47 protein-coding genes (2 of these 47 cut by a window edge) are annotated in these 57671 nt (G+C 63.2%); 24 read left to right on the plus strand and 23 right to left on the minus strand.

What is annotated here, in order from left to right; translation table 11 throughout:
* The 5 genes from ACR9Y2_RS12240 to ACR9Y2_RS12260 all read right to left on the minus strand — a co-directional run.
* Positions 1 to 961, minus strand: the 5' portion of a protein-coding gene (locus tag ACR9Y2_RS12240; protein ID WP_435041576.1) for an MFS transporter. It extends 272 nt beyond the left edge of the window; only the first 961 of its 1233 coding nucleotides appear in the window; it begins with the start codon at positions 959 to 961; its stop codon lies beyond the left edge, outside the window.
* A 120-nt stretch (positions 962 to 1081) separates the two neighbouring features.
* On the minus strand, positions 1082 to 1822 hold the full coding sequence (locus tag ACR9Y2_RS12245; protein WP_435041577.1) for a 3-ketoacyl-ACP reductase: 741 nt from the start codon (positions 1820 to 1822) through the stop codon (positions 1082 to 1084).
* Positions 1819 to 2382 (minus strand): DsbA family protein, encoded by a 564-nt coding sequence (locus ACR9Y2_RS12250; protein ID WP_435041578.1) that lies wholly within the window; start codon positions 2380 to 2382, stop codon positions 1819 to 1821. Before ACR9Y2_RS12250 ends, ACR9Y2_RS12245 begins: the two co-directional genes overlap by 4 nt.
* An 11-nt stretch (positions 2383 to 2393) precedes the next feature.
* The gene (locus ACR9Y2_RS12255; protein ID WP_435041579.1) at positions 2394 to 3275 is read right to left on the minus strand and encodes a hypothetical protein; all 882 of its coding nucleotides are present in this window, start codon (positions 3273 to 3275) and stop codon (positions 2394 to 2396) included.
* Between the two features lie 3 nt (positions 3276 to 3278).
* A complete protein-coding gene (locus ACR9Y2_RS12260) occupies positions 3279 to 4790 on the minus strand; it encodes a hypothetical protein (RefSeq protein ID WP_435041580.1) in 1512 nt (503 codons plus the stop codon).
* 90 nt (positions 4791 to 4880) lie between these two features.
* Between ACR9Y2_RS12260 and ACR9Y2_RS12265 the strand changes: the two genes are divergently transcribed.
* The 5 genes from ACR9Y2_RS12265 (at position 4881) to ACR9Y2_RS12285 (ending at position 13762) form a co-directional block, all read left to right on the plus strand.
* Positions 4881 to 5546, plus strand: a complete 666-nt coding sequence (locus ACR9Y2_RS12265; RefSeq protein ID WP_435041581.1) for a YggS family pyridoxal phosphate-dependent enzyme — start codon at positions 4881 to 4883, stop codon at positions 5544 to 5546.
* Positions 5547 to 5552: 6 nt separating this feature from the next.
* A complete protein-coding gene (locus tag ACR9Y2_RS12270; RefSeq protein ID WP_435041582.1) occupies positions 5553 to 7226 on the plus strand; it encodes a CocE/NonD family hydrolase in 1674 nt (557 codons plus the stop codon).
* A gap of 35 nt (positions 7227 to 7261) precedes the next feature.
* Complete coding sequence (guaB, locus tag ACR9Y2_RS12275) at positions 7262 to 8722, plus strand: IMP dehydrogenase (protein WP_435041583.1); 1461 nt, start codon at positions 7262 to 7264, stop codon at positions 8720 to 8722.
* A 163-nt stretch (positions 8723 to 8885) separates the two neighbouring features.
* Positions 8886 to 12407, plus strand: a complete 3522-nt coding sequence (locus ACR9Y2_RS12280; RefSeq protein WP_435041584.1) for a DUF1592 domain-containing protein — start codon at positions 8886 to 8888, stop codon at positions 12405 to 12407.
* On the plus strand, positions 12404 to 13762 hold the full coding sequence (locus ACR9Y2_RS12285) for a DUF1552 domain-containing protein (RefSeq protein WP_435041586.1): 1359 nt from the start codon (positions 12404 to 12406) through the stop codon (positions 13760 to 13762). The genes ACR9Y2_RS12280 and ACR9Y2_RS12285 overlap by 4 nt, the downstream gene beginning before the upstream one ends.
* Before the next feature lies 1 nt (position 13763).
* On the opposite strand, the gene ACR9Y2_RS12290 is transcribed toward ACR9Y2_RS12285, so the two are convergent.
* The 4 genes from ACR9Y2_RS12290 to ACR9Y2_RS12305 all read right to left on the minus strand — a co-directional run bounded on the left by ACR9Y2_RS12290 (position 13764) and on the right by ACR9Y2_RS12305 (position 19832).
* A complete protein-coding gene (locus ACR9Y2_RS12290; RefSeq protein ID WP_435041587.1) occupies positions 13764 to 14447 on the minus strand; it encodes a hypothetical protein in 684 nt (227 codons plus the stop codon).
* 53 nt (positions 14448 to 14500) lie between these two features.
* Positions 14501 to 15088 carry an SAM-dependent methyltransferase gene (locus ACR9Y2_RS12295; RefSeq protein ID WP_435041588.1) on the minus strand — a complete coding sequence of 196 codons (588 nt, stop codon included), beginning with the start codon at positions 15086 to 15088 and terminating at the stop codon, positions 14501 to 14503.
* Positions 15089 to 15251: 163 nt separating this feature from the next.
* Positions 15252 to 16403, minus strand: coding sequence for a glycoside hydrolase family 172 protein (locus ACR9Y2_RS12300; protein WP_435041589.1), 1152 nt, complete (start codon positions 16401 to 16403; stop codon positions 15252 to 15254).
* Positions 16404 to 16508: 105 nt separating this feature from the next.
* On the minus strand, positions 16509 to 19832 hold the full coding sequence (locus ACR9Y2_RS12305) for a glycosyltransferase (protein WP_435041590.1): 3324 nt from the start codon (positions 19830 to 19832) through the stop codon (positions 16509 to 16511).
* A gap of 250 nt (positions 19833 to 20082) precedes the next feature.
* On the opposite strand from ACR9Y2_RS12305, the gene ACR9Y2_RS12310 reads away from it, so the two are divergent.
* Positions 20083 to 20928, plus strand: coding sequence for a FecR domain-containing protein (locus tag ACR9Y2_RS12310; RefSeq protein ID WP_435041591.1), 846 nt, complete (start codon positions 20083 to 20085; stop codon positions 20926 to 20928).
* Between the two features lie 54 nt (positions 20929 to 20982).
* Here ACR9Y2_RS12310 and ACR9Y2_RS12315 read toward each other — a convergent pair whose 3' ends face one another.
* Positions 20983 to 22290 (minus strand): ATP-dependent 6-phosphofructokinase, encoded by a 1308-nt coding sequence (locus tag ACR9Y2_RS12315; RefSeq protein ID WP_435041592.1) that lies wholly within the window; start codon positions 22288 to 22290, stop codon positions 20983 to 20985.
* Positions 22291 to 22348: 58 nt separating this feature from the next.
* Between ACR9Y2_RS12315 and ACR9Y2_RS12320 the strand changes: the two genes are divergently transcribed.
* Together ACR9Y2_RS12320 and ACR9Y2_RS12325 are read left to right on the plus strand one after the other, a co-directional pair.
* Positions 22349 to 23371, plus strand: coding sequence for a Gfo/Idh/MocA family protein (locus ACR9Y2_RS12320; protein WP_435041593.1), 1023 nt, complete (start codon positions 22349 to 22351; stop codon positions 23369 to 23371).
* Positions 23372 to 23388: 17 nt separating this feature from the next.
* On the plus strand, positions 23389 to 24222 hold the full coding sequence (locus ACR9Y2_RS12325; RefSeq protein WP_435041595.1) for a fumarylacetoacetate hydrolase family protein: 834 nt from the start codon (positions 23389 to 23391) through the stop codon (positions 24220 to 24222).
* On the opposite strand, the gene ACR9Y2_RS12330 is transcribed toward ACR9Y2_RS12325, so the two are convergent.
* Together ACR9Y2_RS12330 and ACR9Y2_RS12335 are read right to left on the minus strand one after the other, a co-directional pair.
* Positions 24219 to 24611 carry a nuclear transport factor 2 family protein gene (locus ACR9Y2_RS12330; RefSeq protein ID WP_435041597.1) on the minus strand — a complete coding sequence of 131 codons (393 nt, stop codon included), beginning with the start codon at positions 24609 to 24611 and terminating at the stop codon, positions 24219 to 24221. The two genes, ACR9Y2_RS12325 and ACR9Y2_RS12330, sit on opposite strands and share 4 nt — an antisense overlap.
* A 2-nt stretch (positions 24612 to 24613) precedes the next feature.
* On the minus strand, positions 24614 to 25150 hold the full coding sequence (locus tag ACR9Y2_RS12335) for a carboxymuconolactone decarboxylase family protein (RefSeq protein WP_435041599.1): 537 nt from the start codon (positions 25148 to 25150) through the stop codon (positions 24614 to 24616).
* Between the two features lie 91 nt (positions 25151 to 25241).
* Between ACR9Y2_RS12335 and ACR9Y2_RS12340 the strand changes: the two genes are divergently transcribed.
* The 5 genes from ACR9Y2_RS12340 to ACR9Y2_RS12360 all read left to right on the plus strand — a co-directional run bounded on the left by ACR9Y2_RS12340 (position 25242) and on the right by ACR9Y2_RS12360 (position 30427).
* On the plus strand, positions 25242 to 26861 hold the full coding sequence (locus tag ACR9Y2_RS12340) for a sigma 54-interacting transcriptional regulator (protein WP_435041601.1): 1620 nt from the start codon (positions 25242 to 25244) through the stop codon (positions 26859 to 26861).
* A gap of 39 nt (positions 26862 to 26900) precedes the next feature.
* Complete coding sequence (locus tag ACR9Y2_RS12345) at positions 26901 to 27794, plus strand: dienelactone hydrolase family protein (RefSeq protein WP_435041602.1); 894 nt, start codon at positions 26901 to 26903, stop codon at positions 27792 to 27794.
* Between the two features lie 31 nt (positions 27795 to 27825).
* Positions 27826 to 28680 carry a tetratricopeptide repeat protein gene (locus tag ACR9Y2_RS12350; protein WP_435041604.1) on the plus strand — a complete coding sequence of 285 codons (855 nt, stop codon included), beginning with the start codon at positions 27826 to 27828 and terminating at the stop codon, positions 28678 to 28680.
* 122 nt (positions 28681 to 28802) lie between these two features.
* Entirely contained in the window at positions 28803 to 29138 is a 336-nt protein-coding gene (locus ACR9Y2_RS12355; RefSeq protein WP_435041606.1) for a YciI family protein, read from the plus strand.
* A complete protein-coding gene (locus ACR9Y2_RS12360) occupies positions 29135 to 30427 on the plus strand; it encodes an RNA polymerase sigma factor (RefSeq protein WP_435041607.1) in 1293 nt (430 codons plus the stop codon). The genes ACR9Y2_RS12355 and ACR9Y2_RS12360 overlap by 4 nt, the downstream gene beginning before the upstream one ends.
* Here the strand turns inward: ACR9Y2_RS12360 and ACR9Y2_RS12365 are convergent.
* The 5 genes from ACR9Y2_RS12365 to ACR9Y2_RS12385 form a co-directional block, all read right to left on the minus strand.
* Entirely contained in the window at positions 30424 to 31203 is a 780-nt protein-coding gene (locus tag ACR9Y2_RS12365) for an NIPSNAP family protein (RefSeq protein ID WP_435041608.1), read from the minus strand. The two genes, ACR9Y2_RS12360 and ACR9Y2_RS12365, sit on opposite strands and share 4 nt — an antisense overlap.
* 12 nt (positions 31204 to 31215) lie before the next feature.
* Positions 31216 to 31896 (minus strand): polyprenyl diphosphate synthase, encoded by a 681-nt coding sequence (uppS, locus tag ACR9Y2_RS12370; protein WP_435044859.1) that lies wholly within the window; start codon positions 31894 to 31896, stop codon positions 31216 to 31218.
* A 16-nt stretch (positions 31897 to 31912) separates the two neighbouring features.
* The gene (locus ACR9Y2_RS12375; RefSeq protein WP_435041610.1) at positions 31913 to 32281 is read right to left on the minus strand and encodes a winged helix-turn-helix domain-containing protein; all 369 of its coding nucleotides are present in this window, start codon (positions 32279 to 32281) and stop codon (positions 31913 to 31915) included.
* Entirely contained in the window at positions 32274 to 32864 is a 591-nt protein-coding gene (locus ACR9Y2_RS12380; RefSeq protein WP_435041611.1) for a hypothetical protein, read from the minus strand. Before ACR9Y2_RS12380 ends, ACR9Y2_RS12375 begins: the two co-directional genes overlap by 8 nt.
* A gap of 68 nt (positions 32865 to 32932) precedes the next feature.
* Positions 32933 to 33691 (minus strand): hypothetical protein, encoded by a 759-nt coding sequence (locus ACR9Y2_RS12385; protein WP_435041612.1) that lies wholly within the window; start codon positions 33689 to 33691, stop codon positions 32933 to 32935.
* A 62-nt stretch (positions 33692 to 33753) separates the two neighbouring features.
* Here ACR9Y2_RS12385 and lpxB point away from each other — a divergent pair, with 62 nt between their 5' ends.
* Together lpxB and ACR9Y2_RS12395 are read left to right on the plus strand one after the other, a co-directional pair.
* Positions 33754 to 34905, plus strand: coding sequence for a lipid-A-disaccharide synthase (gene lpxB / locus ACR9Y2_RS12390; protein ID WP_435041613.1), 1152 nt, complete (start codon positions 33754 to 33756; stop codon positions 34903 to 34905).
* The gene (locus ACR9Y2_RS12395; protein WP_435041614.1) at positions 34902 to 36860 is read left to right on the plus strand and encodes a M1 family aminopeptidase; all 1959 of its coding nucleotides are present in this window, start codon (positions 34902 to 34904) and stop codon (positions 36858 to 36860) included. The genes lpxB and ACR9Y2_RS12395 overlap by 4 nt, the downstream gene beginning before the upstream one ends.
* On the opposite strand, the gene ACR9Y2_RS12400 is transcribed toward ACR9Y2_RS12395, so the two are convergent.
* Positions 36857 to 37624: a YoaK family protein gene (locus ACR9Y2_RS12400; protein ID WP_435041615.1), complete on the minus strand. Its 768-nt coding sequence runs from the start codon at positions 37622 to 37624 to the stop codon at positions 36857 to 36859. The genes ACR9Y2_RS12395 and ACR9Y2_RS12400 overlap by 4 nt on opposite strands.
* 532 nt (positions 37625 to 38156) lie before the next feature.
* On the opposite strand from ACR9Y2_RS12400, the gene ACR9Y2_RS12405 reads away from it, so the two are divergent.
* Positions 38157 to 39722: an IS110 family transposase gene (locus tag ACR9Y2_RS12405; protein ID WP_435041616.1), complete on the plus strand. Its 1566-nt coding sequence runs from the start codon at positions 38157 to 38159 to the stop codon at positions 39720 to 39722.
* Positions 39723 to 39946: 224 nt separating this feature from the next.
* Here the strand turns inward: ACR9Y2_RS12405 and ACR9Y2_RS12410 are convergent, their stop codons facing one another.
* Positions 39947 to 40534, minus strand: coding sequence for a MarR family winged helix-turn-helix transcriptional regulator (locus ACR9Y2_RS12410; RefSeq protein WP_435041617.1), 588 nt, complete (start codon positions 40532 to 40534; stop codon positions 39947 to 39949).
* A 100-nt stretch (positions 40535 to 40634) separates the two neighbouring features.
* On the opposite strand from ACR9Y2_RS12410, the gene ACR9Y2_RS12415 reads away from it, so the two are divergent.
* From ACR9Y2_RS12415 to ACR9Y2_RS12430, 4 genes are read left to right on the plus strand one after another with little or no spacing between them, the layout of a single operon-like run.
* On the plus strand, positions 40635 to 40892 hold the full coding sequence (locus ACR9Y2_RS12415) for a hypothetical protein (protein WP_435041618.1): 258 nt from the start codon (positions 40635 to 40637) through the stop codon (positions 40890 to 40892).
* A gap of 8 nt (positions 40893 to 40900) precedes the next feature.
* Positions 40901 to 42148 (plus strand): efflux RND transporter periplasmic adaptor subunit, encoded by a 1248-nt coding sequence (locus tag ACR9Y2_RS12420; RefSeq protein WP_435041619.1) that lies wholly within the window; start codon positions 40901 to 40903, stop codon positions 42146 to 42148.
* Positions 42141 to 45305 carry an efflux RND transporter permease subunit gene (locus tag ACR9Y2_RS12425; RefSeq protein WP_435041620.1) on the plus strand — a complete coding sequence of 1055 codons (3165 nt, stop codon included), beginning with the start codon at positions 42141 to 42143 and terminating at the stop codon, positions 45303 to 45305. Before ACR9Y2_RS12420 ends, ACR9Y2_RS12425 begins: the two co-directional genes overlap by 8 nt.
* Position 45306: 1 nt before the next feature.
* Positions 45307 to 46710, plus strand: coding sequence for an efflux transporter outer membrane subunit (locus tag ACR9Y2_RS12430; RefSeq protein ID WP_435041621.1), 1404 nt, complete (start codon positions 45307 to 45309; stop codon positions 46708 to 46710).
* Positions 46711 to 46843: 133 nt separating this feature from the next.
* On the opposite strand, the gene ftcD is transcribed toward ACR9Y2_RS12430, so the two are convergent.
* The 3 genes from ftcD to hutU are packed head-to-tail and all read right to left on the minus strand — an operon-like array spanning position 46844 to position 51192.
* Positions 46844 to 48256, minus strand: a complete 1413-nt coding sequence (ftcD, locus tag ACR9Y2_RS12435) for a glutamate formimidoyltransferase (protein ID WP_435041622.1) — start codon at positions 48254 to 48256, stop codon at positions 46844 to 46846.
* Positions 48253 to 49524, minus strand: a complete 1272-nt coding sequence (gene hutI / locus ACR9Y2_RS12440; RefSeq protein ID WP_435041624.1) for an imidazolonepropionase — start codon at positions 49522 to 49524, stop codon at positions 48253 to 48255. Before hutI ends, ftcD begins: the two co-directional genes overlap by 4 nt.
* A 27-nt stretch (positions 49525 to 49551) precedes the next feature.
* The gene (gene hutU, locus ACR9Y2_RS12445) at positions 49552 to 51192 is read right to left on the minus strand and encodes a urocanate hydratase (protein WP_435041625.1); all 1641 of its coding nucleotides are present in this window, start codon (positions 51190 to 51192) and stop codon (positions 49552 to 49554) included.
* An 84-nt stretch (positions 51193 to 51276) separates the two neighbouring features.
* Between hutU and ACR9Y2_RS12450 the strand changes: the two genes are divergently transcribed.
* Both ACR9Y2_RS12450 and ACR9Y2_RS12455 read left to right on the plus strand, forming a co-directional pair.
* Entirely contained in the window at positions 51277 to 52023 is a 747-nt protein-coding gene (locus ACR9Y2_RS12450) for a DNA-3-methyladenine glycosylase family protein (RefSeq protein ID WP_435041626.1), read from the plus strand.
* A gap of 26 nt (positions 52024 to 52049) precedes the next feature.
* A complete protein-coding gene (locus ACR9Y2_RS12455) occupies positions 52050 to 52922 on the plus strand; it encodes a bifunctional transcriptional activator/DNA repair enzyme AdaA (protein WP_435041627.1) in 873 nt (290 codons plus the stop codon).
* Here ACR9Y2_RS12455 and ACR9Y2_RS12460 read toward each other — a convergent pair.
* A complete protein-coding gene (locus tag ACR9Y2_RS12460; protein WP_435041628.1) occupies positions 52919 to 54484 on the minus strand; it encodes a M20/M25/M40 family metallo-hydrolase in 1566 nt (521 codons plus the stop codon). The genes ACR9Y2_RS12455 and ACR9Y2_RS12460 overlap by 4 nt on opposite strands.
* Before the next feature lie 333 nt (positions 54485 to 54817).
* On the opposite strand from ACR9Y2_RS12460, the gene clpX reads away from it, so the two are divergent.
* Positions 54818 to 56083, plus strand: coding sequence for an ATP-dependent Clp protease ATP-binding subunit ClpX (gene clpX / locus ACR9Y2_RS12465; RefSeq protein WP_435041629.1), 1266 nt, complete (start codon positions 54818 to 54820; stop codon positions 56081 to 56083).
* Between the two features lie 108 nt (positions 56084 to 56191).
* Positions 56192 to 57671: the 5' portion of an endopeptidase La gene (lon, locus tag ACR9Y2_RS12470; RefSeq protein ID WP_435041630.1), read on the plus strand. The gene runs 1004 nt beyond the window's last position; the window shows 1480 of its 2484 coding nt (coding positions 1–1480); it begins with the start codon at positions 56192 to 56194; its stop codon lies off the right edge, out of view.

Here is a 57671-nt window from a genome sequence, read left to right on the forward strand (position 1 = left end):
TCGCGAAGGCGTACAGGAAGAAGTCAGCGCCCGGCTTCACCTGCAGCAGCAGTGGGATGGTTGCGGCCACGATGAAGTAGGTGGCGAACATGACCCACTTCTTCGAGAAACGGTCAGAGAAGTAACCAATCGACAGCCGCCCGGCAATGGAGGACCACAGGATCAGCATCGAGGCAATACGCCACGCGCCGTCCACCTCGCCGCCCTGGGTAAAGCCCTCGTCCAGGAACACAAACTTCATGTGGAAGTTCACTGCGCCGATGGAGCCGATGGAGCACAGGCTGCCGATCAGCAGCAGCCAGAATGCCTTGCTGGCCGCCAGTTCTTTGAAGGTCTTGGAAACCACCGCGGCTTCCGCACCCGGTTGATCGTCGCCGTCTGGATTCTGGCCAATGTCGGACGGGCGGTCCTTCAGCACGAAAAGGACCAGCGGCCACGAGAGGAACAACATTCCGCCCAGGACCATCAAGGCTGTGTGGTAGCCGAATTTCTCCGTCAACGGCTTCACCAGGTAGCTGCCCAGCGAACCCATCAGGCCGACGCCGACATAGACGATCGCCATGGCCTTGCCGCGATTGCGCCGGAACCACTGCGAAACCATGATCTGGTGCGGGGGCGGGCCGGACAGGAAGTAGCCGATGGTATACAGCACCCAGAAGCCGTAGTACATCCACAGCACGCCGGGCATATTGCCGAAGCCCACCAGCGCGACACACGTCAGCGCCGTACCAATCAGGATCAGTTTGCGCGGGCTGAAGCGGTGGATGACTAGCGGGCCAATCCAGATGGTCAGCGCCGCGGCCAGGGGAAAACCGAGGGTGATCTGTTCACGGGTCCAGCCGAAGTCGCGGGCAATGTAGTCGTAGAAAAACCCGATGTTGTAGTACGGTATGCCCGTGGACAGGCCAAAAGTGAAGCAGGCGGCGGCGACGATCCACCAGCCGTAAAAGGATTTCTTCATTCGAGTGCGAGGCTCCTGGCGCACGGCCCGCCAGAGAGCGGGACGGCAATGTGAAATGCCAGTTATATCACACGATAGGGTCCGGGGCCCGAAAGGATCCAGGCCCGTGGACGCAATGCGCTAGAGAATGCGCAGGTGGAAGCCGCCGTCGGCGTTGATCACCGTGCCGGTGCCGTAGTCGATCAGGCCGTCAGCGATCGCCCGGATCGGCTTCGCGACATCGGCCGGATCGCCCAACCGGTTCTGCGGCAGCAGGCCGTTCTTGGCCTTCTCCTCGTAGATGTCCTTCACCTTTTCGATCATGTCGGTGCGGATGATGCCCGGCCGCACCTCAAACACCTGCACGTTGTGCGGAGCCAGTCGCGCAGCCCACAACTGCACCGCCATGCTTAGGCCTGCCTTGGAGACGCAATACTCTCCGCGCATGACCGAGGCGGTATAAGCCGAAATCGACGTGACGAACACCACGCGGCCCGAACCCTGTGTGAGCATCTGGCGGGCGGCCAGTTGTGTCAGGAAATAGGGCCCCTTCAGATTCGTGTCCAGAACCTCGTCGAAGATCTCTTCACTGGCCTCGAGAATGTCCTTCCGCTCCCGAGGAGCGATGCCGGCATTGTTCACCAGCAGATCGATGCGGCCATACTTCTCGACGGCATAGGCAATCAGCGCGGCGCGGTCAGCCGGACTGCCGATGTCGCACTGCAGGATGTCTGCTCCGCACTCGGCCTGGAGCGACTCAGCCGCATCGCGGCGGCCGCGATAGGTCCCAATCACGGTGTGGGTGCGCGCCAGTTCAAGCGCGATGCCGCGGCCGATGCCCCGTGAGGCGCCGGTCACAATAGCGACAGGTTTGGTACTCATTGAATTCCGTTTTCTTTCAAAGCGGCGTCGATCCCTTTCGAGATCTCTTCAGCGGTGAAGGTCTCGATGAAAGGGGCGCCATTCACCAGGGCGGTGGGCGTGTGGGCGATGCCGCGCGCCACTCCGTCCTCGAAATCTTTCTGGACCAGAGCTTCCAGCTTTGGATCCTGGAGCGCGGCGAGGGCTTTGCTTGAGTCCAGCCCATTTGCCTCGCAGAAGCTGGCCAGCCAGGCGTTGAAACTCTCCGGCTTGATCCCCGACTGCGACTTCATCGTCTGCTGGCGAAACTTTACCGCCTTGGCCAGATCAACGGTCTGCAGGTAGCGGGCAGCGATGGCCGCGGGACGGGCCCAGGCGTGCTTGGCGAGAGGAAAATCGCGGTGCTCGAAGGCCACTTTGACGCCATACTTCGGCAGCAGCTTCTCATCCAGCATGGCCCGGAAGACGGCGCAGTCTGAGCACTGCAGGTCCTCGAAAATCAGTACGCGGACGGGGCTATCGGCTTTGCCCTCCACCAGGCGCTGTTGGCTGGACACAGAAATGGCGAAAACTGCTGCCATCACGACCGGGTTCATTTGCGGCGTACCTTGTCCAGCAAGCCAGCGGCGACATCCTTGCCCTTGGCGAGAGCGGCGTCATACGCCTCTGACCGCTCATCGCGGGTCAGGCCGTAGCCGATGCGATAAACCCGCTCCAGCGAAAGTCCAACTACGTAGGTGCCGGCGTAAGCGATGGCGGCTTTCGGGATAATCCCGCCGCCAAACGGAATCTTCCCTACCAACTCCCGGGCGGCGGCACGCCAGCCCCAGGCTCCGGCCACAATGGAGCCGATCTCGGAGCGTTGCTCGCGGAAACCCACCGCGCGGTCGCTGGCCGCAGCCAGCAGGAATGCCATGCGGATCTGGTTCGTGGTGAGAACGGCCGTATCCGACGCGAATTCACCCACCATCCATGGCAATTCCGCCAGGCTCGGGATCACATTGGGCAGGGCGGTGAGGATGGAGAACAGCGCATTCTCTTTTGCGACAGTGTGGATCGTCTTGTGAATCGCCGCCTGCCGGAACGGAGGGAACAGCCGGGCCAGCGGCAGCGTGGCCTCGTCGAAGTTCTCTATCACGTTGTGGACCAGTCGCTTAGGATGCGCCGGGTCGAAGATGAAGGCGTCTTTGTTCAGATCCCAGCCCGCCGGGATGGCGGAACCGGCTTCAGCCACAACCAGATGGTAGCGGCCGTCGGGGTCGGCATCACCGGCACGGCTGAGAGTGCGGGCGATCTCCATTCGCTTTTCCCGCGAAACATCAGCCGGAGCCAGGAAGTCTTCCAGTTGCGCATAATACGCGCTGGACGACCCCAACATCAGAACCCGCACAGGCCGCTCAGCGGACTGCCGGATCTCGTTCGGATTGATGCGCGATATCGCGGTGCGCACCTGATCGAGGAAGCGGAGCGACATGTTTTAGAGGTCCGTCTGATCCCACTCCGGGCTTCGCGCGCCCGAGGCGCGCAAAACGACGCGGGGTATCCTTTGCCATTCTACGCCAAGGCCGATTCTCTCCACTTGTATGTTAGAGGCGAAGAACCCCAGCAAAGTTTCGGTGGTGGGATGGAACTGCAGCGCTGGGGCCACCAGCAGTAGCCTCGGCGGCTTGCAACTGATTGGTAATCCAGAGAAATATCCGTTGGCGCGAAAGTCGGCCCGGGCCGCATGGTGGGCTACTCGGATCCAGTAATCGAGTGCTTGCAGGGGGAGATTCGGGTCTTCCGATGCTTTGAGTTCGATCACGGCCAGCCGTCCGCTGTGCTCAACGGCCAATAGATCCAGGCACGCCCGCTCGCAGCCGGTCAGCGCCGGCACCTGACCATACACCGGCCGGGGTAGCAGGCTGGCGTCCAGCATGGTGACCTGGTCGCGCACCAGCGACTCCAGCCACGATTCCGGCTGTCGCAGCAACCAGGGGTGTTCGGGTGCCGGTCCCCCGGAGTGACGAAACAACGCGACCTCCCGCGCCAACTCCTCCACAGCGGCCAGATTTGGCGCAGGCTCTTTCCGGAAAACGCCCGTCCACAACAGGCCCGCCTCGTACCGGGCAAACTCCAGGCCGTTGACGCGCAGGCTGCGGGCGCCCCCGGTGAGTTGGACGCCCTGGACCGAGGGTTGGAGCTCCACCTGGCGTGTCCAGGATTGAGCTTCGTTCACCGGCTCCGGCGGCCCCTCCTGCCAAGGCTCGAGCCTGGTGATCAGGTTCCCGTGGTCTTCCGGATCGATGGGCGCCTCGAAACCGCTGTCGTCGTACTGGAACGGGCGGCAGGCCACATTGAGGTGCTGCAGCCGCAGCAGCGTCGTGGTCTGGGTGCCGCAAGGCAGAAAAATGGCAATCTCCTGGACCGGATGACGGCGGCGCAGATACGCCAGCCACAGCAACGCATGGGTCAGCGCATCGGCGGCGTGCGGCAGCGGAACCGCCACTGCGGCGATCCGGCGATCCCCTTTCGTCAGGCACGCCCTCGGGCAAGCCGGCGACAAGGTGTGTTCCAGATCGGCGCCCGAGGAGACCTGATCCAGGGTCCATCCGGGAAATTGCCGGGCCAGCCAGCGGCGCAGCAACTCGCGCAGCACCGACCTTGAGCTCTCCAGCAGCGGTGCCGCCGACTGGGGCCGGCCCAGATCCGTGAAGGTCAGCAGCCCGGGTTTACCGCCGAATCTCGCGGTTTCCACCGTCAGCCGCGCGGTGCGCCGCTGGTGAATCCCCGTAATCCGCCGCATCAGCGTGCGCTGTTCGTCCCAAATTTCGAATTGGAGATGCTTCGGGAAGTCGGTGAAATGGAACGCAGCCGGAGTCACTTCGAACGGTGCTTCACCGGGTTCCAGGGCGGCGGGTTGGCGGCAGCCAGCGAGAAAACTCTCGATTTGCTCGCGCAGCGCGGAGACAGGCGTTGGGCGGGCCGCTTTCTTCTGAGCGGACACCATGGCCATTATAGAATGTCTGGAAGTAGCTGCAGGTATTACCCTACTCATCTGTAGGGGTATAGCCATCGACGGGATTGCAAAGGAGCAGGATTGGAGACGCTGGCCGATCGGTTGACGGAAGTCGAAGGGCGGATCGCCGCCGCGTGCCAGGCAGCCGGACGTGCGCGCGAGACGGTTACCCTTCTGGCTGTGACGAAAGTCTTTCCCGCCCAGGTGCTTCTGGATGCCTACGCAGCCGGCATGCGCGAGTTCGGTGAGAACTACGTCCAGGAGTTCGAAGGCAAGGCTCCGCAACTCGGGCCCCTGCCCGGCACCCGCTTCCACCTGATCGGGCATCTACAGTCGAACAAAAGCCGGAAGGCCGGTGAGCTTTTCCAGGTAATCCAGACGGTGGATTCGGCCAAACTGGCGCGCCGCCTCTCTGAGATGGAGAAGCCGCTCGAAGTCATGATCGAGGTGAAGCTTTCAGAGGAGGACTCCAAACACGGCTGTGCCCCCGAGGATCTTCCGGCGTTGGTTGCCGCTATCCGCGACTTGCCGCACCTCACCCTCAGCGGGCTCATGACCATGCCGCCGTGGTCTGAAAACGTGGAACTTTCCCGGCCCTATTTCCGCCGCCTGCGCGAACTGGCACAGCAGCATGGCCTGCCCGGACTCTCGATGGGTATGTCGCACGATCTGGAAGTGGCGATCCAGGAAGGCTCCACCATGGTGCGCGTGGGCACAGCCTTGTTCGGTAAGCGCAAGAAGGTCTAGATCCCCATGCGCTGGATCCTGCCGTTGCTGTGGTTGGCCGGTTGCTCTGCTGAGCCGCTACTGACTCTGCACGTCAAGATTCCGATGCGTGACGGGATCCGCTTGTGTACCAACGTCTTCCGCCCGGCTCCGACGGGCCGCTTCCCGGTGGTGATCCAACGCACGCCCTATCGCAAAGTCTCCGAACTCACTCCTGGCCTGCAGGCGTTTTTGAAGCGTGGCTACGCCGTCATCACCCAGGATGTCCGGGGCCGCTACGACAGCGACGGCGAGTTTAACCAGTACAACCAGGAAATGAATGACGGCGACGACACGATCTCCTGGGCAGCCCGCCAGTCCTGGAGCGACGGCCGGGTCGGCATGTTTGGCGGGTCGTATGTTGGCCTCTCCCAGTGGCGCACCGCGCTCAGCGGGAATCCAGCCTTGAAGGCGATCACCCCGGCGATGGCCGGCGGTGACGAGTACACCGATCGGTACTACTCGCGGGGCGGGGCCTTTAAACTCGGACACCGGCTGCGCTGGATCGCCGAGAACTACAAGCCGCCGGAAACACCGGTGGTCGATTTCCAGCGGATGGTGACCTACCTGCCGCTGCGCCGGGCCGACCGGTTCGTCAGCGGGCGCATCCTGGAATTCTTCCAAACCGTTTTGAATCATCCCAGTTACGACGACTACTGGCGCAAACTCAGCACCTTGGAGCATATCGAGCAACTCCACATCCCGGCCTTCATCGAAGCAGGCTGGTATGACAACTACGCGCAAAGCGACCTCGAAATGTGGAGCGGGTTGCGCGCGCTCGGCCGTCCGGCGCGGATCATCGTCGGGCCCTGGGGCCACAACCTGAGCCCCGTGATGCCCGGAGCGCAATTCGGCGACATCGCCAATCAACCGCTGCGGCGCATGGAGATCGAGTGGTTCGACGCCTATGTGAAACAGACCACGCAAGCGCCCGCGTCCGCCGTGCGTTACTTCCTGATGGGTGCGAATGAGTGGAGAGAGAGCGACACCTGGCCCCCCAAGCCCAACATGCTGACGGCATTCTACTTAACGAGTAAGAATGGCGCCAATTCACTCAATGGGGACGGCAAGTTGGTGCTCAAGCTGCAAAAGAAGGGGGCGTCCGACTTCTACACCTACGACCCCAGGGTAGCCGTGCCCACCGTCGGCGGCGCGCTCTGCTGTAATAACAGAGTCTTCCCGTGGGGTCCGTTCGACCAGAGCCGTGTGGAGGGCCGCCATGATGTGCTGGTCTACACCAGCGACCCGCTGAAGAAAGCGATGGAAGTCTCAGGGCCGATCAAGGTCATCCTGCACGTGGTGAGCAGCGCGGAAGATACTGATTTCACAGCGAAACTAGTGGATGTGGGGCCGGATGGGCGGGCGACCATCCTGTGTGACGGCATTCTGCGCCTGCGCTACCGCCAAGGGATTGAGAAAGCTGTGAAATACGTTCCTGGAGCTGTGGAGCGCATCGAGATCGACGCCGGTGTCACCAGCAATCTCTTCAAAGCCGGCCATCGCATCCGGGTCGACATCTCCTCCAGCAACTTCCCGAAATACGATCGCAATCTGAATACCGGCGGACCGCTAGCCGACGGGAAGGCGATGCGTACCGCCAGGCAGGAAATTCGTCATGGCCAGGAGTGGGATTCGCACGTTCTGCTGCCCGTCATACAGTGACAGCACGGGTTGGGCTGTTACCATAAGAAGAAATCATGCTGCCTGAGTCTCTCACTGAAGGCCTCACGTTTGACGACGTACTGTTGAAACCGGCAAGAAGCGGACTGGTCCCCGCGGAAGCCGACACGAAAACGCAATTCACCAGAAACATTGCCCTGAACATTCCCATCGTGAGTTCAGCCATGGATACGGTGACAGAGAGTCACCTCGCCATCGAACTCGCGCGCCAGGGCGGCATCGGCATTGTTCACAAGAACATGTCGATCGATAAGCAGGCGGAAGAAGTGGACCGCGTGAAACGGTCGGAAAGCGGGATGATCGTCGATCCCGTGACCGTGGATCCTGACCAGAAGATATACGAAGCGCTGGACATCATGAAGCGCTTCCGCATCTCGGGCGTGCCCGTGGTGAAAGATCAGAAGCTGGTGGGCATTCTCACCAACCGCGACCTGCGGTTCGAAAACCGTTACGACCTGCCCATCCGCGAGGTGATGACGCACGAGCCGCTATTCACGGTCTCCGTCGGCACCACACTGGAACAGGCGCAGGAAGAGCTGCACAAGCACCGCGTCGAAAAACTGCTGGTGGTGGACGAGAACTTCGCCCTCAAGGGCCTGATCACCGTCAAAGACATCCAGAAGAAGCGCAAGTACCCCAACGCGACAAAGGACGAGAAAGGCCGCCTGCGTGTGGGTGCCGCCATCGGGGCGACCGGCGATTTCCTCGAGCGGGCGCAGGAATTGGTCAGCAAGAAGGTGGACGTGCTGGTGATCGACACCGCCCACGGCCACTCCGAGCGGGTGATGCAGGCCGTTGTCGCCATCAAGCGCAGCCTGCCGAACGTGGATGTCGTGGCCGGTAACGTAGCCACCTACGACGGCGCGCGCGACCTGATTGCCCTCGGCTTGGATGGCGTTAAGGTCGGCATCGGGCCGGGTTCGATTTGTACGACGCGCGTCGTCAGCGGCGCCGGCGTACCGCAGATCACCGCCATTGCGGAATGCGCGCGGGCCTGCCGCGGCACCGGCGTCCCCATGATTGCGGATGGCGGCGTGAAGTATTCCGGCGACGTCACCAAGGCCATCGCCGCGGGTGCGGATTCCGTCATGATCGGCAGCCTGCTGGCCGGCACGGACGAGAGTCCAGGCGAGATGATTCTCTATCAGGGCCGCACGTTCAAGGCGTACCGCGGCATGGGTTCCATTGGCGCCATGTCCCAAACCCAGGGCAGTTCCGACCGTTATGCCCAGGAAGGCGGCGGCAAGCTGGTGCCCGAGGGCATCGAAGGCCGCGTTCCCGCAAAGGGTCCGCTGGCCGACCTGGTGTTTCAATTGGTGGGCGGCCTGCGCGCCGGCATGGGGTACTGCGGCTGCCGCACGATTCCGGAATTGCAGGAGCGGGCCGATTTCCTGCGTGTCTCCATCGCCGGTCTCAAGGAAAGCCACGTCCACGACGTAATCATCACAAAGGAAGCTCCGAACTACCGCCTGGAGTAGCCTTCGAGCCCGAATTCGCCGAATCAAGGGGAGCGGTGCCGGCCCGGTTGGGCGGGCGACTCGCTCCCCTTTTATTTGCCCCGCTGACATCACAGTTGGATCGATTCAGTCTAAACTTGACGCCCAACCTCTGTTAAACTCAATCCAAAAGCAGGAGGCTGGGATGGCTGTCCCCGATGACGTCGGTCGACCTCTGCGGATCCGTTTGCTCCCTGGATTGAGCGGCGCCCGCCACATAGCCGGTTGGTCCATCATGGCCGCGCTTGGTGTGTACGCACCCTTACAAGCCGCGGAAACACAATCCAATCCCACCGCCGCCATCCTCAAGAAGAACTGCTTTCTCTGCCACGGCCAGGCCAATCACATGGCCGGCATCAATTTACAGGAGATGACCGCCCAGCCTGACATCGGCGCCAGCTTTGAGAAGTGGGAGAAGGTGGCCGCAGTTCTCGAGCAGAAGCGCATGCCGCCGGCGCGCATGCCCCAGCCCGACGACGCGCAGCGCACGGAAGTCATCAACTGGGTTCGTTCCAGCCTGAAAGACTACGCCAAAAAGCACGACGGAGATCCGGGCCGCGTCACCGTCCGGCGGCTGACCTCCGGCGAATACGGTTATACGATTCAGGACCTCACGGGGCTGGAACTCGATGTGCAAAAGGACCTCGTGAATGACGAGGTGGGCGGCGAAGGCTTCACCAACTTCGCCGATGTCCAGTTCACCCAGGACGCGAACATCGAACGCTATCTGGAAGTGGCCAAAGTTGTGGCCGCCCGCGCCGTCCTCGGGGCTGGCCCCATCAGCTTCTACCAGGACCCCGGGAAGACGGGGTTTGAGATGTCGGCCATCCACCGCATCCAGAAAATCTACCAGGCCACAGGCTTCCGTACGGTCTCCGGCGAGGGCGGGCAGCCCTTCGGACTGGAGCGTTACGGCAAGGCCTTGTTCGTGGCGTGGAGCTATCAGCACCGCGCGGCACTGGGCCAGCCGGCGGCGACCCTCAAAACCCTGGCGGAACGCGAAGGCATTACCCCGCGCTTTGCTGAGCACATCTGGACAGTGATGAATGCCCCTGCGCTGATGCACCCCTCCTCGGATGTGGCAGGCCGTTGGCGCAAGCTGCCGGCGCCGGTTGCAGGCAAACCCGCTGATCTCACCGCCACGCGCAAGAGCTGCGAAGAAATCCAGAAGTACCTCACCACCTGGCCCAGTTGGCTGTTCGCGCGCGGCGACCTGGCCGCGGGCGGAGCCGGCGACGAACGCCCGCTGATGTTCAACGACGAATCGTTGAAGGCCGAGGTGCGGCAGAAGTTCAAGTTTGTCCGGCTGGGCCGGCGCGGCGGACCCACCGCGCCGCCTCCGGTCACGGGCGGCATCGTCCGCATCTATCTCAATGTGGCTCTCGTCAACCCGAAGGGGGACGAGAAGCCAAGCATCGTCTGGCGGAATCCGACCATCCAATTCCGGTCGGCCAGAATGGCGCTGCCGCCTGCCACGCCGCCAACGCCCACCAGCGAGTCGACCTCCAGCCAGACGGCCAGCGGATCACAGAAGGCGCCCGCGTCCGGTGTCACAGACCTCCAATTGGCGAATCCGAAGTTCATCGGAGCGGACAAGCTGCCGCGCCTGCCCCTGCAGGGCGTGATCACGGACGAGTCCGCCGCGAAGCTCGGCTTCGGCCGGACGATCGACGGCACCGAGGTGGGGCCGGCCGATTTTGCGAGCCTGGGTTCGACGTTCTTCGACGTCAAGGTGCCGGACGGAATCTCCGTCTTTGAATTGCAGGTGGACGCCGAGATCGGCGGCAATCACGACCAGGTTCTGCGTGTGACCTTCTCCGATCGGGCCGACGGCAGTACGCGCGGCGTGCCGGTCTGGGGCCTGGTGGGAGATCAGAAGAGCAAGGGCTATCAGGCGTGGAAAGCCGGCGTGCTCGAGTTTGCCCGTCTGCTGCCGCCGAATTCAAATGCTGAGGCTACGCCCGCTGACAAAGACCCCATTCCGGAGCCCTTCGACAACACCTACAACGTCCCGGAGCACGACGACTTCGTAATCAAGGTGAAGTACATCCGCGATGACGACTTCCTGGTGAATCACGTCCTGGATGCCGCGACCCGCACCCGGCTCGACCAGGCCTGGACGGACCTCTACGCCTCGTTCGACTACCACGACTCCTACATGCAGCTGCTCGCGGCCAAGTTCAAATACGACCTCAAGGGTCGGACCATGGCCAAAATGTCCAAGGCAGACGTCGAGGCGATGCCGGACCCGCTGCGGAAGTACCTGCGCCACGTGTTTGCACACTACGGCACGGTGATGGCCGCGGAAACCGCCGGGCAGGCCGGACACTTGAACGACTGCCTGCGCTTCGCCAGCCGCGCCTGGCGCCGGCCGTTGACGGAAGCCGAGAAGCTGGAGTTGCGCGCCTTCTACACGCGGCTGCGCCAGGTGGACGAACTCGATCACCAGAAGGCGATCCGGGCGCTCATCACGCGCATCCTGGTCTCGCCTGCCTTCCTCTATCGTGTCGAACACGCGCCCCAGCAGGCGGGCTTGCGGCCGCTGAGCAATTGGGAAATGGCCAGCCGCCTGAGCTATTTCCTCTGGTCGTCGATGCCCGACGAAGAGCTCCGGCGGGCTGCCGGCGCGGGTGAACTGGTAAACCCCGCACTGCTGAACAAGCAGGTGAAGCGCATGCTGGCCGACGAGAAGGCGCGGCGCATGGCGACCGAGTTCTTCGGCCAGTGGCTGGGCTTCTACCGCTTTGACCAGCACCGCGGAGTGGACACGACCCGCTTCCCCGAATTCAGCGACGAAGTGAAATCGGCCATGTACGACGAGTCGATTTCGTTCTTCGAACACATCATCCGCAAAGACCGTCCGGTACGCGACATCCTGCACGCCGACTACACCTTCCTCAACCAGCCGCTGGCCAAACACTACGGAATCCAGAAAGAGATCAAGTCGAAGGACGACATGGTGATGGTGGAGGGCGCCACGGCGTTCCAACGCGGCGGAGCGTTGCGCCTGGGTACGATGCTGACCGTGACCTCCGCGCCGTTGCGGACCAGTCCCGTGAAGCGCGGTGACTGGGTTCTGCGGCGCATCCTGGGCACGCCCACGCCGCCGCCCCCGGCCGATGCCGGTTCGATTCCCGCTGACGAGAAGGCCTTCGGCGGCCTGACCCTGCGCGAGAAGCTGAAGGCGCACCAGCGCAATGCATCCTGTGCCGGCTGCCACACCCGCATCGATCCGCTGGGCTTCCCCTTTGAGCGTTACGATGCCGTGGGCCGCGTGCGGACCAAGTACAACGACGGCAAGCCCGTGGAAGACTCCACTTCGACGGGCGACGGCACCCAGATCTCCGGTGTCGATGGCCTGCTGAAGTATCTCGACACCCAGCAGGAGCTGGTGAACCGGACCATGGCCCGCAAACTCCTGGGCTACGCGCTGGGCCGCACCATCCTGGCCTCCGACCAGTTGCTGGTAGATCGGCTGAGCCATGAAGGGCCCAATGCCACGTTCTCCCAACTCGTGAACGAGGTGGTGGCCAGCAAACAGTTCCGATACCGACGCGGACCTGAGCCCGCCCCGGTGCGGCCCGCTGCCACCAACTCAGCTTCCGCCGGGACACTGCCCCGCGGATCCCGCAACGACATCCTGACCGCGAAAGCAGGTGCGCAATGAGAGGCACAATCACCAAAGCCGGACGCAGGCCGTCGCGGCGCAATTTTCTGCGTGGGGCCGGTGTCGCGCTGTCCCTGCCGTGGCTGGAATCGCTGCAGTTGAAGGGTGCGCAGACCGCCTCCGGGCCACCTTTGCGCTTCGCCTGCCTGTATTACTCCAATGGCGTCGAGCCCATCCACTGGTGGGCCAAAGGTAGCGGCGCGTCCATGGAGCTTGGCCCCGTGCTGGAGTCGTTGAAACCCCTGAAGGAAGACATCGTCTTCGTGCGCGGCCTCTTCAACCAGCAGGCCTTCAAGTCGACCAGTCCGCACCTGGGCCGCATGCCCAACATGCTCTCCGGCGCCACGGTGAGCCTGGACCCCGCCGTCATCCGCGTCGGCACCTCAATGGACCAGGTGCTGGCCCAGCAAATCGGCCATCAAACCACGCTGCCGAGCCTGGTGCTGGGCATCGAGCCGAATGAACTGCGGTTGGAAGACGGCCTGTCGATGATCTACGGATCGTCGCTGTCGTGGACCTCGCCCTCCAAGCCCGCCACCAAAGAGATCTATCCCGCACGAGTCTTCGATGCCCTGGTGGGCGACCCGCGCGGCCGACGCCTGGACCGCAGCATCCTCGACGCCGTTCTGAAGGATTCACACGACCTGCAGCCGCGCATCAGCGGCAGCGACAAACAGAAGCTGGGCGAGTATCTGGAATCCATCCGCGACATCGAAAAGCGCATCGACCGTGCCGCCAAGGACGAACGCCTGGAAGGTTGGCGCCCGACCCTCAAAGAGCCGAACATGCCGCGGCCGGCCGATCAGCTACCGCAGGATGTGCCGGACCACATGAAGCTGATGCTCGACCTGATTGTCCTCTCGTTCCAGATGGACAAGACGCGCATCGCCACCTGCATGCTGAACAACGACCTGTCGCAGATGAACTTCAAGTTCCTGAAGGGCGTACAGGGCGCGCTGCACCTGGACCTCACCCACAACGGCAAGGCTCCGGCCGCCGAGGCGATGTACCTGAAGACCAACCAGTTCCACCTGGCCCAGTTCGCCTACCTGGTGAACCGCCTGAAGTCGATCGACGAGGGCGGACAGTCGCTGCTGCACAATTCCATCCTGCTCAGCGGGTCGAACCTCTTCGATGGCGACACCCACGGTGCCGACCAGATGCCGTTCCTGCTGGCAGGACAGGCGGGCGGGGCGCTGAAGACGGGCCGGATTCTCGACTTCCTCGAAGCCGGCGACGACAACCGCCGCGCCTGCAGCCTCTATCTGTCGCTGATGGACCGCATGGGTGTGAAACTCGACCGGTTCGGCGATTCCGACAAGCGGCTGCCTGATCTCTGGTCACACGACGTCTAGCTCAGCGGCCCGGCATCACGATGCGGTGACGCAACTGGAGGCCTGTGTTCAAGTCCTGCCACTCGCTCCAGGTGGGTTGCGGATTCGCCTGGGACTCGACATCGATTGTGGCCGTCACCCGCTGCCGCTCGTTCATCAGCAGTGCGAAGAGCTTGGTACGCAGGAACTCCTGTACTTTGAACGACGCGGGGACGATGGCATATCCATCCTCGCGGCGGATCCGGTCGCGCTTCCACTCCGCCTCCACCGTTCCGTCGCCGCTTCGCAACTGGTAGGCGATGCGCGCGTCCTGGCCCAGGATCTCGATCTCGGCTGCAGGGAAGCGGACTTCAATCTCGAAATCCGGCCGGACGCCCGGGCCGAAGTCCTCGCGCGGCGCGCTGGTGGGCAACAGCGCGTAAGTGACGCCGATGGCTAGTGCGATCAGTCCGCCCACCACCGCCAAGGCCACAGAGCCCGCCTGCGCCGCGTCCGCCAGTGTTTGCCAAACGATATAGCCGCCGCCGGCCAGCCCGATCATGGCCGCCACCGGACCGGTCACGACCGCCCCGGTCACCCCCTCCGTTTCTTCGCGCGGGCCGCTGGACGTCCTTACCAGGATGGAGGCCGACCAAAAGACGAATATGCTCCAGAAAGCGGCCGCCCAAACCAATCCGCCCAAGCCGGTGAGTAGTATTCGTGACATCCACACACTAAAGCGTGCCGGCCCGGCGAAATCGATCAGGCCTGGTCAGTTTTCTAAGCGGGCGGCTTTGCCGTGTCAGCCGGAGGCACGATGAAGAGGTAGAGCGTGCGGCCTTCCACGATGAGTTTGCGCTGGGGCGGCCAGTCGCGAAAGGGGAAACTGTGCGACACGATGCGGGTGCCCGCAGCGAGCTCGTGCAGAAAATGCGGGCGGAACTGCTCCAGCAGATTGGGCATCAGGAACACTGTGATCACGCTGGCTCGCGAAATATCGGCCTGGAAGAAGCTCTGCTGGAAGAAATGCGTGCGGCTGGTGACCCCTGCGCGAATGGCATTCCGGCGTGCCTCGGCGATGCGCTGCGGGTCGATGTCATAGCCAATTCCCTCGGCGCCGAACTCGCGCGCAGCAGCGATCGCGATGCGGCCGTCCCCGCAGCCAAGGTCCATTACGACGTCTCCCGGGCGGACCTGAGCCAGGCGCAGCATAGCAGTGACCACGCCTGGAGTCGTCTGGACATAGGGAACATCCAAACCGGCGCCAAACTCCAGGGAAGGGCGGCTTTTGCAGGAGAGGCCGGTCAGCAGGGAGGCTGCCAGAAGCAGGCGGGCGGACGAGCTGTCGCGATGATGGGCGATGGGCATGGACGGCTTCGGCCAGACCGGTCGGCCCCATCTTCACATTCGAATCCGAAAAACAGGGTCTTAGGGTCTCTCCACCATGTTTGACGCCACCCGCCACGGCCCGGTTCCTGGCACCGGATACCGGGTGGCCGTCCGGCGGCAGACCACCCGGCTATGACATGCGTTAGCGGACCGCGAGATCATCCTTGGCGGGCAGCTTCGGGAACGGGTTGTGCGGCTCCATCTGATACCAGTAGCCGACGGAGGCGATATCGTCCTTCAACGGCAGGTAGCGGCCGTTCTCCTTCCAGCCCAGCGCCTGGATGGTGACGCGCAGATCGTTCTCAAAGCGCACCGGATCCGTGATGTGCCAGCGGTAGAGCCCGAAGCGTTGCTGCGACTGATATAGCCCGTCGGGCTTGATCACCTGCGCCAGACCCGTGTACGGCGTCGTGAACGGCTGGTACTGGTGCGTCTCCTGGTTCTCGAAGTTGTATGAGCCGCAGAAGTAGTCCTCCGTGCCCGTGCCGCTGATCGTCGGGAAGGCCTTGTCGCCATCCATGTAGAACTTGATCTCGCCCTCACCCCACCAGCCGTTATTGTTCACACCCCACGCCATGTACGTGCCCACATAGTGCCCGCGGCCTTTCACGTTGTCGAGAATCGTGTAGACCTCCTTATAGGGAAGCGGATTCGTACGCCGGAACTGGGCATGGAAGTAGGCGGCATCGGCCGGCACGGGCGCCTGCGTGTAGTCGATCTGGTAGTAGATCGTCATCGGCTTCTCGTCGATGTTCTCCAGCGTGAACTTGGCCTTCTTGCGGAAGGGCATCGGCCAGTAGGAGTTGAAGGCGCTGCCCGGATTCACGCAGATCGCCTGCGACGTGAGGGGTGCGTATTTGCCCCAACCCATGGCGAAGAAATCGCCCACAGGCACTTCCACCGAAGGCGCCGCCTCGTCGTCCCAGTACATGCGCAGGATGGAGTAGCGCCAGTTGCCCGTGGGCGTCATCCAGATGTGCTGGACCGCACCAGACCCTGTGATCTCGCCCAGCGTGAACGTCTGCCCCGGGGCGATCACAATAAACGGGTTGACCTTCCAGCCCTGCCCCAGCTCCGAGGCCGCGCGTGAGGCCGACCCCTGCGCCGCCATAGCGCCCTTACCCTTCTCCCCCGTGAGGTTCTCGGGGCTGATGGAGAACGTCTTCGCGCTGGCGACCCGATAGAGATTCTCCAGGCTCGAAGTGAGTCCTGTAAACGCGCCGTCCTGGGCGGCAGCCGGCTGCGCCAGCCAGCAGAGTGCGCCGATCACTGCAATCGTGGATGCCTGTTTCATGGGCTGTTTGTCCTTGTGTCGAGATGAAGTGCGGCTCCGTCCCATGCGGAGGCACGGATCCTATTCGAAGACAGGATGTCACAACTGGGCGGCGCGAAGAACCGGCTATGTGCCCACTGTGGCTTTGCGGTCCAGCTTGCCCCAGCCGACCAGCCGCCCCTGGATGGCGTACAGCACCGATTTGCCGATCACATAGTTCATCAACTGCCGGTAAAACAGGCGTTGCGGGAACAACAGCACCAGGTCGCGCGGGCTCTCGCCCTCCAGGTAGTAGGCCAGGAATCCGGTGAGCAGTTCCACGCCCAGGAACGCGAAGTAATACAGCAGGATCACATGCCAATTGCCGGCGAAGAGAGTGGCAATCATGGCCAGGTCGGCCAGCGGCGAGATGGCCCCCAACAGCACCTGGAAGATCCAGATGCTGGGCAGTGCGACAAACCCCAGGGACCCATGGGCGTAGTTGAACAGCGCGTCCCGATGTTTCCAGGCAGCCTGCATGGTTCCAAACGACCAGCGGAAGCGTTGCTTGGCCAGGCTGCGGATGTCCTCCGGAGCCTCGGTGTAGGCCACGGCGCTTTCCTCATAACGGATCTCGTACCCCAGTTTGCGAATCGCCAGCGTCAGGTCTGTATCCTCGGCCGAAGTATCGTGACTGAATCCTCCAGCCTGCTGGATCAGCGATTTGCGCCACGCGCCCACGGCGCCCGGCACCACCGGGATGGCATTGACGAGGTCGAGCGCGCGGCGGTCGAGGTTGAAGCCGTAGATGTACTCCATCGACTGGAACCGCGTCAGCCAGTTGTGGCGATTCCCCACCTTGGCATTCCCGGAAACTGCGCCCACTTTGTCCGACGCAAAGTGCCGCACGAGCAGCGCAATCGTGTTCTCGCCGAAGATCGTATCCGCATCGACGGCCACCAGAATGTCGTGGCGGGCCGCGGCAATGGCCCGGTTCAGGGCGGCGGACTTGCCGGCGTTCTCCTGGCTCAGCAGCGTCACCCGGGGGTCTGCTCCAAACGCATCCTGCAGCACCTTTAGAGTTTCATCGCGGGAGCCGTCGTCCACCACCAGCACCTGGAGGTTGGGATAGCCGTTGGCCAGCACGGATTCCACAGTCCGCCGGATGACCTTCTCCTCGTTATAGGCCGCAACCAGCACACTGACCGGTGGCTGCCAGTTCGTCTCGAAAACGCGCCCGCGCGTCTTGCGTTTCTCCACTACGGCCATGGCAGCGTAAGCCAGGCTCCGCAGCAGCGTCAGGAAGATCACCGAGAGAAACGCCACACCCAGCAGGTAGCTCAGCAGGCCCTTGAAATCCAGCGCCTGCCCCTCGATCAGGGCCCAGCCGCTCTCCTCCTCCGCTGGCTTCGGCATAATCTCGCCACGCGACTTGCCCAGCAATTCGCCAATGGTCACGAACTGATAGCCCTGGGCTCGAAAGGTGTCGATGACACGTGGCAGCGCCAGCAGCGTCGCTGACCGGTCTCCCCCCGCATCGTGAAGCAGGATCACGCTGCCGTTGTCCTTCTCTTCCAGCACCTCCTGCAGGATGGCGTCGGATGTGATCCCCGGCTGCCAGTCGCGCGGATCGATCCGCTCGCCTACGGTCAGGTAGCCCATCTCCTGCGCGCGCCGCACGGGCTCGATCTCCTGCGGAGTCTGCGGTTCGCTATCCGCGTTGAAGGGCGGCCGGAACAGTATCGTGGAACGCCCCACGGCATGTTCGATGATCCTCTGCGTCGCATCGAGTTCCAGCCTCGTGCGCTCCGGCGAGGTCAGGGCGATGTTGGGATGCGAGTAGCTGTGGTTGCCGATCTCATGGCCCTCAGCGTACATACGGCGCAGCAGCGACGGCTCAGCCTCCGCGTTCGCGCCGACCACGAAGAACGTGGCATGGACTTTCCTTTCCTTGAGGATGTCCAGCATCGCCGGCGTGAAGCGGCTGTCCGGGCCATCATCGAACGTGATGCACAGCCGCTTTGCTTTGGCTTTGCCATAGCTCTCCATCACGTAGTAGGTCGGCGCGGAAAGGTACTGTTCGGCAAACGAGCCGTCCTGGTCCTTCCACACCCGGCGCCGCCCCTCATGCGGGGTCTCGGCGATGCGGATGATCTCGCCCTGGCCATACTGGTTCACACTTTGCTGGACGCCCAGCGTCGCCAGCCCCGACGTGTCGAACCCGTGCGTAGGCCAGTTGGCATGCGAGAGCACGTGCCATAGGCCCGGATCCTCACCGCCCAAACGCCACACCCCCACGCCCCGGAAGCCCCTGTCAGCCACTTCCACCGCGTGGTTGAGGGCTGTGATGGCATCCAGGAACCAAACCTCATGCTGTGTGCCGCCGCGCGTGTAGCGCAACACCGGGTTGTCCGTGTCGTCATCCCACTCGACACTCGTCTTGTTCGAGACGGCCGCCGCCATCACGTCGTTAAAGGCCACCTCGGCGGCGCCCCGACCGCCGATCACCCAGTCATACCCGTAGTTCCCAACCCCAATGACCACCTTGTTCGCCGGAGCCTCCTTCAACAGGCGGTCGAGCTGCTTCTCGAACCACTCCTGCGAAGCCACCGGTCCCGGCGTCCCGCTCTGGTAATGCTCGTCATACACCATCGGCACGATGAAGTCGCACAGGTTGGCCAGGCGGCGCAGATCATAGGCTTCATCGTCCGTCGGTACCGCCTGGGTGACCATCAGGCCAGCCCGCTTGAGCTTCTCGCTCACCTGGGCGACGAAGTCGACGAGCTTGTCGCGGTCCGCCCGCTTAGCCATCTCGAGGTCGATCATCACCCCGGCCAGCTTATGCTCCACGACATTGCTGTAGATGTTATCCACCAGGTTCTCGCGCGCCGCCTTGCTGTTGAGCAGCTTGTGCAGGTCATCCGCGCGCCAGCCATCCCGGAAGTTGGTGAGCATCGCCAGCACCGGCAGGTCGGCCTGCCGCGCGATCTCGATGACGGTGGGATCGGATTCGTCCTCAATATCGCCTCGCGCGTTCTTGAGCACCAGCCACTCCGGCGCCAGGTGCGTGAGATGCCGCGCATTCAGGCGCAGCGAGACCAGGCTGGCGCGATCCCAGTTCACGTAATAGCCGACCACGATCGGCTTGTCCTCAGTGACCCTGGCGGCGCGGACCGGCTTGGCGACCGGCGAGGCGCTGCGGACATACTTCAGATCCCTGGCCGCCCTGCGCATCTTGAATGGGATGTTCTTCTCCGCCCGCTCCCCGCGGATGATGCTCGGCACTTCGCCGAAACTGGTGATGTGCTGCACCACGGGCAGGCCGAGCACCGGTAGCTGCGGGCTGGAAAAGGCAGCCAGGCCCAGCAGGACCACCAGCATGGCGACGACGACGGCGGCCGCACCCACGGTGCGGTGGAATCGCGCCCGGCGCCGTCCGGTGGGGTCGTGAAAGACGATTCTGCGTTGCATCCAGGCCAACCTGAAACCTGGGCGGTCCGGACCGGGACCCCCTGCGGATAGGCCAAATTGCGGCCGCCACCTCATCCTGCCACGCCTCACCGTGAAAGAACATCGGAGGTGGTGCATGTGGGCCACCTGCTGGAAATCAGCCACCAGGCGTCAGGCCTGCCCGTTCGCAACTTCTTTGATTTCAAGCTCCTTACTGTTTGGCCGCCGAATTGCACCAGCAGGGGGCAGAGAGTGTTTAGGAGAGCAACCAATGCGTGCCCCAATGATGAAACCAACGTGGCTGGGTGTTGCCGCGGTAGCCTTGCTGGCTATGCCCGTATCCCTTTCTGCCCAACCGGGCAGGCGTACTACCTCCGATAACAGCGGCGTCGGTGTCGCTCGCGTCAGCATGGTGGCCGGCGATGCCAGCCGCCGCCACGGCCGCGATACGATGTCCGCTGAATCCGGCATGCCCCTGGTCAGCGGCGATTCCATCTCCACCGGGCCCGCCTCCCGGGCGGAGCTCAAGTTGGACGATTCGAACTACATTCGCCTCGATTCCAGCAGCGAAATCCTGTTGAAGCAGCTTGGCGAACGGGCCTTCCAGATCAACATCGTGCACGGCTCCGTTTCGTACACAATGATGAAGTACGGCGAGGCCGACGTGGACCTCCGCACCCCCAACGCCAATGTGGTGCCCCAGAAAGACGGCACTTACCGCATTGAGGTGATGGGTCCGAAGGAGAGCAAGATCATCGTGCGCAACGGCGAAGCGGAAGTGCTGACGCCCGCACAAAACCTGCATGTGAAGAAGGGCAAGAGCTTCGTCATCCGTGAGTACGAACACGGAGCCCGCCAGGAGGTCGTCTCGGCGCCCGATAAGGACACCTTCGACGAATGGGCTCAGCGGCGCGACAGGATGCTGGACGACCGGCGCGGCGGCCGCTGGGCTGGTAGCCCCTGGTATCCCGGCCGCGTCCACCTCGGCGTGGGCTGGGGTGGCTACCCCTACTGGGGATCGTATTGGGGCGATCCGCTGTGGGGTCCCTACTGGGGCGGCTACGGCTTCTACCGTCCCACTGTCATCGTTCGCGGTGGCCGCGGGCACAGGCGCTAAACACCATGCCGAGTACGAAACAGGGGGAGCCGACGGGGCTCCCTCTCTTCGTCTCTACAGCCAGCTCGCGGGTTGACCCGTCACGGCCAGGACCCCTTTCCACAGAGCCCCTTCCAAGCCCACCTTCTTCCGGCCATTCGTCGCCATCTCCATCGGCACATGCACCATCCGGTTGTGCACATACCCGATGATGAGCCCCGACCGTCCGGCCATCGCCGCATGGGCCGCATTCCGCGCCAGCATGTCGCACAGCACCGCATCATCCGTATTTGCCGCCAAGCCCCTGATCGCGTAGCTCGGATCGATATAGCGCACGTTGATCGTCTGCCCCAGCGCCTTGAAATGGGCCGTGATCCGGTCTTTGAGAAAGACCCCGATGTCCCCGAACTTCAGATTCCCCGATGCGTCGACTTCCTGCTCGTCCTGGGCCAGGATGTTCTGGCCCGCGCCTTCCGCCACCACGATCACCGCATGCCGCTTCCGCACCAGTCGCTTCTCCAGCACCGCCAGCAGCCCTCGCTCCCCTTCCAGCGCAAACTCCTGCTCCGGAATCAGGCAGTAGTTCACCTCGCCGCTGGCCAGCGTCGCCCCAGCCGCAATGAAGCCCGAATCCCGGCCCATCAGCCGCACCAGCCCCACCCCATTCAACACCGCCCGCGCCTCTGTGTGCGCAATGTCGATCATGGCCCTCGCCCGGTCCACCGCCGTACCAAACCCGAACGTCCGCGTCACGTATTGGATGTCGTTATCCACCGTCTTGGGCACGCCGACTACCGCCAGCGGATATCCCTGTTTCCGTGCCTCCGCATGCAGCTTCAGAGCCCCGCGCTGCGTGCCGTCTCCACCAATGGTGAACAACATCTGCACACCGAGATTGCGCAGGTAGTCCAACATCACAGCCGGGTCCTCCGGACCGCGCGACGTGCCGATGATCGTCCCCCCAATCTCGTGAATGTCGCTGACATCGTCGACATCCAGCTCCATCGGGGGGAAGCCATGCGCCGGATTCAGGCCATGATAGCCGTAGCGGATGCCCAACACCCGCTGTACCCCGTAATGGCAGCGCAGGCTCAGCACCAGTGACCGGATCACGTTATTCAGCCCGGGACACAGCCCCCCGCACGTCACAATCGCCGCGCGCGTCTGGCCTGCATCAAAGTAAATCGACTCCCGCGGTCCGGCCTTTTCGAACAGGAGATTCCCTTCACGCTCCCGCTCCAGGTCCACCGTGATCTGCAGCGGAATGAACTCGCTATCCCGCACGAAGACGTTCGGGTGCGCGGGGTCGGCCTCATTCAGTTTCAACGGAGAAAGATGTACGGCATCGCCGAGCCGGTCGACGGCCACGGTTCTAGGTGTCATGCTATGCGCCAGTCTATCCACTGGCGGACCGGCCCGCCACGATAGAATCGTCGTCGCCATGACCTCCTTCACCCGCCGGACCTTTCTCGCCGCTGCTCCGGCCCTGGCCCAGCCGCCGGCCCGCAAAATCAACATCGCTTTCCTGGGCGCCGCCCACTCTCATGCCGAAGGGAAAATCGCCGCCGTGCGAGCCAATCCGGCATTCTCCCTGGCCGGCATCGTCGAGGATGATCCCAAGTACCGCGCCCGCTACGAGGCCGCCGGACTCCCGCTGCTGCCTCGCGAAAAGGTCCTCTCCGACCCCTCTATCGAAGTCATCGCCGTCGAGTCCGAGGTCAAGCGCCATGCCAGGGACGGCTTCGCTGCTCTCAATGCCGGCAAGCACGTCCACCTCGAGAAGCCGCCCGCCGACAACATGGCCGAGACCCGCACCGTGATCGAGACCGCGCGCCGCAAACAGCGTCTGCTGCAGCTCGGCTACATGTGGCGGCACCACCCCGGCATGAACCTGATGCTCGACGCTGCCCGCCAGGGCTGGCTCGGCGACATCTACCTCATCAAGGGCATGATGAACACCCTGATCACAGCGGAGCAGCGCCCCGAATGGAACCTCTTTCCCGGAGGCCAGATGTTCGAGCAGGGCTGCCATCTCCTCGACCCCATCGTGCGCCTGCTCGGCCGGCCGGCGAGAATCAGCTCTGTGCTGAAGACCAGCGGCGATTTCAAGGACACCCTCAAGGACAACGCGGTAGCCGTGCTCGAGTATCCGCGAGCCGTCGCCGTCATCTCCACGGCAGTCCTCCAGCCCGCGGCAAACCCCTACCGCTGCCTCGAAATCTTCGGAACCAGCGGTACGGCGGTGCTGCGTCCCATTGAGCAGCCCGTTCTGGAGATCGACCTCGCCAAGCCCGCCGGACCTTACAAAGCCGGCCGCCAGAAGGTGGACCTGCCGCCCTTCCGCCGCTACGAGGGCGACTTCGCTGAACTCGCCCGCTGCGTCACCGAACATAAACCCCTCTCCGTAACCCTGGAGCAGGAATTCCTCCTGCAGCAGGTCCTGCTCGAAGCCTCACACATGTAAGGGATACAATCAGGCCCATGGCACGCATCACCCGTCGTACGCTCCTGGCCGCGGCGCCCGTCCTGGCTTCGGCCGCACCGGCACCCACCGGCGTCACGCAGTTTGTGCGCTACCTGCGAGGAAATGAACCAACCCATGGGATCGTCGAAGGAGACCTCATCCGCCGCATCACCGGAGACCTCTTCGGTTCCTTCAAAACCTCAAAGGAGACTGTGAAGTTCAGCACCCAGAAGCTGCTCTATCCCGTCCAGCCCTCCAAGGTGCTGGCCGTGGGCCTGAACTACAAGTCCCACATCGGCAACCGCACCCCTCCCGCGAATCCCGAGATCTTCTACAAGCCCATCACCTGCCTGCAGCACCCGGGCGCCGACATCGTCATCCCCAAGGATTCGAAGAACACCCACTACGAGGGCGAACTCGTCATCGTCATCGGCAAACACACCCGTAATGCCTCCGCCGCCGACGCCAAGGACGCCATCTTCGGAGTCACCTGCGGCAACGACGTCAGCGAGCGCGACTGGCAAAATGGCGCCCAGAAAGACCTGCAGTGGTGGCGCGCGAAAGGCGCCGACACGTTCGGCCCGCTCGGCCCCGGCATCGTGCGCGGCCTCGATTACGCCAACCTCGAGCTCTCCACCAAGCTGAACGGCAAAGTCGTCCAGCACTCGAACACCTCCGACCTGCTCTTTGACTGCCCCACCATCGTCAGCTTCATCAGCCGCTACGTCACGCTGCTCCCCGGCGATCTCATCTATACCGGCACGCCGGGCTCCACCCAACGCATGAGCCCGGGCGACACAGTCGAGGTCGAGATCGCAGGCATCGGGACCCTCTTCAACCGCGTAGTTTAGAAAACCCTGCGTTCCGCCTCTTCAATGGGTGCGTCGTTGATGCTGGCCTGCCGGCGGCGCATCAGTCCATCGTCGTCGAACTCCCACAGTTCCACACCATACGACCGGTACCATTGCCCGGCCGCATCGTGCCATTCGTATTCGAAGCTCACCGCCATGCGATTTCCGCGGAAACCCCATAACGTCTTCTTGAGCTTGTAGTCGAGTTCCTTCTCCCACTTGTGCCGCAGGAACTCCACAATCTCCGCTCGACCCTTCACGAACGTGGTACGGTTGCGCCACTCGGAATCCTCCGAGTACCCGCGCGCCACCCGCTCCAGATCGCGCGAATTCCAGGCGTCCTCGGCAAACTGAACCCTCTTCAGCGCCGTTTCCTGCGTGAATTCCATGACTATTGCCCCAGCGAGACCAGTGGCCAGTCGAGCTTCGTCTGGGCCACGTTGTTGAAGTAATTCGTAAAGATCATCAGCGCCACGTTGGCGACGATCTCGGCGATCTCTCCGTCGTCATACCCCGCCTCACGGATCTCCGTGAAGGCCCCATCGGTCACCTTACCGCGCTCGGCCACTACAGCCAGGGCGAAGTCGAGGGCGGCCTGGGCCTTGGGGTCGGCGGACTGGCCTTTGCGCGCAGCGGCCAGTTCTTCCGGCGGGAGGCCACGCAACTTGCCCAGCGTGGTGTGGGCCGAGAGACAGTATTCGCAGCCATTCGCCTGGGACACGGCAATGGCGATCTGCTCCCGCAGTTCCGGTTTCAGCGCACCTTCCGCCAGCGCGCCGGTGAGGCTCAATGCGCCGCTGAGAACGGCGGGCGACTGTGCCATCACCTTCATCATGTTGGGGACGCGCCCCAGTTGCGCCTTGACGCCGTCGAGAAGCTCTTTGGCCTTGCCGGCCGCATTCGTGTCTACTGCAGTGATTCGTGACATGCTTCTGTAAAAGCAGCTGGGCGGCCAACACGTATACCATTCAAAAAAAGTGACTTAGCTAGTCCTGAGACGTCATGAAATCTCATGAATTATGAAGATTCATGAGTCGATCGTGAAATATCAGCATCTTCCTGCTATGGACATCAGCCTGCTGCCGTCGATCATCCTCGCCATCGCCGAACAGCGCTCCCTCGATGCCGTTCTCGGCTCCATCATCCAGGCGATCGTTCAACAGGCCGACATCGGCCTGGCCCGGATCTGGTTGAAGGAGACGGGCTCCTCCTGTCCCTCCTGCGATGCTTCGCCTGAGGTGGCGCTCCACTTGCGTGCCAGCGGAGGATGCCCCCTGGAAGCCGGAGTCGACTGGCGCTACACCGCCGGCCGGTTCCACCGCGTACCCCTCGATTCGAAGCTGAAAGTGGCGGGCATCGCCGCCACCGGCCGCGGCGTGCGCATCGACGACCTGGCGGCCGACTCACAATGGGTAGGCGAGCCCGATTGGATCCGTCGCGAGAAGCTCGTCAGCTTCGCCGCGCACCCCATGGTCTTCCACGGCGAAGTCCTGGGCGTGCTGGCGGTGTTCCGGCGCGTCATTGCCGATGATGCCTGCTGGGAGTGGCTGCGCGTACTGGCCGATGCCGCCGCCGTCGCCGTCGCCAATGCCCGTGCATTTGAAGAGGCGGATAAGCTCCAGAGAGAACTGCGACTGGAACGTGACTACCTCCGCGAAGAGGTCTGCGAGGTGGGGTCGTTTGGCGAGATCCTGGGCCACAGCGCGGCACTCCAACGCGTCCTGCGCCAGGTCGAGATGGTCGCGGCGACGGAAGCGACAGTCCTCATCCTCGGCGAAAGCGGCACGGGCAAAGAGCTCATCGCCCGCGCCATCCACCAGCGCAGCGCCCGTGCCCGCAAACCGCTCGTCAAAGTGAACTGCGGCTCCATCCCGCACGAACTCTTCGAAAGCGAGTTCTTCGGCCACGTCCGCGGCGCCTTCACCAGCGCGGTCAGCGACCGCGTGGGCCGCTTCCAGTTGGCCGACGGCGGAACGCTCTTCCTCGATGAGGCCGGTGAGATCCCCATGGACCTTCAGGCCAAGTTGCTGCGCGTCCTCCAGGAAGGGGAGTTCGAGCGGGTCGGCGAAAACGTCACCCGCCAGGTAGACGTCCGCGTAGTGGCCGCCACCAATCGCGATCTCAAGGAAGAGGTGGCCAAAGGACGCTTCCGGCTGGACCTCTACTACCGGCTGGCCGTGTTCCCCCTGGAGATGCCGCCCCTGCGCGATCGCCGCGAAGACATTCCAGAACTCGCGGCCCGGTTTGTCAGGCAGGCCGCCGCTCGCTTCCATGTGGCCGAGCCGCGCCTCAACCACCGCGAGCTGCAGCGCGCCTTGCGCTACGACTGGCCAGGCAACATCCGGGAACTGCAGAACGCGATCGACCGCGCCGTCATCCTCGCCCGGGATGGCCGCCTGGAATTGGACCTGCCCGAGGGATCCGCCAGCTTACCCGCAACGGTCGCCTCCGAACCGGCCGGCGTCATTCCGGAGTCCCGCTGGCGCGAGATGGAAAAGGCCAACCTCACCGCGGCTCTCCAGCGCACCAACTTTCGCGTCTCCGGCTCTGGAGGCGCCGCCGAACTTCTCGAACTGCATCCGGCCACGCTCAGCTCCCGCATGAAAGCCCTCGGCATCCGCCGCCCTGGCATTTCCTGAACCCTGTGTTATTCTTGCTCCACGAAAGGGACTACCGGGATGGAACGTAAGAAAGCATCTGACTATCCGCAGGAGCTGTTGAACCTGTTCGACCGCTACGTCCACGGCGACATCGAACGCCGGGAATTCCTGGAAGGGGCCAAGAAGTACGCCGTGGGCGGCATCACGGCAACGGCGCTTTGGGAGAGCCTGAAGCCCAACTACGCCTGGGCCCAACAGGTGCCCAAGGACGATAAACGCATCACCACTGAGTACGCGACGGTGGAGTCCCCCCAAGGCAATGGCAGCATCAAGGGCTACTTCGTCAAACCCGCCGGCGCTAAAGGCAAGTTGCCCGGTGTCCTGGTAGTGCACGAAAACCGCGGCCTGAATCCCTATATCGAAGACGTCGCCCGTCGCCTGGGCACTTCGAACTTCATCGCCTTCGCCCCCGACGGGTTGACCAGCGTCGGCGGCTATCCCGGCAATGACGAAGCTGGGGGCAAAGCGTTCGCCCAGGTCGACAGGGCTAAGATGGCGGACGACTTCGTCGCGGCCGCCAAGTGGTTGAAGGCGCGACCGGACTGCACAGGCAAGATCGGCGTCGTCGGCTTCTGTTTCGGAGGCGGCATCTCGAACCAGTTGGCCGTCCGCATGGGCTCGGATCTGTCGGCCGCCGTGCCTTTCTATGGCGGACAGCCGCCCGCGGCCGAGGTGGCGAAGATCAAGGCGCCCCTCCTGCTGCAATACGCGGGCCTCGACACCCGCGTGAACGCCGGCTGGCCCGCCTACGAAGAAGCGCTCAAGGCGAACAAAGTGGACTACAAAGCTTACATCTACGAAGGTGTAAACCACGGCTTCCACAACGACACTACACCCCGCTATGACGAAGCCGCGGCGAAGCTCGCCTGGCAGCGTACGCTCGAGTTCTTCAATCAGCACTTGAGGGGCTAGAATTCAGGGGGGCTATGCGATAATCGCGGGCATGCGCATCGCCCCGACCCTGACTGCCGCAGCGTTGCTGCTCAGCTTTACCGTCTCCGCCCAGCCTCCTGCCGGAGCACGCGGACCCGGCCCTGGTTCCATGTCCGAAGGCCTCCGCCAGGCAACGGCTCTCGATCTCGAGGGTAAATACGCCGAGGCGCGCCAGCTCATCCAGAAAGAGATCGACTCGGCGTCCGACCCGCGCGCCAAAGCCAACGCCCAGCGCGCCATGGCCATGTCCTACGCCTTCGAAGGCAACTGCAAAAAGACCACTGAGTACGAGCAGATGGTCATGGCTTACTGGAAGACGCGCGAATCGGAAGAGCCCAAAAACGCGTTCTACCAGCAAGGTGAAATGGCCAACGAAGCCGCCCGAGTCTGCATCGATTCCGGCGACATCGATGCCGCGGCCAAGCTCTACAAGCTCGGCACCGAATTGGGCCTGAAGGAGCCGGAGATCTCCTCGGATCGCAAGGCGCTCTGGGAGTTCCGCCTCGCCCACGCCGAAGCCCGCGTCGCCGCCCGCCGCAACAAAAAGGCCGATGCGGAGAAGGCGATCGTCGCTGCCCGCGCGGCTCTCGACCGCATGACCGACCTGAAGCGCCAGCAGGAAGCCTTCTTCCCTTACCTCACGGGTTACGTGGCTCTCTACCTGGGCGACTACCCGAAGGCGCTGGCCGACCTCCAGAAAGCCAACCAGAACGACGCCTTCATCCAGTGCCTCATCGCCCAGACCTACGAGAAGCTGGGCGACAAGGAGAAGGCCATGGAGTACTACAAAAAGGCCTCCGGAGCCCGCGCACACAACCCGCCCGCCGCTTACGCCGTGCCGCTGGCTCGCAGGAAACTCGGCTGAAGATTTCTTTCGCCGGTGTGTCGATTCCCCGGAAGCTGCTTCGTTATTACTGCGGACGCGGCGGACATCCGGCCACCGGATGAATCGCCGCCGCGCTTTCAGACACACGAGGAGAGAATCAAATGCCGCAGTACATGCTGTTGCTTCATGAAGATCCCACCGGCTGGGCCAAGCTCAGCCCGGAAGAGATGCAGACGGCCATCGAGAAATATATGGCCTGGGCGAAGAAGCCCATTAACCGGGGCGGCAAGCGCCTGGCGGAAGAACCGGGCAAGGTTATTCGCCATACCCCCGACGGCCCACGTGTGACCGACGGCCCCTATAGCGAAACCAAGGAAATGATGGGCGGCTTCTATACCATCGAGGCCGCCAGCTACGAAGAGGCGGTGCAACTCAGCATGGATCACCCCCATCTCGAACACGGCACCATCGAAGTCCGCCAGATCTTCGAGATGTGAGCGGCGCCCCGCAGACCAGAGTCCTGCTGGAGCATTTGTTCCGGCACCAGGCAGGCCGGATCGTGGCGCACCTCGTGCGCCTGCTCGGTCCGGCCCACCTGGATCTCGCCGAAGAGATGGTCCAGGAAGCCATGCTCAAGGCTCTTCAGTCCTGGCCCTACAAAGGCCTGCCCGAGAACCCGGAAGCCTGGCTGTTCCGCGTGGCCCGCAATGCCGCGCTCGATGCCGTTCGTCACCGCCGCATGGCTGGCGGCAAGGCCGAGGCCCTCACGGCCGAACTCGATCGTCCCGTGGAGCTCAATGAGACCGATCCGGATTTCGAAGAGCAACTCCGCGATGACGAACTGCGCCTGATCTTCATGTGCTGCCATCCCGAGATCGGCCGCGACGCCAGCATCGCGCTGAGCCTCAAAATAGCCGGCGGCTTCAGTGTCCGTGAGATCGCCCGGGCGTTCCTGGCCGACGAAGCGGCCATCGCTCAACGCCTGGTCCGAGCCAAGAAACAGATCCGCGACAAGGCCCTGACTCTCGAGATCCCCAGCGGCCGCGAACTGGCTGAACGGCTGGTGGCGGCCACTGACGTGATTTACTTCCTGTTCAACGAAGGCTATGCCGCCCACGAAGGCGAGGATCTCATCCGCCAGGATCTCTGCACGGAAGCGTTGCGCCTGGGGTGGCTCATGGCGCGGTCGTCCATTGCCAACCCGCGCGTGCATGCGCTGGTGGCGGTGATGGCCCTGCAGGCGGCCCGCCTGCCCGCACGCATCGACGCAGCCGGAGATCTCATCCTGCTGGAAGAGCAGGACCGCAGCCGCTGGGACCAGCACCTGATCGCCATGGGCTTCCGTGAGTTCGACCTGTCCTTGGCGGGCGACGAAATCACCGAGTTCCACGTGCAGGCCGCCATCGCGGCGACCCACGCACGCGCCACCCAAAGGGATTCCATCGACTGGCCCGTCATCCTCGCCCTCTACGATCAGCTCTTTGAATTGAACTCGTCGCCGGTCGTGGCCTTGAATCGTGCCGTGGCCATCGCCAAGGTCCATGGCGCCGGCAAAGGTCTGGCCGCGCTCGAGCCGCTATCCGGAAACGAAAAGATGCAGGGTTACTACCTCTACCTGGCCGTCCGCGGACACTTGTTGCTGGGATTGGGCGAACATGCGGCCGCCGGAGAGTGCTTCCAAGCCGCACTGGCCTGCCGCTGCTGCGAGCCCGAACGGCGATTCCTGAGGAGAAAACTGAAGGAGTGCGGCGGCGCCTGGGCAGACGCCGCCGCGGAGACTGGCTAGCGGATCTGCGAACCGGCCATCGGCGTCAATAGGACATTGGAAATGTTGGAGACTGTCTCCCCATCGCTCAGGCCCGGAGTCACGCGCAGCTTGCCCCACTCGGGACTGGTCGCGAATGCCTTCCAGTTGGCTTCCCGCGCGGCCAGGTTGTCGAAGGCCACCATATAGGTGAGGTTCGGCATCTTGGGTCCCACCAGCGTCTCGCCGAAGAACACCGGCAGCAGGCCGTACTTGCGGAAGATCTCGATCTCGCCGTTCTCGAACATGCCAATCTTCTTGGCCAGCGAAGCCGGCGTGTTCGACTCGTAGGTGCGCAGCTCGAAGATCCGGCCGGGGCGCTTGGCGTCGCCGGAAGGCAACTCCACTCCGGGAAATCCCTTGAAGCCGCGCAGCAACTGGACGTCCATGCGCTCGAACGGCAGCGCCGGATGCGTGTTCAAAGGACGGGCTGCCGCCAGCACGCCTTCATCGGCGTTCATCTTGTCCCAGCAGGTTTCAAACGCGGCAATGTTCGCGTGCTGGACCAGCAGCAGGATATAGGGTGTATCCGGGCCGATGGAACTGCTGAACAGGCCCACGGCGCCGGAACCCGCGCGCTGCAGGGCCGCCACGACGGCATTGCTGAGGAAGTCGGAGACCCGGCTCTTCTGGTTGTCCATCGTGTTGCGGAGGCGGAAATAACGCAACTCGAGAATGGAGGGTGATTTCGTCTGAGCCTGTGCGGATGTCATAAAGGATGCGCCGGCGGCGCCGGCCACGAAACTGCGGCGTTGCATAATGACGCGATTCTATCGCACGGCTTGCAGCGGAGTGACGGCGCCAAAGCGGCGCTGCCTGGAACGGAAGTCGTCCAGGGCCACGCGCAGGTCAGTCGCGGTGAGTTCCGGCCACGCGACCTCGGTGAAGTGGAACTCGGCGTAGGCGCACTCCCACAACAGGAAGTCGCTCAGCCGCTGTTCGCCGCTGGTGCGGATCAGCAGGTCCACGTCGGGGCCCAGGGCGGCCGACAGGCTCTGCTTGTCCCGCGCCCCTGCTTCGACTGCGCGCAGGATGGCGTCCCGCGAGGAGTAGTCGATGGCCACCCGCAGATGCAGGCGGGTGCAGGCGCTGGTGTGCGCCTCAGTCTCTTCGATCAAGGAGACCAGCGGGCCGGCCAGGCGGTCGCGCCGCCCAATCACCTCGAAGCGCACGCCCTCTTTGCGGAGCTTCTCCGCCTCCTGCCGCATGTAGCGCGCGAAAAGGCGAAAGAGCGTCGATACCTCGGCTGGGGGGCGCTTCCAGTTGTCTGCCGAAAAGGCGTAGAGCGTAATGGTGCCGATGCCGAGATCCGGCGCGGCTTCCACCACGCGGCGCACAGTCTCCGCGCCCGCCCGGTGGCCGGCCGTACGGGGCCAGCCCCGCGCCTGCGCCCAACGGCCATTTCCATCCATGATGAGTGCGACGTGAAGCCGCGAGGAGTTGTCGTTCATCGCATTGCCGTGGAAATCAGACACGGGGGCCCCGCATGGCCCGCACCAGCGCTTCCATGTGGTCCAGGTAGCGCTCCAGCGCTTTTCTGCCATCGGGTGTGAGCTTGTACTCTGACTTGGGCACCCGGCCCTCAAACGACTTTTCGCACAAGATGTAGCCCGCCTCCTCCAGCTTCCGGGCATGGACGCTGAGGTTTCCATCGGTCGTATCGAGCAGTTTCTTTAAGTTCGAGAATGTAAGCGTGGGCGCCGCCGCGAGGGCGCTGACGATGCCCAGGCGGAGCTTCTCGTGAATCAGCCGGTCGAGCTGCGGGATATCCTGCTGCACCGACGTCAGGCGGACGTCGTCACCGGAGGGGTCTAGCTTGCGTGCCGCTCTAGCCACCGTACCTCCTATAGATCCAGAATCCGAACACCATGTGGAGACCGCCAAAGCCGGCGGCCAGGGGTAAGTCCTTCAACGCGGGCGGCGCCAGCATGGCGACCAACCCGAGCGCAAAGTAAGCGACGCCCATGGCCGGGACGATGCGCACGGAGAACGCTCCGCCGGCCACGATGGCCGCACCGTAGAGCACCAGCCAGGCCGCCGCCACGATGTGGAGCAGGCCGGCCTGGTACAGCGGCCAGGTGAGCAGCGCGCCCGCCAGGATGGGCGGCGCAAAACTGAGTGCGAACTTGCGGCCGGCGTCGCACCACAGCGGAGCGCCGGAACGACGGGCCTTGTGTACCATGGCCAGCGAGCCAATGGCCACGGCCAGCACCATCTCCGTCAGCCAAACCGTGATCCAGCCTTCCGAAGTAGTCTGGCGGTGGGCCAGCCATGCGGCAGGGAGGGCCGATGCCCCCATGACCATTCCGCCCAGCCCGGGTACCGCGGTAAACGAGCCGGCCCGCTCCATCGCTGAGCGGATATAGCGCAGGTTCTCCAGCGCGTGATCGTGAATGGGGATTGGTTCTACTTGTCCCACGGATCCATTGGATCACAGGGTGTCAGGATCGTCAAGTACTTTGTGATGCAAAGAATCGGGCCGGCTGGTTACAGATCTTCAGGGAACACGGCGTAACCCACGGGCGGCGGGTAAAGATCCTTAAACAGCTTCAGGCGGCGGCGCAGCAGGTTGGAGGGCAACTGGCGCGGCCCGGTCTCGACGTCGATGTCGCAGCAGACGCCGTGCATATACAAGGTGAGCGTATCGACGAAGCTTTGGCGAATGTAGGCCTTCATCGCCTTCGTCGGACGCAGGGCTTTCTTATCTTTGTCCTCGAGTTCCAGTTTGCGCTGCCAGGAGTCTTCGTCGACTTCGCCGTGGGCGCCCTTGGCCAACTCCTCGGTGAGCAGTTGGGCGTAGCCGGCCGGAATATCTTTGCCGGTCTTGCCGGCCAGCAACTCGGCGATGCCGCGGTAGAAGCGGTAGTGGTAGTCGGCGACCTCGGTGTCTTTCACCGCGAAGGCAAAGACGGCGCCAGCCCCGGTAAGCAGGGAGCCGAAGGAGACGGCACGGGAATCCTGGGGCTTCTCGTTCGAAACCATGGGGCCATCGGCCTGGGTGGTCTTGGCGGTTTCACCCTTTTCCAGATAGGGGACAAGCAGGATGCGGATCTCAGGAAGGCGCGCGGCGATAACGGGCGGCAGGGCGGCCACCGGCTCGTCAAGGTATTCGCGCAAGTCCTCTTCGCTGAGGGCAACGGAGGCGCAGAAATAGCAGAATCGGCTTCCGAGCGGAATCATCTCGTTCCGGAAGCGATCGGCGAACTGTCCCAAATTAAGGCTTTGCAGGGGGTTCTGCGCTGGCATTTTCACTGGCAACTCCAGTCTACCAGAGAGATTCGCGAAGACCTGACGCTAGACTATGACTTGTGTCCTTAAAGATTCTGGTGTCGGCGGGGGAGGCATCGGGCGACCGCTATGCGGCCGGCGTGGTGTCTGCGTTGCGCCGGCAGCGTCCGGAGGTCGATTTCTTCGGCTGCACCGGGCTGGAAATGCGTGCCGCCGGGGTGCGTACCGTGGTGGATGCCGCCAGCCTGTCGGTGGTGGGGTTGGTCGAGGTATTGCACCACATACCAAGGATTTACGGGGAATACCGGAAACTGATCGCGGCCGCGGAAAGAGAGCGGCCTGACCTGGCAATCCTCACCGACAGCCCGGACTTCCATCTGCGCCTGGCGCGGCAGCTCCACCGGCGCGGGATCCCCGTTTACTACCTGGTGGCGCCCCAGGCCTGGGCGTGGCGGGAAGGGCGGGTGAGGCAACTCCAACGAAACGTGAGGGAACTGCACTGCATCTTTCCCTTCGAGGAGAGTTTCTTCCGGCAGCGCGGTGTGAACGCGTTCTACATTGGTCATCCGCTGGCCAGGGTTATCGGGCCGCGGCTCAGCCGGGAGGAGTTCTTCCGTAAGCATCGGATTCCTGGGGATCGTCCATTGATTACACTTTGTCCCGGCAGCCGGCGGGGAGAGATCGCCCGGCATTTGCCCACATTGCGGGAAGCGGTGACCCGGATTGCGCTCGGGCGAGCCTGCACGTTCCTGTTGGCGGCGCCGGCGGGTACGGCGGAGCGGTTTGGCGCCGGGTTTTTTGACGTCCTCACGGGCGATGGAACCGTGAAGATGACCGAGGGGGAGACCTGGGATGCGATGGCCCACTCGACTGTCACCCTGGCGGCCAGCGGGACGGTGACCATGGAAGCCGCGCTGCTGGGGGCGCCGATGGTAACCTTCTACAAAGTAACGCCGGTCTCGTGGGCGATCGGTAAGATGCTGGTAAAGGTTCCTTACTTTTCCATGGTGAACCTGGTGGCAGGCCGCAAGGTGGTAGCCGAGTTGATTCAGCAGGATATGACGGGCCAAGCGCTGGCCACGGAGACTCTTCGACTGCTGGACTCGCCGGAGTCCATGGCGAAGATGAAAGAGGAACTGGCGGCGGTGCGTTCGGCGCTCGAGACCGGCCATGACCCGATGGAAGAATCCGCCCGGCGGATCCTGTCGTCCATCAAAGAGGAAGTACGATGAAGTCCCCCGCACTCATAGTCAATAAGATGGCCGCGACGCTGGTGGTTCTGGCGGCGGCGGCGTCCGCGCAGCCGGATCGCCGGGCCACGATCGATGTGGACTCCTATAAGATCCAGGCGACCCTGGATCCCGCCCAGCAGACGGTCTCGGCGAAGGCGCTGGTGACTTTCACACCATTGGACGACCGCATGAGTACGGTCACTTTTGAGCTGAATAACGCCCTGAACCTGAATGGCGTGACAGACGGGACCGGCCAGACGCTGCAGACTACCCGAGGCAACCAGGACTTTTCTGTCCGGGTAAACTTCCCGCAACCGCTGGCGAAGGGGACTCCGGCGACGCTGACATTCGACTACAGCGGACGCCTGGGCGGGACCGAGGAGTCGCCGGTCTACGGCATCAATTTCGCGGCCATCAAGGCGGACCATGCCTACCTGATGTACCCGGCGCGGTGGTTCCCGGTCAGTGGCTATACGACAGACCGCTACCAGATGGAGTTGACGGTCTCCGCCCCGGCCGGCTTCAAAGTGATCAGCAGCGGCCTGGAACTGCCGGGCCAGGGCGGCACCTTATTCAGATCGACGCAGCCGGGTTTCTATGGCAGCCTGGCGCTGGTAAAGGGTACGGCCAAACGGATCAGCGCGGAAGGTGTGATGACGGAAATCTGGTTCGAGGCCGACCGGCAAGGTGTGGCCCAGGCGATTGGCGAGGAGACCGCCAAGCAGATGAACTTCTTCACCGGCATCTATGGGGTGCCGCCGCAGAAGAACCTGACGCTGGTGGAGAGCGGAGAGGGTGCCCCGAATGGTTACTCGGCGCCCGGGATTCTCTTCCTGTCGCCGGCCGGGATCGGCAAGCAGCCCTCGCAGCGGCTGTTGAGCAACCAGATTACGCGGCAGTGGTTCGGCAACCTGATCTCGCCGGTGAACCGCAATCACATCTGGATTGTGAACGGGATGGCGCGGTATGCCGAGATCATGTACCAGGAGCACCTGAACGGACCGTCGGCCCTGGAATCCGAGATCCACGACCTGTATGTGGATGCGCTGACCGTGACCGACGCTCCGGTGCGCCAGGCGGCGCGCTATGACGACTATTCGCCGGAGTTCTTCGCGGTGACCGGAAGTAAAGGCGCGGCCACCTACAACATGCTGCGCTGGATCATCGGCGACCCGGCTTTCCAGAAGACACTGAAGTCGGTGATGGACCAGTACACCAACAAGCCGATTTCGACGGACGATTTCCGGAAGGTGGCCGAGGCTGCCGGCGGGCAGAACCTGCAGGGCTTCTTCATCCAGTGGCTGGAATCGACAGGAGCGCCCGAGTTCAAGATGGACTACACCATCTACAGAACGCAGAAGGGGTTCCGGGTGATGGGCAAGATCACGCAGGACCTGGACACCTTCCGCATGCCGGTGGAGCTGCGGATCGAGACGGAAGGGAATCCGGAGGACAAGCGCGTGGACGTGGTGGGGCCGACGACGGACTTCTCTGTGGACACGTTTGGCAAACCGCGCAAGGTGACGATTGACCCGAACGGGCGCATGCTGCGGCTGAGTCCGGCGATGCGGGTGGCGGTGGCGATCCGGCGTGGTGAGCAGTTTGTCGAGATCTCCGAGTACAACGAGGCGCTCCGCGAGTATCAGAAGGCGCTGGAGGTGATGAGGACGAGTTCGCTGGCGCATTACCGGGTGGGCGAGGTGTTCTTCCTGCAGGGCAACTACCAGTCGGCCGTGAACGAGTTCCGCGAGGCCCTGAACGGCGACAACGAGCCTAAGTGGACCGAGGTCTGGAGCCACATCAATATGGGTAAGATCTTCGATGTGACGCAGCAGCGGGAGCGCGCGGTGAACGAGTACACGCTGGCCATCCGCACCAAGGACAATACGCAGGGTGCGCAGGAAGAGGCGGCCAAGTACCGCCAGACTCCCTATCAGCGCAAGGATACGAACTAGCTTCCGCCGCCAGCCAGAGCTCGCTGGCGCCGATCGGAGAGAACCAGCGGCAGCCAGGCGCATGACAACAGCAGCGCGCAGACGACCAGGGCACGGTTGTGGAGGGCTGACGTCACGCCCGCGCCGACGACCGCGCCGACCGTGAAGGCCAGGCAGACGGCCGCCAGGAGTATAGCCTTGCGGGCGCTCTCCGCGTCGGGCCGGGAGAAGACTGCGGAGAAGGCCGCCTCTCCGAACTGGCGCAGGTTCCCGGTGGTCATGGTCGAGTTGTAGGCCCACTTCTCCACGCGCGGAAATGTCGAGCTTTGCAGCGCGGCGAGGAACGAGATGGCCAGGACCAGCGGCTGGCTGGGGAAGCTGCGCGGAAGCCAGCCGGCAGCGCACAGGAACAGAATCTCCAGGCTGAGGGCCGGCAGCGAGGGATCCCGCACGAAGCGGCTGAAGCGCGGGAGACGCAAGCCCCTGGCGACGGCCACTCCGAGCAGAAAGGCCAGGATCGGCCACAGGTGGCTGAGCGCCTGTCTGGTTTCGCCCGCGGCGGCATTGATGCCGAGCAGCACGACATTGCCGGTCATGGCGTTGGCGAAGACGTGGCCGTGACCAAAATAGGTGAAGGCGTCGAGGAATCCGCCCGATGCCGCCAGCAGCAGTGCGACGGACAAGGAGTTGTGGGCGGCATTGGACCAGACTCCGCCAGTGCTACCCAGTTGGTTGCCGGTGGGCTGATCCGGCTGGATCCCAGGCGCCGCAGCGCTTTGCCCCATGAATTCAGCATAACTCCGGCGGTTCAGCCCAGCCCGAATGGGTTTGATCACTCAAAATGCCGGAATGAAGACCCGCTGGCGGCCGGGGAGCCATTTTCTCCCTGATCGCCGGACCTCCGGGCGAAGTGGGTTTGATCACTCAAAATCTCCAGCGCAGTCCGAAACTGACCGGAAGGCGCCGATCCCCGCGCGGGAGGAGCGAATGGGTTTGATCACTCAAAATCCATGGAAATGGGAGGACTGCCGGGTTTGCCCAGCCAGCCGGACGCCAGAGCAGTGGCAGAAACGACGGCGGTGCAGTTTTCAAACAGTGATGGCCAGTGGCCACCCACGGGCATGAAAATTGATTGGCGCGGGTGTACGATTGTGGCGCGCCAGACGAAGCAGTGACCGAGACTCCTACTGGTGGGCAAACCCCGGTTTTCAAACTGGTCCGGCCAGCGGACATGGACCCAGGAATGGTGCTTCGAGCCCGTGAGGCAAAGTGGTGAAAGGAAACGCTGGCTGCTCGTCCGCGCAGAAAGGACGAGTTATGATCACGATCCCGGTAATTCTGGAACGGTGTGCGGGAATCGATGTCGGCAAGCGAGGGCTAGCAGTAGCCGTGGCAGTGGGTCCGGCGGACAAAGAAGCGGAGATCAAAACTCGGTCGTACGGAACGACAGTGCCCGCCTTACAGGAGTTGCGTGCCTGGTTGCAGGAAGAGGGTTGCACCAGCATTGCGATGGAGAGCACTGGATCCTACTGGATTCCGGTGAAAAACGTCCTGGAGCAAGACTTTCAGATTACGCTGGTGTGCGCGCGCAAGCACCAACCAAGGAAAGGAGACAAGACTGATTTCCGTGATGCGATGGATTTGGCGACTTATCACCGTCATGGATTGCTGACGGGAAGTTATCTGCCCGAGCGGGGCATTGTGGAGCTTCGTGATCTGACGCGCCGGCGCAAAAAACTACTTGGCCACATCCGGAGTGAGAAGAACCGGATTCAAAAGGTGCTGGAGACCGCCAACGTCAAGATCGGCAATGTGGTGAGTGACGTCTTCGGCGTCTCCGGCCAGGAGATTCTGGAGGCGTTACTCGACAACAAGCCGGTGACGGCCGCAGATCTGGCTGACAAGGCGAAGTGCCGACTCCGGCAGAGGATTCCAGAACTCACCGAAGCGCTGGAAGCTCATCAGCTGAACGATCATCACCGGTGGCTCATCGATCAGAGCATCGAACACTGCAAACTGCTGGATCAGCAGGTGGAAGCGTTAGAGGCCAAGATTGATCAGCACCTGGAACCGTACCGTCGACAGTACGAATTGTTGAGGACGATTCCGGGGGTCAAGGAGACTACTGCGGCGAACATTCTGGCCGAGATTGGCCCAAACATGGATCAGTTTCCAAGCGCCGATCATTTGTGCAGTTGGGCGGGGATTTGTCCGGGCAACAACCGGTCGGCGGGCAAGAACAAGAGTTGCCGAATCAAAAAGGCCAACAAATTCCTTTTGACTGCACTAGTGGAAGGGGCCTGGGCGGCGGGCAGGAAACAGGGCTCCATGTTCCAACGGAAGTTTCACCGATGGGTCCACAAGTTGGGCAAGAAGAAAGCGAACATCGCGATGAGCCGGAGCCTGCTCCGGGTGGTATGGACGATACTGAAAGACGATCGGCCGTACGTGGAGCCCGACATCGGATTGATGAAGGCCAGGGAGTGGGAGAGGCAAGTTCGCAACCATGCATACCAGCTCCGCCAGTTGGGGGCTGACGAAAAGACGATCCAGGGCTTGGTTGAGGCCACGCTCGAAGCACATCCGACCATCACCAGTCCAAGTGCCGACCCGGCGCCGACAACCGACACCACCGCGTCCGCGCGCCAAGCTGCGGTAAAGACCTCACCGCTGAAGATGCAGGGAGGTCACTCGCCACGACGCCCACCCGCGCGCGGAGTGTTAGGGTTCAGGATCAGAACAAAGGCCACCAAACAACATTCGATTATCAAAGAACCAACGGGGAAGCCGTCCACATTGACGCACCCCGAAACAGCTTCAGAATCTTCGCGCCGAAAACCCAGGGCTCGCATTAGTACAGCCCCCGGCACCCTCGGAGATTAATTCACGAGGCAAAGATCGAGAGCCGGCTTAGCAAGTGCCAGCTCGAGGTGGAGTATAGGGCAGTGCCGCACGGCATTTTTCGCAAGTGATAGCAAAAAAAGAGGAACCACGCTGAACCAGGACGTCCTCAACGACGAAATGGACGAAGTGTTCTGTTGCCGATGCACGAGATTCCGCCCACAATCACAATCGTCGGCCGCAGAAAGAAAGGCGGCTGCCCGGCCCTAACGCTCCGCTGTTCCCGAGGCGCGGATGAGCTTTCCGATGAGCTCCAGCAGGATCTCGCGCTCACCTTGCGTGAGGGGCGCAAGCATGCGGCTGGCCATGGCCATCCGGCTTTGCTGGATGATCTCGTGCAAAATGTGGCCCTTTTCGCCCGTCCGCACCGCCACGACACGGCGGTCCTCTTCAGAACGAGCGCGTACCACCATGTGTTTTTTCTCCAGGCGGTCGACGACTCGGGTGACGGTGCTCAGCGGAGCCTGCAGGGACGCAGCCAGGTCCGTCATGATCATTTGGCCGTGAGTTCCCAGCAGCATCACGGCTTTGACTTCGCGCGGCGACATTTCCATGTCCGCCAAGCCATGGGTGACCAGATCGAGCGGCGGTTCGAGGAGCTGCGTCAGCAAGGCTTGGAGTTCCTGGGCCTGCTCCTTTAAGCGCCCATCAATCGGTTGGGATTGACTTGGATCCGTCATCGCTTCCAATGTGCAATATTTCCACGGTCTTGTCAACTTGGGCCCCGGAATAGAAATTGCGAGATTCTGACCGATAAGCAGAGCAGCAGGCGCGACGGAGCGAACAATGGTCACATCACCTACCTACCTACTCCCGGTCTTCCGAAGACGTGATTCTGCATTGTAAGTTCAAGATTGTTTCCGAAATGCAATAGTTGTATAATGGGAATATATAATGATTGAGCTAGACGCTGAGCTGAAGTCTACGTTCGCCGGTGAAGTAGTGACTGCCCTGGACCGGGTTTTCGACTATCTGCCCGGCATGACTCCCGTGCACCGTCTGGAGGTCAAAGGCGTGGTGGTCCGGATGCGGCCGAAGCAGGACTGCCCGCTGCTGGTGGTGCGGGTATTGCGTCAGATTGCGGGCAGGCGGCTGCCCGCTGGCCCCGGACCCGGGGCGACAGCCCTATCTCAAGCAGGTTCAAGGAGTTGATTCGCGTCATGTTCTCATATAGACGGCCTTATCATGTTCTGGCAGGATGGCTGGTTTTAGCCGGCCTGATGTTGTTTTCCGCGTGCAAACCGAAGTTGGCCGCGCCACCGCCCGGCGGACCCGTCGAGGTGGGGACGGTGACCCTGAAGGCGCAGGACCTCACCCTGACGACGCAACTGCCGGGACGCACGGCGGCCTACCTGACGGCCGAAATCCGGCCGCAGGTGAACGGCATCATCCAGAGCCGCAAGTTCGAAGAAGGCTCTTCTGTGCACGCCGAAGATCTGCTCTACCGCATTGATGCGGCGCCCTATGAGGCGGCCCTGAGCCAGACCAAAGCGACGCTAGCCACGGCCGAGGCCGACCTGGCGACGGCCGAAGCGAGCTTGCCTGCCCTCAAGTCGAAGGTGGAGCGCTACCGCGGACTGGTGGAAATTCACGCCGTCGGGCAGCAGGACTATGACGATGCCGCAGGGACGCTGGAGCAAGCCCTGGCCACAGTGAAGGCGCGGCGCGCGTCCATCGAAGCGGCTCGCGCCAACCTGGAGAGCGCGCGAATCAACCTGGCGTACACGCCCATCAAGTCACCCATTTCCGGGCGCATCGGTAAATCGAGCATCACGGTAGGGTCGCTGGCTACGGCGTATCAGGCGACCGCGTTGGCCATGGTGCAGCAACTGGACCCGGTCTATGTGGACGTGGTGCAGTCCAATGCCGAACTACTGCGGTTGCGCCACAGCATGGAAGCCGGCACCCTGCGGCGCGACGGCGCGGGCGGCCGCAAGGTGAGGCTGGTGCTGGAAGACGGCAGCAGCTATCCGATTACCGGAACGCTGCAGTTCCGCGATTTTTCGGTGGATCCCACGACGGGCGCGGTGACCATGCGGCTGGTGTTTGCCAACCCGAAGGAAGTGCTGCTGCCCGGCATGTTCGTGCGGGCGGTGGTGGAGGAGGGCCTCCGCAGCCGGGCGATTCTGGTGCCCCAGCAGGGCGTTAACCGCGACCCGAAAGGAAATCCATTCGCCCTGGTGGTGAAGGACGGCAAGATCGAGCGGCGCATGCTTGAGTTGGAACGGGCCATTGGGGACCAGTGGCTGGTGATTGGCGGCCTGGGCGGGGAAGAGCAGGTGGTGGTCGAAGGCACCGACAAGGTGCGGGCCGGTGACATGGTGCGCGCCGTTCCCGCCGGAAGCCCGGCGCCCGGCCCCGCACAGGGCACGCCGAACCCGGGTGCCAAGGCGGGCGGCCATGTCTAGATTCTTCCTCGAACGGCCCGTGTTTGCCTGGGTCATCGCCATCGGCATCATGGTCCTGGGCTGTCTGGCGATTTACCTGTTGCCGATCTCACAATACCCGCCGATCGCGCCGCCGTCGATTGCGATCAGCGGCCGCTACCCCGGGGCTTCGGCGGAGACGGTGGAAAACACCGTTACCCAGATCATCGAACAAAAGATGACCGGGTTCGACAACCTGCTGTACATGTCGGCCACCAGCGACAGCTCGGGCTCAGCCCGCATTGAGCTCACCTTCAAGCCGGGCACGGATGCGGACGTGGCCTGGGCGCAGGTGCAGAATAAGCTGCAGCTCGCCACCGCCAGCCTGCCCGAAGTGGTGCAGAAGTCCGGGCTCACGGTGAGCAAGTCGACGCGCAATTACCTGATTCTGATCGGCCTGGTCTCCGAGGACGGCAGCATGGACGGCGCCGACCTGCGGGACTATGCGCAGTCCAACCTGGAAAAGGTGCTGTCGCGCGTTCCGGGTGTGGGTGAAGTGACCACGTTCGGCAGCCAGTACGCCATGCGAATCTGGCTCGACCCGGACCGCCTGACCAATTACGGGCTGACCGTGGACGACGTTTCGATCGCCGTGAAGGGGTATAACGTCCAAGTCTCGGCCGGTCAGTTTGGCGGCCTGCCCGCGGTGGAGGGGCAGCGGTTGAACGCCGCCGTCATCGTGCAGGACCTGCTGAAGACGCCCGAGGAGTTCGGGGCGATTCCGATCCGTACCAACCCCGACGGGTCGATTGTTCACGTGCGCGACGTGGCCCGCACCGAGATGGGCGCGGAAAGCTACGACATGGAGTCGTTTTACAACGGCAAGCCCTCCAGCGTGCTGGCCATCCGCCAGGTGGCCGGCGCCAACGCGCTGGACACGGCCAAGGCGATCCGCGCCAAGGTGTCGGAGATGAGCCGCTATTTCCCGCACGGGTTGAAGGTGATCTACCCGGTGGATACGACGCCGTTCACCGAAGTGGCGATCCATGAAGTTGTGAAGACGCTGATTGAAGCGGTGATCCTGGTGTTCCTGATCATGTGGCTGTTCATGGGCAACATTCGGGCCACGCTGATTCCGACCATCGCGGTGCCGGTGGTGCTGCTGGGCACGTTCGCGGTGCTGGGGGCGTGCGGCTACTCGATCAACATGCTCACCATGTTCGCCATGGTACTGGCGATCGGGCTGCTGGTGGACGACGCCATCGTGGTGGTGGAAAACGTGGAGCGCCTGATGAGCGAAGAGGGCCTGGCGCCGCGCGAAGCCACCGCCAAATCCATGGAGCAGATCACCAGCGCGCTGGTGGGCATCGCACTGGTGCTTTCGGCGGTGTTCGGGCCGATGGCGTTCTTTGCCGGCTCCACCGGCATCATTTACCGCCAGTTTTCCGTGACCATCATCGCCTCGATGCTGCTTTCGGTGGTGGTGGCCCTGGTGCTGACTCCGGTGCTGTGTGCGTCGCTGCTGAAGCCGGTGAAGGCCGGCCATTCCACCAGCGAAGAGGCCTTCTTCCTGGTGCGGCCGTTCCTGCGTGCCTTTGAACGCAGCTTTGCCTGGGTACGAGACCGCTATGTGGATCTGGTGGGCCATTCGCTTGCCAAGAAGCTGCGCTACGTGGCGGTGTACGTGGCGATTGTCGTCGCGGTGGGCATGTTGTATTTCCGCCTGCCCACCGGCTTTTTGCCAGATGAGGACCAGGGTTCGCTGATGACCATGATTTCCCTGCCCACCGGTTCCACCACCGAGCAGACCCGGGCCGTCGCCGCGCAGGTGGGGGCCTATTACACCACGCACGAGAAAGAGGCGGTGGAATCCGCCATGTCGATTGTCGGCAGCGGCATGGCCGGTACGGCGCAGAACCAGGGGATGGTATACGTGCGGCTGCGCGACTGGGATGCGCGGCAGCGCGACGACCTTTCGGCAAAGGCCGTGGCCGGACGCGTGATGCGCACCTTCGGACGCATGCGCAATGCCACGATTATCGCCGCGCCGCCGCCTTCGGTGATCGAGCTCGGCATGGTGACGGGTTTCGACGCCGAGCTGGTGGACTTCGGCAACCTGGGCCACGACGGCCTGATGCGGGCGCGCAATCAACTGCTGGGCATGGCCGCCCGCGACCCGCGGCTGGTGCGGGTGCGCCCCAACGGCCTGGAGGACGTGCCGCAATTCCGCGTGGACGTGGACTGGCAGAAAGCGGGCGCGCTGGGTGTGAGCCTCTCCACCATTCACGACAGCATCTCGACATCATTCGGCAGCAGCTATGTGAACGATTTCGTCAAGGGAGGGCGCGTCAAGCGCGTCTTCCTGCAGGCGGACGCACCTTTTCGAATGCTGCCGCGCGACCTGGACAAGATCTATGTGCGCAACAACTCGAGCAAGATGGTGCCGTTCTCCTCTGTGGCGGCAACCCACTGGACCAGCGGTTCGCCGCGCCTGGAGCGCTTCAATGGATTCGCGTCCATGAACATCCAGGGCGAACCGGCCCCCGGTATCAGCTCCGGCGTGGCGATGCAGGCCATGGAGGAACTGGTGGCGAAGTTGCCGAGCGGCGTTCGCCTGGATTGGAATGGTCTCTCCTACCAGGAGCGGATGGCCACATCGCAGGGGCCGGTTCTCTACGCCTTCTCGATCCTGGTGATCTTCCTGTGCGTGGCGGCGCTGTATGAGAGCTGGACCATTCCGTTCGTCAACCTGCTGATGCTGCCGCTGGGCGTTTTCGGCGCGCTGATGGCCACTACGCTACGCAGCCTGCCCAACGACGTCTATTTCCAGATCGGCTTCCTGACCACGCTGGGGCTCTCCACCAAGAACGCCATCCTGATCATCCAGTTCATCAAGGAGCAGATGCGGCAGGGTGACGGGTTGATCGAAGCCACGATGGCGGCGGTCCGCATCCGTTTCCGGCCGGTCATGATGACGTCGCTCGCGTTCTTCTTCGGCACGCTGCCGCTGGCGCTGGCCACCGGCGCCGGGGCGGGTGCGATGAAGGGCATCGGGACTTCGGTCACCGGCGGCATGGTTTCGGCCACGTTCATCGACCTGATTTTCATTCCCATGTTCTTCGTACTGATCTCGCAACTGTTCGAGAAGAAGCAGCCGCCGGCGGGTGGTGCGTCCCCGGTTGCCCAGGAGGTGAGCTGACATGCAGAAGAGCTTTCCCGCAATCGCTTGCCTGGTGCTGCTGGCCGGTTGCGCCGCGCCGCGACGCCAGACCTACTCGCAGCCGCCGCCGCCCACGCCACCGGCCTGGACCAGCGGCGGAACCGAGGCCCAGGCGGCCACGGGCGCCACGGCCGCGGCCGATCTCAAATGGCAGGAGTTCTTCACGGATGGCAAATTGCGCCAGGTGATCGAACTGGCGCTGGCAAATAACCGCGACCTGAGGTTGGCCGCGCTGAACGTGGAAAAGGTGCAGGCGCAGTACCGCCTGCGACGTGCCGCGCAATACCCGGCGGTGAGCGCGGGCGCCAGCGTCGACGCCTACCGCATGCCGGCCGACATGACCAAGGACGATCGGGCCTACATTTCGGAGAGCAATAGGATAGGCTTGCAGGTTTCGTCGTGGGAGCTGGATTTGTTCGGCCGTATCCGAAGCCTCAAGGCGCAGGCGCTCGAACAGTACATGGCCACGGAGCAGGGGCGCATGGCCAGCCAGATTTCGCTGGTGGCGTCGGTGGCCAGCAGCTATCTCAGCCTGGCCGGCGACCGCGAGAGCCTGCGGGTGGCGCAGGCCACGTTGAACGCCCAGAAGCTCACCTACGACATGGTCCGCCGCACCCGCGACCTCGGGATTAAGTCGGACCTCGACCTCAGCCAGGCGCTGAGCCAGGTGCAGTCGGCCGAGGTGGACGTGGTGCGCTACAGCGGCCAGTTGACGCTCGATGAGAACGCCCTGAACCTGCTGGTGGGAGCGTCAGTTCCGGCGGAGCTGCTGCCGGCCAGCCTGGGGGCGGACGAGGCACTGCGGGACGTAGCGGCGGGGGTGCCCTCCAGCGTGCTGCTGCGGCGGCCGGACATTCTGCAGGCCGAGCACCAGTTGAAAGCGGCCTACGCCAATATCGATGTCGCGCGCGCGGCCTTCTTTCCAAGGATCTACCTGACCGGCAGTGGCGGTTTCCTGAGCGGTGCCCTGCAGCAGTTGTTTTCGTTCCGCGCGCTCACCTGGGAGTTCGCCCCGCAGGTGACGCTGCCTATCTTCGATGCCGGCACCCGCAAGACCAATTACCAGATCGCCCAAGTGGACCGTGACACGGCCGTTGCGGATTACGAAAAAGCCATCCAGACGGCGTTTCGCGAGGTCAGCGATTCGCTGAGCCAGCGCACCCGCCTGCTCGAACGGCAGAACGCGCAGCAGGCGCTGGTGGACACGCTGGACCAGACCTACCGCCTCACCGAGGCGCGCTACAAAGCGGGGATCGACAACTATCTGAGCGTGCTGGTGGCGCAGAGGTCGCTGTACAGCGGCCAGCAGTCGCTGGTAAGCCTGCGGCTGTTGCGCCTCACCAATCTGGTGACCCTCTACAAGGTGATGGGAGGCGGCGCATAGGCACTAAGAAGCTAGCAATCGCAGTTTCTCCTCTTCCCGCCCGCTTGATTGGAAAGACACATGTTGTAGTGACGACCAGCGCAGCCCGGTCTTGAAAACACAGGTAGTTATTCGCCGAACTGCGGAAGTCGGGTCAAAGGCCGGCGAGGCGAGCCTCGACGCTGGTTCGAAACCCGCCTTCCGCCAGGTAGGCCAGGTTGATGTCGACGTTCGCCCGGGCTCCGGTCATCGCAGCCTGCGCCAAGGCCCTGGCGGTAATGACATCGCTCCCGAATTTGGCGGGAGACGAAGCGGCCAGGGCGGCCAGGCGCGCGCTGAGGGCGGCGGTGTGTTCCAGGACTTCCAGTGGTACGACGGTCGCGCCTTCCATGGCGGCGTTGACGAACGGGCCCCGCTCGTCCTTCGGTCTCTTGTAGGCGGCGACCACGGCGCTGTAGGCGTCGGCATCGCGCTGGACGGCAGCCGTAAGGAACGCCCGGTCTGACTCGAAAGGCTCAGGATCCTGTTTCGACAGGCGAGCCACCATTGCGCCGAGGGCGGCGGACATGGCGCCCGCAGCGGCGGCCGCGCTGCCTCCGCCCGGTGTGGGTGTGGCGGCGGCCAGGGCATCCAGGAATTCGGCCATGGGCGCACGCTGCGCCAGTGCTTCGGCGACGCGGTTTTCCAGCACAAGGCCGGGTTGGAAGTTCTCGAAGCGGAGGTAGAAATCGGCCGTCGCTTCGAGCGCCTTTTTCGGAATGAGTCCGACGATCTCGCTACCGAGCACGGGGACGCCATAGCGCGCGGCTTCGCTGCGCACGCACTCGAAGACGCGGTGGATGGGGGTCTGCTCAAAGTCGGTGAGGTTCATGGAGACCTGCGCGAGGTTGCGCGAGGCCAGGGGGACGCCCATCGACTTGACGAAGCGGAAGCCGCCGCTGGAATGGCGGATGCCCTTGGCGATGCGCTTCGCGATTTCGATGTCCGGCGTGCCGAGGTTGATGTTGTAGGCGATGAGGAACTTGCGGGCACCGACGACAGTGGCTCCGGCGGTGGGGTGGAGTTGAGGATCGCCGAAGTCGGGTGCGCGGTCGGGGTTGGTGAGGACCTCGGCGCGCAGGCCTTCGAACTGGCCTCGGCGAATGTTCTCGAGATTCGTACGGTCGGGGCGGCGGGCGGCGGCCTCGTAGAGATAAGTGGGCACACGGAAGCGTTTCCACATCTCGGCGGCGGCGCGTTCGGCGATCAAAACGCATTCGGCCAGGGTCATCCCTTCGAGCGGGACGAAGGGCATGACGTCGATGGCGCCAATGCGTGGATGGACTCCGGAGTGGGTGGTGAGGTCGATGGTTTCGACGGCTTTGGCGGCTGCGGCGAGCGCGGCTTCCATCACGGTTTCCGGCGGGGCCACGAAGGTGATGACGCTGCGGTTGTGATCGGCATCGAGCTCGAGGTCGAGGACGAGGGCGCCGGGCAGCGCGGCGATGGCGGCGGCGATAGCGTCCACTTTGGCGCGGTCGCGGCCTTCACTGAAGTTTGGGATGCATTCGACGAGTTTGCGAGTCATTTGGTCGGAGTGTCCTTATCGCAGTAGATCACTTCGCCGCGTTTGACGGTCATGGCGACGTGGTTGATGCCGAAGGAGTAGGGCAGTTCGCGGTAGTCGGAGACATTGAGTACGAGGAAATCGCCGTACTTGGTGGCTTCGAGAGAACCGCATTGGGCGGCGAGGCCCAGGGCATGGGCGCCGTTGATGGTGGCGGCGACGATGGCCTCGGCGGGGGTCATCCGCATTTGAGTGCAGGCGAGGCTGAGGGTCATCTGCATGCTGCAGGAGGGGCTGGTGCCGGGGTTGTAGTCGGTGGCGAGGGCGACGGCGGCTCCGGCGTCGATGAGGGCGCGGGCCGGGGCATAGCGGGAGAGGCCCAGATGGAAGACGGAGCCGGGCAGCAGGGTTGCGATGGTGTTGGAGCGGGCCAGGCTTTCCATCTCGGGTGTCCCGATGGCTTCGAGGTGATCGGCGCTGATGGCTCGCATTTCCAGGGCGAGGGCGACAGCGCCAATTTCCGCGAACTGGCTGGCATGGATCTTGGCTTCGAGGCCGAGCGCGGTGGCGGCGGAGAGGTAGCGGCGGGCTTGTGCCAGGGAGAATGCACCGGTGTCGCAGTAGACGTCGGCGTAGCGGGCGGCGCCGGAGAGGGCGACGCGCGGCAGCAGGATGTCGATCAGGTGTTGAATATAGCCATCGGGGTTGCCTTCAAATTCCGGAGGTGTGGCGTGTGCACCGAGGAAGGTGGGCACGACGGTGAGGGGGTCTTCGTCGAGTGCCCTGGCGATGCGGAGCAGGCGCAGTTCCGTGGCTTCGTCCAGGCCGTAGCCGGATTTGGCTTCCACGGTGGTGGTGCCATAGCGGGCCAGGGTGGCGATGCGGGTTTTGGTATCCGACGCGAGGCGTTTGGCGGAAGCGGCGCGGACGGCGCGCATGGTGTGGCGGATGCCGCCGCCCGAGGCAGCGATCTGGGCGTAGGTTTTGCCCTGGATGCGTGCCTCATAGTCGTCGAGGCGCGAGGGACCATGGATGAGGTGGGTGTGGCTGTCGACAAAGCCCGGCATCACGACGCGGCCGGTGGCGTCCAGTTCCTGGGCGTCGCGCGCGGCGGCCAGGTTCTCAATTCGGCGGGACGGGCCGATGTGAGTGATGACGCCATCTTCCACGAGCATGGCGCCGGAGTCCATCAAAGAAAGTTCCGAGAGCTGAGCCCCGCGCCGGGGGGTGGAGGCGCCGCGCAGAGTCAGCATCTGGCGGGCGCCGCGGACAAGCAGCCGTTTATTCATTCAACGCAACCATGATGTCACGGCGGGTCAGGGCAAGCGGATGCCGGCGGCTGTGGCGAAGTCGCGGGCTTGCGGGTAGCCGGCATCGACGTGGCGGACGACGCCGAGTCCGGGGTCGCAGGTCATGACGCGTTCGGCGCGCCGTTCGCTGGCCAGGGTCCCTTCGACGACCGTGACTTGGCCGGCATGCTGGGAGTAGCCGATACCGACCCCGCCGCCATTGTGGACGGAGACCCAACTGGCGCCGGCGGCGGTATTGAGCATGGCGTTGAGGATGGGCCAATCGGCGATGGCATCGCTGCCGTCGAGCATGCCCTCTGTTTCCCGGTAAGGCGAGGCGACGGAACCACAGTCGAGGTGGTCGCGACCGATGACGATGGGCGCCTGCACTTTGCCCTGCTGGACGAGCCGGTTGAGGCCGACGGCGAATTCGGCGCGTTCGCCGTAGCCGAGCCAGCAGATGCGGGCGGGCAGGCCCTGAAAGTGGACATGTTTGCGGGCCAGGCGGATCCAGCGCTGGAGGCTCTCGTTGTTTGGGAACATCTCGCAGGCGAGGCGATCGGTGGCGGCAATGTCGGCGGGGTCGCCGGAGAGGGCCACCCATCGGAAGGGGCCCTTGCCTTCACAGAAGAGCGGGCGGATGTATTCAGGGACGAAGCCGGGGATCTGGAAGGCGTCCTTCACGCCGTGGTCGGCGGCCATGCGGCGGATGTTGTTGCCATAGTCGAAGGTGATGGCGCCGGCGCGCTGGAGGGCGAGCATGGCTTCGACGTGGACTGCGATGGAGTCCATGGAGCGGGCGAGGTAGTCCTGAGGGTCGGCCAGGCGCAGTTCCGCCGCCTGCTGGACGGTGAGGCCGCCGGGAATATAGCCGTTCAGGGGGTCGTGGGCGCTGGTCTGATCTGTGACGATGTCGGGTGTGATGCCGCGGCGAACGAGTTCGGGCAGGACTTCGGCGCAGTTGCCGGCGAGGCCCACCGAGAGGGGCAGGCGATTGGCGCGGGCTTCATCGATCCAGGCCAAAGCGTCGTCGAGGGCGGTGGCCATACGGTCGCAGTAGCCGGTTTCGAGGCGTTTCCGGATGCGGTCGGGATCGGCTTCGACGCAGAGGATGGCTGCGCCGTTCATGGTGGCCGCGAGCGGCTGTGCTCCGCCCATGCCGCCCATGCCGCCTGTGAGGACGAACCTGCCGCTGAGATCGCCGGAGAAGTGGCGGCGGGCGGCGGCGGCGAAGGTTTCGTAGGTGCCCTGGAGGATGCCCTGGCTGCCGATATAGATCCAACTGCCGGCGGTCATCTGCCCGTACATGATGAGGCCGGCGCGCTCCAATTCGCGAAAGTGCTGCCAGTTGGACCAATGGCCGACGAGATTGGAATTGGCGATGAGGACGCGCGGTGCTTCGTCGTGGGTGCGGAAGACGGCGACAGGCTTGCCGGACTGGACGAGGAGGGTCTCGTCATCAGCGAGGCGTTCGAGTTCGCGCACGATGGCGTGGAAGCAGTTCCAGTCGCGGGCGGCCTTACCGCTGCCGCCGTAGACGACGAGGTCCTGGGGGCGTTCCGCAACCTCGGGGTCGAGGTTGTTCATCAGCATGCGGAGCGCGGCTTCCTGGCGCCAGCCTCGGGCGGTCATCTGCGTGCCGCGGGGTGCGCGAACAACTGGGTTCATGCCGTCAGTTTACGCCCGCGGCCGGGTGGGGGCAGCAGGAATCGGATGGACAGATCCGGCCCGGGGCGTGGAAGCTGGAGGAGTATGCACGTGATTCCGGTGACGAAACCGTTTCCCTGGGCGACCATGCTGGACTACCTGGCGGTGCGTTGCACGCCCGGGCTGGAAGCGGTGGAAGGCGGGGTGTATCAGCGGCACGGGCGGGCGGTGGTTCGGTTGACGGAAGGAGGTTTGGCGGTGGAGGGCGAGCCGGCGCCCGTGGAGCGCTTGTTCGACTGCGAGTGTCCGGTGAACGAGGTGAAGCGCGTTCTGGGGCGCGATCCGCTGTTGAAGGGGCGGCTGAAGCGATTGCCGGGGGTGCGTGTTCCGGGTTGCTGGTCTCCCTTTGAGCTGGCCGTGCGGGCGATTCTGGGGCAGCAGGTGAGTGTGCGCGGCGCGCATACGCTGATGCGGCGGCTGAACGAGAGGTGTCCGGAGTTCAGCCCTGCCCAGGTGGCGGAATGCGACCTGCGGTCGATCGGTTTGACCAACAGCCGGACGGCGACCATCCGGGCGCTGGCGGAGAGCGGCATCGACTTAGGTGGCGAATGGGCGGCAGTAGCCCCGCAGTTGCTGGCGATTCGGGGCATTGGCCCGTGGACGGTGAGTTACCTGGGGATGAGGGTGGGGCGTGACGCGGATTCATTCCCGCAGTCGGACCTGGGTCTGTTGCACGCCTATGGGACGAAGGATCCCAGGGAGTTGTTGAAAGCGGCTGAGCGCTGGCGGCCCTTCCGGGCGTATGCGGCGATGCTTTTGTGGATGGCGCCGCAAGAAGCGGATATTCCGTAAAGGCGGCGGCGCGTAGGCTGGTGACTATGACGCACGAAGATGCACGGATGCAGGCGGCCTGCGACTATATCCGGTCGCACAGCGAGGAACCATTGTCGCTGGACGACATGAGCCGGCAGGCGGGGCTGAGCCCGTTCCACTTCCTGCGCCGGTTCAAGGCGTTCACGGGGCTGACGCCGAAGCAGTTCCTGGACGGGTGCCGGCTGGACGCGCTGAAGGGGCATCTGCGCGGCGGCGGATCTGTGACGGAGGCGATCTACGAAGCGGGCTTCGGGTCGAGCAGCCGGGTGTACGAGAAGGTGGACACGCGGTTGGGGATGACGCCGAAGGAGTACCGCACGGGCGGTGAACGCGTATCGATCTCCTATGTGGCGGAGCGGACTGCGGTGGGCCTGATGATGATGGGGGCGACAGACCGCGGCCTGTGCTTCGTGCAGTTCGGAGAGAGCGAAGCGGAACTGCTGGAGATGCTGCGCGGCGAGTATCCGAAGGCGCAGCTGACGGCGATGGCGGAGCCCTATCCCGAACAGTTCCAGGCCTGGATGCAGGCACTGGGGGCACATCTGGCGGGCGAGCAGCCAAACTTGTGCCTGCCGCTGGACCTGCGCGCGACGGCGTTCCAGTGGAAAGTCTGGCGCTATCTGCAGAGCATCCCGTATGCCGAGGTTCAATCCTATTCGGAGGTAGCGGAGGGCATTGGGCAACCGAAGGCGGCGCGGGCGGTGGCCAGGGCGTGTGCGACGAATCGGGTGGCGATTGTCATTCCCTGCCATCGGGTCATCCGGGGGACGGGTGAGTTGGGCGGGTACCGGTGGGGTTTGGACAGGAAGCGGGCGTTGCTGGATGGAGAGAGGGCGGCGCGGGCACGGGGCACGCGCCGCCAGGTGGGTGGAAGTTAGAAGCCCATCGGTCCACGGCCTTCGCCACGGGGCTCCGGCTTGGGTTTGCGAGGCATCATGTGTTCGCGGTTGGCGGTGTCGACGACGAGCGATGCGACGATGGCGGCCATCTGCATCATGTCCTCGCGCGGCACGCGATCGTAGGAGTCCATATTCGAGTGGTGGGTGCGGGTGCTGTACTCGAGCGGATCCTGGATGAACTGGAAGCCGGGCAGGCCGACGGCATCGAAGCTCTGATGGTCGGTACCGCCGGTATTGCGGCTGGTGACGGTGGAGACGCCGAGGTCTTTGAAGGGCGCCAGGAACGCTTCCAGCACGGGGCGGGCGGCTTCATTGCCCTGCAGGTAGACGCCACGGATGCGGCCCGCGCCGTTGTCGACGTTGTAATAGGCGGAGAGCTTTTCCCAGGCGGGCAGGGTCTTCATGGTGGCGCGGTCGCCGAAGGTCTTGGTGACATAGCCGCGCGAACCGAGCAGGCCTTCTTCTTCGGCATCCCAGAGGCCGATGCGGACAGTGCGGTCGAGCTTGAGGTCGAGTTTCTTGAGGATGCGCATGACTTCGAGCATGACGGCGCTGCCGGTGCCGTTATCGGTGGCGCCGGTGGCGGAATGCCAGCTATCGAGGTGGCCGCCGATCATCACGATCTCGTCCTTGTGCTTGCCGGAGCCGGGGAGTTCGGCAATGACGTTGAAGTTGTTCTGGTCGGGCTCGAACCACTGGTTTTGGACTTCGATTTCAAGTTTGGAGGCGATCTTCTTTTCGGCCAGGCGGTAGATGCGGTTGTAGTGTTCGGGCGTGAGCACGACCATCGGGGGCGCCTGCGGATCCTTAGGATCGCGTGAACCGCCGTTCGAGGTGAAGTAGGTCCCGAAGTCGCCGCGCGTGCCGCTGAGGACGACGCCGACCTTCTCATCGCGGAGGAAGTCGTTCATTTTGCGGCGAAAGGCCATGATGGCGACAAAGTTCTGGGGGCCGCCGGCGGTGGGACGGCGGAAGAGGCCGGCCGAGATCTGGCCGGTGGCGAGTTCGGCGAGTTCGGCATCGGTGTAGCGGGAGTCGTCGGCTTTGTCGTGAAGGGCGATTTCACGAGGGGCTTCCGTGAGGACGATCTTGCCGGCGAGCTTGCCTTTCCACTTGGCGAGGTCTTCATCCGTACGCAACAGGGCGATGATGGGTTCACCGGAGATGACGCCTTCGGTCGACGAGGTCCAGGCCTGCGGGGCGCCGATGAGGGGCATGTAGGAGGGTTCGAGGAGGGCGGCGGAGAACTTCTTATTTTCCCAGCCGCGGCCGAACTTGCCCCATTCTTCGAGGCGGGCGTTGTCTAGGCCCCAATCCTTGAGTGTTTTGACGGCCCAATCCGCTGCAGCTTTGTAATGAGGAGAGCCGGCGAGGCGAGGTCCATGCACTTCGGTGAGATACCAGAGGTGGTCCATGACCTTGGAATTCTGGAAGGCCTCCTGCTTGATCTTGTAGATGGCATCGAGGTCGACCTTTTCCTGCGCGAAGGCGAGTGCAGCCAGGGCGGAGGTACAGACAACGAGACGGAGTAGCTTTTTCATAGAGGTTATTCCGGGCGCGGGCGGAGGGGCGAGACACCCATCACAAAACAACGGCGTGGGGAATCCACCGTTCGTTACCGGGGATGGGCCTCGGCATGCGGGTAGACGGTGCTCTCCTTAGAAAGGTGACTATCCCGGTAGGAATTACGGGAGTGAAAGAGGGATGGAGTTGAGGGAAACCTGGGGGCTGGTACGGCCATCGTATAGCGGGGGGGCGGACCTACCTCAATACTGGATTGCCACATTCGTGCGTTTCGGTAGATAATGAGGGTACGGGTCGCGTGGCGAAGGGGCGCTCTGCCTTTCCACCCCTGCCGCGAGGAGTCATTATCTGTGAAGCGTTCCGCGAACGACGAAACTCTCCGGTGTTCTTTTTGCCACAAAAGCCAGGATGTTGTTGGGAAGCTCATATCCTCCCCAAGTGACTATCCCCGGGCCTACATCTGCGACGAGTGCATCGCTGTTTGCAATTCCATCCTGGAAGACGACCGTCCCGAGAAGCCCTACGGGGCGCCGCACAAACTCCCTAAGCCGTTGGAACTGAAGGAGTATCTCGACGCCTACGTCATTGGGCAAGAGGCGGTGAAGAAGAAGTTGGCGGTAGCGGTTTACAACCACTACAAGCGGATTCAGATGAACCGGCAGCGTGTCGGTGAAGTGGAACTGGCGAAGTCGAACATTCTGCTGATTGGGCCGACGGGCACAGGCAAGACTTTGCTGGCGCAGACTTTAGCCCGTATTCTGGACGTTCCGTTCGCCATCGTGGACGCGACGACGCTGACCGAAGCCGGCTATGTGGGCGAAGATGTTGAGAACATCATCCTGAGGCTGCTGCAGAATTCCGATTGGGATGTGCAGCGGTGTCAAACGGGGATTATTTATATCGACGAAATCGATAAGATTTCCCGCAAAGATGAAAATCCCTCAATCACTCGTGATGTCTCCGGCGAGGGTGTTCAGCAGGCGTTGCTGAAGATCCTGGAAGGTACCGTCGCCAATGTTCCGCCGCAAGGTGGACGCAAGCACCCGCACCAGGAGTTCACGCCCGTGGACACCACGAACATCCTGTTCATCTGCGGCGGGGCTTTTGTGGGGCTAGAGAAGATCATCTCGCGCCGGACGGGCAAGAAGACGCTGGGCTTCAAGGGCGAAGAGGAGAAGGTGGATCCGCGCCGTGCCGCCATGCAGCGGGACATGACCCTGTTGGAGCAGCTCCAGCCGGAAGACCTGATCCGCTATGGTTTCATTCCCGAGTTCATCGGCCGTATGCCGGTGGCGGGGGTACTGGAAGACCTGGACCGTGGCGCGCTGGTACAGATCCTGACGCGTCCGAAGAACGCGATCATCAAGCAGTACCAGAAACTGTTTGAATTCGAAAATGTTAGACTGAAGTTCAGCGACGACGCGATGGAGGCGATTGCAGAGCTAGCCCTCCAGCGTAAGGTCGGGGCCCGGGGCCTCCGGATGATTCTGGAGGAATTGATGCTCGACCTGATGTACTATCTCCCCTCATATAAGAAAGTTCGCGAGTTCATGGTGACCAAGGAGATGGTACTTTCGCAGAAGATCAACTGGGCGCTGCTCGAAAAAGCGGGTTGATCCTAAGGACATGGGGTACTCGTGTACCCCGTAAATGTAGGCGGGGTAGTCCGGCGCAGCGCGCCGGGACTCGCTATTATCTAACCAGACATTCCCCCCGACATAACGATGAGCACAGCTAAAGAGAAGTCCGACAACCGGCGCTACCCGATGATGCCTATTCGGGACGTCGTCATCTTCCCGCATATGATGACGCCGTTCGTTGTGGGCCGTGAGTCCAGTGTTCGTGCGCTGGAAGACGCGCTTGCCGGTGAGAAGAAGATTTTCCTGGCCACGCAGCACGATGCAAGCGTGGACGAACCCCGCGCCGAGGATATCTACCAGGTCGGGACGGTCGCCAACATCGTACAGTCCGTGCGCATGCCGGACGGCAACATCAAAGTTCTTGTGGAAGGTGTAGAGCGGGCGAAGATACTCGCCGTGATCGAGGAAGACGGGTTCTTCCGCGCCACGGTTCGCAGTTTCCCGGCCAAAGTCGAGCCCGGCCCCGTGCTGGAAGCGCTGACTGCCCGTGTGACTTCCCTGTTCGAGCAGTACGTCAAGCTGAGCCAGAACGTCAACTACGAGACGATGATCGCGGCGATCCGGGTGGACGATCCGGGCAAGCTGGCCGACACGGTGGGCGCGAATCTCCAGTTGACGATTGAAGAGAAGCAGGAACTGCTGGAGATCTTCGATCCGCTGGACCGGTTGACGCGTGTGGCGGACATGCTGGACATCGAGATCGAGAAGCTCAATGTCGACCGCACGATTCAGGGCCGCGTGAAGCGTCAGATGGAAAAGGCGCAAAAAGAGTACTACCTCAACGAGAAGATCAAGGCGATCCAGAAGGAACTGGGCCGCGGCGAGAAGTCGGAGTTCGACGAGCTCCGCAAGAAGATTGAATCGGCGGGCATGACGGGCGATGCGAAGGAAAAGGCGATGGCCGAACTCCGCCGCCTGGAGCAGATGCCGCCGATGTCGGCCGAGTCCACGGTTTCGCGCAACTACCTGGACTGGATGCTGGCCGTGCCGTGGAAGAAGAAGTCGAAGGAGATCCGCGACCTGCGCTTTGCCGAGGACGTGTTGAATTCCGACCACTACGGCCTGGAGAAGATCAAGGAGCGCATTCTGGAGTTCCTGGCCGTACGCCGGCTGGTGAAGAATCCGAAGGGCTCGATCCTGTGTTTTGTTGGACCGCCTGGCGTGGGCAAGACGTCACTGGGCATGTCCGTGGCCAAGGCGACGGGTCGCAATTTTGTGCGGCTGTCGTTGGGCGGCGTGCGGGATGAAGCCGAAGTGCGCGGCCATCGCCGCACCTACATCGGCGCCCTGCCCGGGCAGATTCTGCAGATGATGAAGAAGGCTGGGACCCGCAACCCGGTGTTCATGCTGGACGAGATCGACAAGATGTCGACGGATTTCCGCGGCGACCCCTCGGCGGCGCTGTTGGAAGTGCTGGATCCCGAGCAGAACTTCATGTTCCAGGATCACTACCTGGACGTCGAATATGATCTGAGTGAAGTGTTCTTCATTGCGACGGCGAATGTGATGCACACGATTCCGCCGGCCTTGCAGGACCGCATGGAAGTGATCCGACTCTCCGGTT

The sequence above is a fragment of the Paludibaculum fermentans genome (assembly GCF_051172195.1).
In the GTDB taxonomy this organism is placed as follows: domain Bacteria; phylum Acidobacteriota; class Terriglobia; order Bryobacterales; family Bryobacteraceae; genus Paludibaculum; species Paludibaculum fermentans_A.

Coding starts and splice junctions, on each gene's coding strand:
- ACR9Y2_RS12245 (WP_435041577.1), bottom strand. CDS start 1,822: ATGAGTACCAAACCTGTCGCTATTGTGACCGGCGCCTCACGGGGCATC.
- ACR9Y2_RS12250 (WP_435041578.1), bottom strand. CDS start 2,382: ATGGCAGCAGTTTTCGCCATTTCTGTGTCCAGCCAACAGCGCCTGGTG.
- ACR9Y2_RS12255 (WP_435041579.1), bottom strand. CDS start 3,275: ATGTCGCTCCGCTTCCTCGATCAGGTGCGCACCGCGATATCGCGCATC.
- ACR9Y2_RS12260 (WP_435041580.1), bottom strand. CDS start 4,790: ATGGTGTCCGCTCAGAAGAAAGCGGCCCGCCCAACGCCTGTCTCCGCG.
- ACR9Y2_RS12270 (WP_435041582.1), top strand. CDS start 5,553: ATGCGCTGGATCCTGCCGTTGCTGTGGTTGGCCGGTTGCTCTGCTGAG.
- guaB (WP_435041583.1), top strand. CDS start 7,262: ATGCTGCCTGAGTCTCTCACTGAAGGCCTCACGTTTGACGACGTACTG.
- ACR9Y2_RS12280 (WP_435041584.1), top strand. CDS start 8,886: ATGGCTGTCCCCGATGACGTCGGTCGACCTCTGCGGATCCGTTTGCTC.
- ACR9Y2_RS12285 (WP_435041586.1), top strand. CDS start 12,404: ATGAGAGGCACAATCACCAAAGCCGGACGCAGGCCGTCGCGGCGCAAT.
- ACR9Y2_RS12290 (WP_435041587.1), bottom strand. CDS start 14,447: ATGTCACGAATACTACTCACCGGCTTGGGCGGATTGGTTTGGGCGGCC.
- ACR9Y2_RS12295 (WP_435041588.1), bottom strand. CDS start 15,088: ATGCCCATCGCCCATCATCGCGACAGCTCGTCCGCCCGCCTGCTTCTG.
- ACR9Y2_RS12300 (WP_435041589.1), bottom strand. CDS start 16,403: ATGAAACAGGCATCCACGATTGCAGTGATCGGCGCACTCTGCTGGCTG.
- ACR9Y2_RS12305 (WP_435041590.1), bottom strand. CDS start 19,832: ATGCAACGCAGAATCGTCTTTCACGACCCCACCGGACGGCGCCGGGCG.
- ACR9Y2_RS12310 (WP_435041591.1), top strand. CDS start 20,083: ATGCGTGCCCCAATGATGAAACCAACGTGGCTGGGTGTTGCCGCGGTA.
- ACR9Y2_RS12315 (WP_435041592.1), bottom strand. CDS start 22,290: ATGACACCTAGAACCGTGGCCGTCGACCGGCTCGGCGATGCCGTACAT.
- ACR9Y2_RS12320 (WP_435041593.1), top strand. CDS start 22,349: ATGACCTCCTTCACCCGCCGGACCTTTCTCGCCGCTGCTCCGGCCCTG.
- ACR9Y2_RS12325 (WP_435041595.1), top strand. CDS start 23,389: ATGGCACGCATCACCCGTCGTACGCTCCTGGCCGCGGCGCCCGTCCTG.
- ACR9Y2_RS12330 (WP_435041597.1), bottom strand. CDS start 24,611: ATGGAATTCACGCAGGAAACGGCGCTGAAGAGGGTTCAGTTTGCCGAG.
- ACR9Y2_RS12335 (WP_435041599.1), bottom strand. CDS start 25,150: ATGTCACGAATCACTGCAGTAGACACGAATGCGGCCGGCAAGGCCAAA.
- ACR9Y2_RS12340 (WP_435041601.1), top strand. CDS start 25,242: ATGAAGATTCATGAGTCGATCGTGAAATATCAGCATCTTCCTGCTATG.
- ACR9Y2_RS12345 (WP_435041602.1), top strand. CDS start 26,901: ATGGAACGTAAGAAAGCATCTGACTATCCGCAGGAGCTGTTGAACCTG.
- ACR9Y2_RS12350 (WP_435041604.1), top strand. CDS start 27,826: ATGCGCATCGCCCCGACCCTGACTGCCGCAGCGTTGCTGCTCAGCTTT.
- ACR9Y2_RS12355 (WP_435041606.1), top strand. CDS start 28,803: ATGCCGCAGTACATGCTGTTGCTTCATGAAGATCCCACCGGCTGGGCC.
- ACR9Y2_RS12365 (WP_435041608.1), bottom strand. CDS start 31,203: ATGCAACGCCGCAGTTTCGTGGCCGGCGCCGCCGGCGCATCCTTTATG.
- uppS (WP_435044859.1), bottom strand. CDS start 31,896: ATGAACGACAACTCCTCGCGGCTTCACGTCGCACTCATCATGGATGGA.
- ACR9Y2_RS12385 (WP_435041612.1), bottom strand. CDS start 33,691: ATGCCAGCGCAGAACCCCCTGCAAAGCCTTAATTTGGGACAGTTCGCC.
- ACR9Y2_RS12395 (WP_435041614.1), top strand. CDS start 34,902: ATGAAGTCCCCCGCACTCATAGTCAATAAGATGGCCGCGACGCTGGTG.
- ACR9Y2_RS12400 (WP_435041615.1), bottom strand. CDS start 37,624: ATGGGGCAAAGCGCTGCGGCGCCTGGGATCCAGCCGGATCAGCCCACC.
- ACR9Y2_RS12405 (WP_435041616.1), top strand. CDS start 38,157: ATGATCACGATCCCGGTAATTCTGGAACGGTGTGCGGGAATCGATGTC.
- ACR9Y2_RS12415 (WP_435041618.1), top strand. CDS start 40,635: ATGATTGAGCTAGACGCTGAGCTGAAGTCTACGTTCGCCGGTGAAGTA.
- ACR9Y2_RS12420 (WP_435041619.1), top strand. CDS start 40,901: ATGTTCTCATATAGACGGCCTTATCATGTTCTGGCAGGATGGCTGGTT.
- ACR9Y2_RS12425 (WP_435041620.1), top strand. CDS start 42,141: ATGTCTAGATTCTTCCTCGAACGGCCCGTGTTTGCCTGGGTCATCGCC.
- ACR9Y2_RS12430 (WP_435041621.1), top strand. CDS start 45,307: ATGCAGAAGAGCTTTCCCGCAATCGCTTGCCTGGTGCTGCTGGCCGGT.
- ftcD (WP_435041622.1), bottom strand. CDS start 48,256: ATGACTCGCAAACTCGTCGAATGCATCCCAAACTTCAGTGAAGGCCGC.
- hutI (WP_435041624.1), bottom strand. CDS start 49,524: ATGAATAAACGGCTGCTTGTCCGCGGCGCCCGCCAGATGCTGACTCTG.
- hutU (WP_435041625.1), bottom strand. CDS start 51,192: ATGAACCCAGTTGTTCGCGCACCCCGCGGCACGCAGATGACCGCCCGA.
- ACR9Y2_RS12450 (WP_435041626.1), top strand. CDS start 51,277: ATGCACGTGATTCCGGTGACGAAACCGTTTCCCTGGGCGACCATGCTG.
- ACR9Y2_RS12455 (WP_435041627.1), top strand. CDS start 52,050: ATGACGCACGAAGATGCACGGATGCAGGCGGCCTGCGACTATATCCGG.
- ACR9Y2_RS12460 (WP_435041628.1), bottom strand. CDS start 54,484: ATGAAAAAGCTACTCCGTCTCGTTGTCTGTACCTCCGCCCTGGCTGCA.